The following is a 57,170-nucleotide window of genomic DNA, read 5'->3' on the forward strand; positions in this document are numbered from 1 at the left end:
GCCTGAACTTCGCGGATCTACAGGCCGAACGGGAATACAACCCTTACGCCACCTACGCGCAGTCCAAGCTGGCCGTGCTCACGTGGGCTCTTGAGTTACAGCGGCGCAGCGATGCCGCCGGCTGGGGCATCCGGAGTATTGCCGCGCACCCGGGCGTCGCCGTCACCGAGCTGATCGCACGTGGCCCCGGGTTGAACAGCGAATTCGGCAAGCAATGGGCGCAAGACCGCGACGAATACCACTCCGCCGCGCAGGGCGCCTTGTCGACGTTGTATGCCGCTACAGCCCCTGACGCGTTCGGTGGCGGTTATTACGGGCCTACTGGCGAGGACGAGAAGCGCGGACCGCTGGGCTTCGCCCGGATGCCCCAGGCGGCAGCCGACTCCGATGCGGTTGAGCTGTGGCAGGTGTCGGAGCGACTCACCGGTGTGATCTATCCCTGAACGCCGCGGGTACGGCGATGTTCCATGCCCGCAACCACCGATCCTTCAGGAGCGCCCATGAACGCGTCCTCTTTGATGCACCGTTTTAGCGTCATTCTCAATGCCGAAAATCACGAACTGCGCCCTGCGCTACATGGCTTCCTGCTGTTCGTCTGTCTTTTCGCGGGTTACTTCATGCTGCGCCCGATTCGCGAGTCCATGGGCATCTCGGCCGGGGTGGAGAATCTGCAATGGCTGTTCACCGCCACCTTCTTCGTCATGCTGGGGGCCGTGCCGCTGTTCGCCTGGCTCAGCTCTCGCGTGCCACGGTTGCACTTCATCGACTGGGTATACGGCTTCTTCTGCGTGAACCTGTTGGTCTTCGCGGTGCTGTTCCAAATGCAGAGCGACAGTCCGTGGATGGCTCGCGTCTTTTACGTGTGGATATCGGTTTACAACCTGTTCGTGGTGTCGGTGGCCTGGAGCCTGATGGCTGACGTATTCGACGGTGATCAGGCCAAGCGTCTGTTTGCCTTCATTGCCGCCGGCGCCAGTGTCGGCGGGCTGACTGGTCCGGCTCTCAGCGCTTTGCTGATCGGGCCGTTGGGCGAGTCCGGGCTGATGCTGCTGGCGGCTGTACTGCTTGGCATTGCCATGGCGCTCAAGCGTGTACTGATGCGCTGGAGGGAGGAGGGTGGTGCTGGCCGCCGCGGTGCGGTACCTACCGAAAGCACGCGCCGGCCCTTGCGCGGAAACCCGTTCAGCGGGCTGACCGCGGTAATGAAATCGCCCTATCTGCTCGGCATTGCAGGCTTCGTGGTGCTGTTGGCCACTGTCACTACTTTTCTCTACTTTGAGCAGGCGCGTCTGGTGGCTGAGCACTTTCCGAACCGCGAGGCACAGGTCCGCGTATTCGGCACCATTGATCTGGTGGTGCAGGCAGGCGCACTGCTGTCCCAGTTGTTCATCACCGGACGTGTCGCCCAGCGGTTAGGGGTGGGCGTGCTGCTGGCGCTGGTACCGCTGCTCGTCTGCGCAGGTTTCATCGGGCTCGCGCTCGCGCCCAGCTTTGGCTTGCTCGCGGCGCTGATGATCGTGCGCCGCATCGGTGAGTACGCCTTCGTTCGTCCGGGGCGGGAAATGCTATTCGCGCCGCTCGACGCCGAGAGCAAGTACAAGGCAAAGAACGTCATCGACACCGTCATCTATCGCGCCGGCGACGCCATCAGTGGTTGGGCGAAGAGCGCATTGGACATGCTCGGTCAGGGCATGGGCCTGGTAGCGTTGATCGGCGCGCTCTGTGCGCTACTGTGGGGGTATCTGGGCTGGGAACTTGGCAAAAGGGCTGACCAATGCAAGCGTGCGCCGGTGGTTGTGCCCGCGGTTACGTGATGGGCATTTTTTTCACATCAGCGACCGGGGCCACGATGTAGCGACTCCTTGATGGCTATCGCAAGGTTGGTCTCCGAAGTGACGGTGGGGTGTTGTCGGAGGCGCTTCCTCGCCACCTAGTCCTCAAAGCGACCAGTGGCGTCACGGTCGTGCTCATACCGTCTGGTGAGCGGAAACAGCGGCAACCAGGACTCGCGACGGACCGTCCAGCTCTCGTAGGTGGGCATCAGCTGGTCAGGGGCATCCAGGGATCCCAGGTTCACTTCGATTTCGTCCGCGGTGCGCGAGAAAACGGACGAGCCGCAGCGAGGGCAGAAAAACCGCCCGGCGTAGTCGTGTGTTTCGCCCTCGATCGTCACCGCATCCTGAGGGAACACCGCAGCAGCATAGAAGAGGGCACCGTGGTGCTTGCGGCAATCGAGACAGTGGCAAAGGCCGACCCGGTACGGGCGTCCCGACGCCACAATTCGGACATTCCCGCAAAGGCAACCGCCAGTGAGTCGGACCATGCTGCTTCTCCTCTGAGTCAAAGGTTCGGAATTATGCGAAGAGTCCCCGTCGGCACCGATGATGCGCCGCTCGTTCGTGCACGTCGCGAATGATCAGTATTTGGTGCTTGTGCAAATTCTGCTAAACGACTGCGAGATTTATTGCCGCGTTGGTTGATGAGCCTGCCCGACTGGAACCGGTGGGCCGTCCTCACATGCGGAGGGGCAGGGCAGCACCGATCACGACGAAGACTCCCCCGCAGGCCTGGTTAAAGCGCCGCCCAACACGGGTCAGCAATGGCCGGACCCTGTGCGCCCCGCTCGCCAGCGCGAACTCGGTGATGATCTCGGTAGCCGCGAAGGTCGCGGCTACCACGGCAAACTGTTGCACCATGCTGCGCTGGGGATCGATGAATTGGGGTAGAAAAGCGCTGAAGAAGAGTAAGACCTTGGGATTGGTTGCGGCAGAGAGCAGGCCCTGACGAAACAGTAACCAGCCTTTCGCCTCGGCATATGCGCCGAGGGAGACAGAGATTGCGGGCGAACGCCAAACCTGGATACCGAGCCAGACAAGATAAAGTCCACCGACCCATTTCAAAGCCGTCAGCCAATGGATAGAGGACTGAATCAAGGCCCCAATGCCAAACATGCACAGCGCGATGATCAGCACGAAGCCCAGCGCGCCACCGAGGATGGTAAAGCAAGTTTTGCGGCTGCCATGCATGGCGCCATGAGTAAGGGCGAGCAGACCATTGGGCCCCGGCGACAACGACAGGCCTACCGATGTCGCTAGAAAGACAAGCCAGGTTTCGAATTGCATATGTAAGAGCGTCTCTTCAGAGCCTGACGAGGAGAGGGCGGTTGGAGAAGTGTATGCCGGAATGCAGCCGCTGCTTGGGTGGTTAATGCTGTTGCCGAGACTTGGCATGCAAGGCCGCCAATGGCTGTTTCTGGCCGGGGCTGGGTAAAAAACGCTTCTGCCTGGACGCGACTAAATCGCGTCGCTACGTGCCTTGCAGGCATGAACAGAATATTGCGTTGCGCTGGCCCATTCCTGCAGTGCTTCTTCTACCGAAGCATCAAGTTTGATTTATACGACCCTCAACGGCGGCGGGTTCGATAGAAAGCATCGCTTCTCGCAGCTGCTCTATCAGTACTGTCACGGCCAGCGGCATTTCGCGCTCGGCATGGCAGCACAATGTCAGCTGAGCCTTCGCAATATGGCCATCGGCGAGTGGTTTGAACACCAGTTCTTCCCGAGCGAGCTCGCGAGCGATATCCAGCCGATTGAGAAACGCCACACCCAGCCCTGACCGAACCAGAGACTTGATGCTCAGGATCCGGTTGCATGCGGATAAAGAGGTAAGGTCGACATCTGAACGCGTCAACACATGTTCGAGCGTCGAGCCGTGGAACATCTCGGTTCCCGGCAGGATGGTGGGATAAGAACTGAAGTCGCGTAGCCACACAGTCTGCTTTTGAGCCAACGGATGGGTGGGCGCCATGACCGCACCGAACTCTAACCCGACCTGTTCGATAAACCGGACCCTGCGGGTTACTGGTGGGTTGATACAAATGCCAATGTCGGCATCGCCTATCAGCACCTGTTCCAGAATGGTTTCTGTCATTCCGGTGGCCAGTATCGAGCGCACACGCGGGAAGCGTTCATGAAACTTGAACAGGATGTCGGGCAATAGCTGGTCAGTCAGCGACTCCACTGTAGCGATCCTGACTTCAGCACACCCGGCACCCTTGATCTCCCCAAGTTGCTCCAGAAGTCGCCGTTCATCTCGCTGCCATTGCCGTACTTGTTGAAGTAACAGCTCGCCAGCCGGTGAGAGTCTCAGGCCACGCGGGAGTCGTTCAAACAATGGCACACCAAGCTCATCCTCCAATTTCAGAATTTGGCGGTTGATGGCCGAAGCTGCCACATGCAGCCGCTCCTCGGCCTTTCGTAGCGATCCCTGACGCGCCACCTCTTCGAAATAGCGAAGTCCCGACATCAATAAATTCATTGTTCTGACCTTTCGTAACCGTTGCCGAATTGGCAACGAAGCAGCCGAAATATTGTTATAGACCAGAACAGTCGAGGCTACTAGGGTTCGCTCATAGGGCGGCTATGCCGCTCCCAGTGAGCTACCGAACACAAAAATAAAAGGACAGCTGCTATGAGTACGACCCAGACGCCTTTCGAAAAAAGCTTAGATCCAGTTGATGAGAGGCTTCCTTTACGAACCCTCATCATCTTCGGGCTGCAACACGTTTTGGTTATGGCAGCGGCGCCAATCACAGCGGCCTTTCTGATTGGTCACACGTTGGGGCTTTCTGATGATGTAACCATCAGTCTGATGAGCGCCATCTTCTTGGCCTGTGGACTGGGAACCATCCTCCAATCCACCGGTGTGGCTGGCTTCGGAGCCCGGCTTCCCTTCGTACAGGTGCCCGGCGGTGCACCTCTGGTGATTTTTCTAGGTATTGCCCAAGCCACTGACCTACAAACCGCCGCTGGTGCCGTCATCATGACTGGCTTGTTCTATTTTCTGGCGTTGCCATTTTTCACCAGGGCGCTGAGGTTCTTCCCGCCTATCGTCATAGGCACCATGCTGTTGCTGGTAGCCGTGAATCTGATCCGCATCTTCGGCGGCCTGATCACCGGCCGGCCGGGCTCGCCCGACTTTGCCAACATGACGAGTATTGCCTTAGCGCTGGCGACAATCGGATTCACCGTGCTCTTTGCGCGAGTATTTAAAGGGATGTGGCAGCGCATTGCGGTCATGCTCGGTTTGCTCGCAGGCGCCGCGGTTGCAGTAGCGACGGGAAGTATGACGGTTGAAAACGTGATGACCGGGGCCATGTTCGCGTTTCCCGAGCCGTTTCCGTTCGGCATGCCTAAGTTCGATCTTTTCGCTTCGCTTCCGTTGATCATCTTTAGCGTGGTTTCGATGACCGAAGCGACCGGTCAGACCATGGCCACCGCTGAGATCGTCGGCCGACATGGAGACCATCGCTCGATCGTACCGAAGAACATCCGCGCCGACGCGTTGGGGTCGGTATTCGGCGGCTGTTTCGGCACCTCACTGATCATTACCAGTGGCGAAAACATCGGAATCATCCGCGCAACAGGTGCTCGCTCCCGCTATGTCACGGTCGTGGCGGGCTGCATGCTCACGGTGATGGCGCTTTTCGTCCCGCTCGCCAGGCTGGCCTACGCAGTTCCGAACGCAGTAGTTGCCGGCACTGCCGTAATCGTCTTCGCCATCATTGGGGTGATGGGGATCAACATCCTGCGCAAGGTTGATTTCAACACCAACGGCAACTTGTTCACGCTTGCATCAGCTTTGGCCATGGGCCTGATACCGATTGTTGTGCCTGGCTTCTACAGCGCGTTTCCCTCCCACTTCCAGGTTGTCCTGGGCAATGGCTTGGCCATGGGAACCTTGACGGCCGTGCTCGTGAACATCCTTTTCCACCACATGGGCGGCAGCTCCTCTCTAGCTAAAACAGCCGAGGCAGATGTAGCGATGGCCCCCGCCGAACCTAATAAGGCTTCCGTCTCGGAATAGTCCCGCCTGCCTCCACATCCGAGCTAGCAGCGCCTGAAGCTTAGGCTGTAGGCCCGCTCGCTCAGAACTTGGATGACAACCGCGCTATTCGTGACAAGCACTTCACTGGCAACACGCAACTAATGATTCTTAAGGATTGATATGAACCCGGCGAAAGAACATCTACCGAACCAGGAGCAATTAATGGCTCCCGAACAATTGCTCGCGCCGGAGTGGCTATTGCTGCCTGAGGGCCCCCGCCAAGGCCACGCCGTATTGGTGACTGATGGATGTTTTACCGATGTAGGTCCCCTGGCATTGCTGCAGGGTCGTTATCCGGGTTTACCGGTACTACGCCTGGAGCGTCAGTTGCTGATGCCTGGGTTTGTCGATACGCATCACCACTTGAGCCAGAGCTTCGGCAAAGGACTTGTGTTCGGGGAGCCTTCCGAAATCTTCAAGCGCATCTGGGTGCCGCTGGAAGGCAGCCTGAACGCTGAGCTGCTCTACCTCACGTCAAAACTGGCTGCCCTTGAGGCTCTGCGCGGAGGCTTTACAACGGTTTGCGATGCGGGAACACGCGCGCAGGAAGGGTTGGAAGCCATCGCAAAGGCTGCGAAGGAAACGGGCATCCGTTGCGTTCTGGCAAGAGCTTGCAGCGACCGTCGCGGCGAGGACGTCCTCGATTCCGCTCCCGTTCTTGCCGATGCCGAGCGGCATCTATCTGCATGGGACAACGACCCGCTAATCATTCCATCGCTGGCAGTCCCGATCCCAGAAATTGCTACGGATGCCATGTTGAAGAATGTGTATGGGTTATGCGCCGAAGCTGGACGCGTGTTTCAAAGCCATGTCAATGAGCACTTGGTTGCAGTGGAGCGGTCCCTCGAGCGCTTTGGTCTGCGTCCGTTGGAACACCTGTACAAAGCCGGCGCTTTAGGCCCGCAGGCTTTGTTGGCTCATGCCACGCTGCTGACGCCTTCGGAGCTGTCCTTGCTGAGGAATAGCGGCGCGGCCGTAAGCTACAACCCTGTCGCTAGCGCATGGAAGGGCAACGCCGTCGCTCAGGCCCTGATGATGCACAGCCTGGGCGTGCCGTTAGGGCTTGGCACAGACGGAACACGCAGCGATGGATTCCGCTTGCTCGATTACGCCGAAGCAGCGCAGCGCTTCGCCCATGGCCTCGCTGTCGGGGACTCGGTTTGCGGCTCTGGTCAAGTCTGGCTGGATGCAGGCACGCAAGGCGGCGCCAAGGTACTTGGTCTCGGTGAAGTGACCGGGCGCATCGCAACGGGTCTATCAGCGGACTTCCTGCTGGTCGATCTTGCTGTTCCAGAATTGCTGCCTTCATGGGACCTATCGTGGGAGCTGGTTCGCCTCGTCAACCGGGACCAGATCCAAGCGGTGGTCGTGCAAGGGCAGTTGCGGTTGTGGCAGGGGTGGCCAACGGACTGGGACGCGCAGGCGCTCATGTCTCAGGTCGATGCGTTGGCCAAAGACGTCATCGCTCGAGCGCCCATTCACAAGGTCAATCCCAGCCCTTTGAATCGGTGATCCCTTCCATCATTAACGTGTACGGATCCAGCCATGCCGATCGAATCGTTTTTCTTCATCGCAGTCGCCGTCGCCGTGGGTGCTCTCGTTCAGGGCACAACAGGTATGGGATTTGCCTTGATCGTAGCGCCGGTGATGGGGCTGTTAGAGCCAACATTGCTGCCCATCACCTTGTTGGCCTTGATGCTGCCGCTCAACGCCATCGTTGCGTGGCGTGAGCGTCACGCTATCGATCTGCGAGGCAGTTCGTGGATTACCTTGGGCCGAGTGTTCGGTACGTTCGGCGGGATATGGGTGCTCTTCTGGCTACCGTTGTCCCAGCTCAATGTGCTGATCGGCTTGTCGACCATTACGGCTTGTCTTGCCACTTGGATGGCACCGGTCTTCGTACCGGGTCGTTGCGCGTTCGTTTCCACCGGGCTCATAACGGGTATCACCGAGACGGCCACAGGTATTGGTGGCCCCCCACTGGCATTGGTTTACCAACATTCGCCGGTGGCTACCCTCCGCGGGTCCGTAGCCCTCTGCTTCCTGATAGGTGAAGTGATTTCCCTGGTCGTGCTCGCGGCAGGAAACCATCTGCATGTCGAGCAGTTTCCGCCCCTGTTGTGGTTGTTACCGCCGCTGGCGGTGGGCTTGGCGGCTAGCCACTGGGCACGGAGTGTTCTCGACGATGCCCGTTTGCGCCGCTTCGTACTCCTGTTTGCCTTCGTCTCAGGATTGTTGCTCTTGGCTCAATAAGACGGCGTTGGCTTGAACGCGATGGTTGCTTGATTCCGGCTAGCGGTGGGAATCGAACAACACCAAGCCTTGATTAGTGCTGTGGCTGACTGACCGCTACCGCAGACCTGTTTGCCGCCTGTGCGGCAGCACTACTCCCCCTCGCATTTGGCATCCGCAACGGCGGCGGGGAGCCCTCAACCTTGAAAAAGGAAAACAACAACAATGAAACACCACATCACCCAAGCAAGCCGCATCCTCGCACCCACCTTGCTCGCCGCGACCATCGCCGCTTTTGTCCCGCTGACTGCCGGTGCCGAGGGATTCGTCGAAGACACCAAGATCACCGTGAACGCGCGCAACTTCTACATCGGTCGTGAGTTTCGCGACGACTCAATCACTCGCAGCAAGGCTGAGGAATGGACCCAGAGCTTCTTTCTAAATGCCCAATCCGGTTACACCCCCGGCCCGGTCGGCTTTGGCGTCGACCTGATTGCCGGTCTAGCGGTCAAGCTCGACGGCGGCCGTGGGACTACCGGTACGGCCCTGTTGCCGCGCGATAGCAACGGACGCCCGGTCGACGACTATGGTCGCTTGGGTGTAGCTGCCAAGGCCAAGATCTCGAATACCGAACTGAGAGTTGGCGAAATGATGCCGGTACTGCCGATTCTGCGTTCGGACGATGGTCGCTCGCTGCCGCAGACCTTTCAGGGCGGCATGATCACTTCGCGCGAGTTCGATGGGCTGATGCTCTCTGCCGGCCAGTTCCGCCAGAACAGCGTGCGCGACGACGCGAGCATGGAAGACATGAGCTTTGGCGGTGGCGTCTCAGACCGCTTCAACTACATCGGTGGCGAATACGCCTTCAATGACAAACGCACCACCGTGGGCCTGTGGACTGCTGAGTTGAAGGATGTCTACGAGCAGCAGTACGTACAGCTGCTGCACACCCAGCCGCTGGGCGCAGGCTTCGCTCTGACCGCCAACCTCGGCTATTTCCAGGGTGACGAAGATGGCAGCGCCCGTGCCGGCGAGCTGGACAACAAGACCTACTCCGGCCTGTTCGGCCTGAAGGCTGCCGGCAGCACCTTCTACGTCGGCTTGCAGAAGGTCAGTGGCGACGCATGGATGCGCGTCAACGGCACTAACGGCGGCTCGGTGGCCAACGACAGCTTCAACAACAGCTACGACAATGCCGGCGAGCGTTCCTGGCAGCTGCGTCACGACTACAACTTCGCCGCATTGGGCATCCCTGGCCTGACCCTGATGAATCGCTACATCAGCGGCGACAACATCAGAACAGCCAATACCGAAGACGGCGAGGAGTGGGGCCGCGATACCGAGCTGGCTTACACCATCCAGAGCGGCCCGGCGAAAAACCTCAACATAAAGTGGCGTAACTCAAACTTTCGCTCCGAGATTAACGCCCGAGACCTCGACGAGAATCGCCTGATATTCAACTTTCCGTTCTCGATCCTGTAGCTGCGGTTCTATTGCTCCCGCTGAACGAATTACTGCTGCGTGCTCTTGGCCCGCCATTGGCGGGCCTTTTTTCGTTCGCAAATCCGAATCAACCTAACCTAAATACAACCCGGTGCGCTTGCAGAGGCAGCACTCGCAGGCTGCCACGCAGCTTGAAGAAACCGCACAACCGCCTCAACGACAACCTCCGGCTGCTCGCGGTGCGGGACGTGATGGCAATTATCGAGCAGCAATTTCTGCACGGGGGCGCGCCCTAACTCGACGATGCGTTGTGGGTGCGTTTCGGAGCCGTATTCGTCTTCGAGACCATGAATGGCCAGCAGCGGGCAGGCGATGCTCGGCGCGGTTTCTTCCAGTGTCCAGTCGGCGTAGGTCTCGGACAGCCAGGTGTCGATCCAGGCCGAGAGCACCCATGCGGCCTTGTCGCCATGATATTTGCTCAGCCGTTCCATCTGGCCGGGTTCGGCGAAGGCCGCCTGGGCTTGCCGAATGCCCTCCAGCGTCCGCGCTTCGACGAAGGCTTGGGCCGACTCGGTGATCAAGGCGCGGCATTGGTGCGGGTAGCGCGCCGCGATGCTGGCCGCCATGGCGCCGCCGACGCTGTGGCCGAAGAGGATGAAGTGCTCAATGTCCAGCGCCTGCCTTACCGGTGGGAAAAAAAGCTCGGCCTCGTCGCGAATGAAGCGGTTCGACCAGCCGCCCGGATGCGGTGCGGAACGGCCGAAGCCCAAGCGATCGTAGGCGATGACATCGCGTGCGGTGGCCGCCGCGAGCCGCTCGGGAAAGTCGCGCCACAGTTCGACGCAACCGAGCGAGTCGTGCAGCAGGACGATGGGCGTCTTGCGCGAGTGGCTTGTACGCCAATGGCGGGTGAACACCTCGCCGTGCTCGGTCGGCAGGTAGCGATCTTCGGTCGAAACGTTCATGCATGTTCCTTACTACAAGTAATGCTCGCCCGATGCGGCCATGCCGGGCTGTGCGCCTACGGGGCGAGTGAGAAGCCTATTGCCAGACAGCTGAGGTGCTGGAAGGGGGAGCATTTAGCAGCTTGCGCGCAACCCGTCACGCCACGATGGCCAGCGTCTGCTCCCCGACCTCGGCTTCAGCTGGTTACCGTTGGCGATGGCTGTGTGGTCTTTTCCCGATCACGCAACAGGAATCGCTGGATCTTGCCGCTCGGGGTTTTAGGCAGCTCGCTGACGAACTCGATCTCGCGCGGGTAGGCGTGGGCGGACAGACGCTGACGTACATGTTGCTGCAGCTGTTCGGCCAGCGCGGCGTCGCCCTCATGGCCGGCATGCAGCACCACGAACGCCTTCACCAGTTCGGTGCGCTCCGGATCGGGTTTGCCGATAACCGCCGCCTCGATCACCGTCGAATGCTCGACCAGCGCGCTTTCCACATCGAAGGGGCCGACGCGATAGCCGGATGTGGTGATCACGTCATCGGCGCGGCCCACGAAGCTGATGCTGCCGTCGGCATTCAATTCAACGGTGTCGCCGCTCAGGTAGTAATCGCCCACGAAGGCCTTGGTCTTGGTGCCTACATAACCTGAGAACCAGAGCAACGGCGAGCGGCGACGGTCCAGCGCCAGCATGCCGGGCGTGCCTGGCTCCAACTCGCGCTGCTGTTCGTCCAGCACCACGACGCGGTGTCCGGGCATGGCGTAACCCGCCGTTCCGATGCTGACCGGGTGACTCAATGCATGGTGGTTGCACAACACCATGCCGAGTTCGGTCTGGCCGTAGTGGTCGTGGATGGTGCAACCGAGGCCGGTGCTGAACCAGCGGATGACCTCCGGAGTGAGCGGTTCGCCGGCACTGCTCACGGCACGCAGACGGCCCTTGATCTGCGCTTCCACCTCGTTGCGAGCCGCCAGCAGCAAGCGGAATGCGGTAGGGGAGCCGGCCATGTTGGTGATGCCGTATTCGCTGACGACGCGGCACGTGCTGTCGACGGTGAAGCCGCCTTCGTAGAACAGCGTGCTGTGCCCCATGGCGAGCGGGCCCGTGACGGCGTAATAAAGGCCGTACGCCCAGCCTGGATCGGCGATGTTCCAGAAGTTATCTTCGGGCCGGAGGTCGACCGCGTCCCGCATGTAGGTAACGAATGCCACGATGGCCTTCAGCGGTACATGCAGTTGCTTCGCAGGCCCCGTGGTGCCGGAGGTGAACATCGCGAGAAAGGGTGCTTCGCCGCCCAGAAGCACCGGCTCGAACTCAGTCGACTGGTGATTCACCTGCGTCCAGAAATCATCGGCGCCGTCGCCCACGACAAGCCGGCGCGGCGCCGCTTCGATGGCGTCCAGCTTCTCGCTGTTGGCCGCGTCGGTGACCACCATTTTCGCGCCGGATTCCTTGATCCGATGTTCGACCGCTTTGGGGCCGAAGGCAGTGAATAGCGGCTGGTAGATAGCGCCGACGCGCCAGGTACCAAGAATGGTGATCAGCAATTCCGGCGTGCGCGGCAGCAGACCTGCGACGGTGTCGCCCGGCTTGATGCCGTGGCTGTCCAGCAGATTGGCGAAGCGCGCGGCGGCTTCCTTGAGTTGCGCGAAGGTCCATGTGGCGCGCTGGCCGTCGCGGCCTTCCCAGACGAGGGCGACCTTGTCCGAGTCTGCGTGGCGGTCGCAGCACTCGACACAGGCATTCATGGCCGAGAGATCACCAGAAAGAATCGCCGCGACCGTTTGGTCGTAATCGAACTCGCTGGCCGCAGTGGCGTAGTCGCGCATGTCTGGCTCCTGGGTTTCTTGTTATTGGTCCTTGGATATTGGCTCCGCCTCGGCCCCGCAACAATGGCAAAAGCCATCAACCTCGATGAGCGGTTTGGACAAATATCACGGGCCCGACGCGGGGGGCTTCAGTGATCGATCACGCCATTGGTTGGGTCGCCCTCGGCAACCATCGCAGCGAGGCGCGCCCGTTCCTCGTTGCCCGGTATGACGCCGGTGGTTTCAGCTTCGAGGACGACTACGCCATCGGGATTGGTGGTGGTGACCTGTGCCCTGGCACGGCCGCGTTCGTCGATGTCAGTGATGATCCAGCGGCAGGAGAGAGCTTCGTCGGCATAGACCGGCCGCTTGAAGCGGAACGTCATGCCGGAGGCCAGCCAGCCGATCTGTCCGCCGATCTCGGTCAGCAGGCTGGCGGTCAGTAAACCGTGGGAAACCGGTGCCTTGAAGTTGCGTAGTTGTGCATAAGGTTCGTCGAGATGGACCGGATTGTAGTCCCGCGACAGGTGCGCGAACTGCAGAATTTCATCCGTTGTGAATGTGCGGGTCACGACGAACTCGTCACCTACTGCAAGGCCTTCGATGGCGCGTTGTCTGAGTTCTTTCATGACGTCTCCGGTTTGTCACTGCCATTTTTGGGCCGAACGTTGTCGTTCCGATGACGAGCATAGCGGTTTCAGATAAATGGGCTGGCGGTGCGGGCGAGGTTGGCCGTCTCGTCGGGTCTGATGGGTACATCGGCCCGCTCAGGAACCTGACATGTTTGAAGATCTCGGCATTGAGACCTCGCTCTGGGAAATCGCCTTGCGCGGCTCGGCGGTTTACCTGCTGTTGGCCATAGTGTTGCGTCTGGCGCCCAAACGCCATTCGGGCAGCCTGTCACCCAACGACATGATCGCGCTGGTGATCATCGGCAGCCTGGCGGCCGACGGCATCCGTGGGGATGCCATGTCGCTGGGTGATCTGCTATTGATGGGTTTGGTGATCGTCGTCTGGGACTACATCTTCAATCTCGCCGAGTTCTATTTCCCGCGCCTGCGGCAGGTGACTCAGGATTCGCCGACTCTGCTGATTCACAACGGGCAGCTGCTACAGAACAATCTGCGCAAGGAAAAGCTGACCGAGCAGGAAGTCTCGGCAAATCTGCGCAAGCACGGCATCGAAGATATCGCCGAGGTGCGTTACGCCGTGCTGGAGGTCGACGGCCAGATCAGCGTGATCGAACATCAGTCGAAATCGGTTGAGTGACGAAGCGAGCCCTGACGCGCCTCAGCTATCGTGATTCGGCAGCCTTCGTCTAAATGACTCGCTGCGTTGGAAAGACGTACGCAGAACGCACCCGATTGCACAAGCCGCTATCGCCGAAACGACCACTACCGCACCGGCCGCGCCCCAGCCGAATGCTGCGGTTACGCTCCCCACGGCCACCGGGCCAAGCAGTTGCCCGAGATTGCTTCCTTGCATGATCAAGCCGACGGCGATCGGCACGAGCGCCGCGTTAGGGGAAAGCAGTGGTGCGGAAGCCAGCAACGTCGCGGGGATCAGCCCGCCCACTGCGGAAAAAAAGATGCACAACACGAACGTCGGTAATGCCGGGAAGAGGTCGAGAAATATGCCGAGCCCGGCCACCCCCATGACGCTGCTCGCACAGACGATGAGTGAAGCGCGGCCGACCCCACGCGCCATTAGATAACCGGCCGCAAGGTTACCGCTGGCGTTGATGGCGCTTGCCAGTGCGGCCAACAGCCCGGCGCTGTGGTGAGAGACGCCCATGCGCTCCATCAGCAAGACCGGCAAAAAGCTGAACAATGCGAAGAACATTAGGCTGTAGAGCGCAAAACAGAGTGCCAGCAAGGACGTTCCGCTGGAGGACAGCAAGCGGCGAATATCTTCAACCATGCGTCGCAGACGCTGGCCACCAGGCGTTGCGCCGCGCGGTACGCAAAAAACCACCACAAGTGCGACAGCCGCTGCGAGGCCCGCGCTCGACCACCAGAACGACTGCCATGTATGGAATAGCGGCCCGGTCAGCATCGCAATGGCCAGCCCGCATGGCATGAAGCAGCTCCAAAGCGAAAACGCCATATCGCGCTGCGAACCGGTCGTGAGACGCTGCAAGAGCGCCGGCCCGGCCACCGTGATCAGAAGAAAACCGAGCCCCTCCAAAAGCCGGGAGGCCAAGAGAATGGGATACGAAGGTGCGATCGCACCAGCCGCGCCTGCGAGGGTCATCACCCCCAGCCCCAGCAGCAACATTCTTCGATCACCGGCGGCCGTCACCAAGGCACCGGCCGGCACGCCGCCAAGCAGTCCCAGCACAGCGAATATCCCGGTAAGCCAGCCGACCTCGCCGAGGTTCAACTGCAGATCCACCTGAAGCATTGGCGCCGCGATGGCGGCCTTGCCTACATGCAAGGCCGCCACGACGCCACAACCCAGAATCACCCAGACGATTGCCCTGGTGGAGGCCTCGGCGTTCACTGCGGCACTCCGATGGGGGACGCCGCGAGCGCCGCTGCAACTCGGGCGACATGCCACCCCTGGAAACGAGCGCCGTCCAGCTCGTTGTCGCTCGGTTGGCGGTTGCCACCGTTGCCGTCGTCAGCGAGTGTCGAAGCACCGTATGGCGTGCCTCCGGTAATCGCGTCCATCCGCAGTTGCCCTTTGAAGCTGTAAGGCAGCCCAACCACGACCATGCCCAGATGGAGCAGCACTGTGTGCGTCGCCAGGAGCGTGCTTTCCTGGCCTCCATGCTGGCTCCCTGTCGAAGTGAACGCGCCACCCGCTTTGCCGACCAGTTTGTCCTCGAACCACAACCCGCCGCATTGATCGAGAAAGTTCTTCATCTGCGATGCCATGTTGCCGAAGCGCGTGGGCGTGCCGATCACGATGGCGTCGTAACCCGGCAGCTCCGACACGGTAGCTACGTCGGCGGGTTGGTTCAGCTTGTAGCCGGCCCGTTCAGTGACATGTTCGGGCACCAGCTCAGGGACGCGTTTGATTACCGCCGATGCGCCCGCCTGACGAGCACCTTCGGCGACCGCCTGGGCGAGCGTTTCGATATGGCCATAGGAGGAGTAATAGAGCACCAGTACTTTCGTCATGTCGGTCACCCGCTAGCGTTGTGGACTAGGGGATTAGCCTATCCATTCCCAATGCTCTGCAAGAGTGATAAAAAACCGAACGTCTTGATCTACGGAGAAGATCATGCTGAACGGGTTAACGCTGGATCAGATTCGCACCTTCGTTACTGTGGTCGACAGTGGCAGCTTTCGTTCTGGCGCCGCGCGTTTGCTGCGCGTGCAGTCGGCAGTCAGCCATGCGATTGCCAATCTGGAGGGCGAGCTGGGTCTGCAACTGTTCGACCGCACCGGCTATCGGCCCGTACTGACTCCTGAAGGAAAAGCGTTGCTAGCCAATGCTCGCGACCTCCTTCTCAGAGCGGATGCCATGCGGGCACGTGCCCGCTCGCTGGGTGAGGGGGTCGAATCCGAATTGTCGCTGGTGGTCGACACCCTGTTCCCAATCGCTACGGTGGCGGCGGCGGTGACCAGGGTGCGTGAGGACTATCCTGCAATCACCTTCAGCCTGGAGTCCTTACCGCTAGGCGGGCCGCTTGCAGCACTGGATGAGAAGCGCTGCACGCTCGCCGTCATTGTGGGGGAGGATTTCCGCAACCCGAGGATCGCTCTGGAAGCGATCGGCTCGGTGGCGCAGATTGCCGTGGTGCATCGCGATCATCCGCTCGCCACCAAATCGGCTGGCGGAGCGCTGCTAGGATTACCGGATCTCGCCGACCATCAGCAAATCGTCCTAGCCGACCCGTCGCCATTGTCGGGAGGCCGAGCGTTCGGCGTCCTCTCGCCGTATACCTGCCGGGTAAACACGCAGGGCGTGAAGTTCGCGCTCATCCGCGCAGGCCTCGGCTGGGGCCGGTTGCCGGCATGGCAGGTGCAGGACGATCTCGACGCGGGCCAACTGGTACGCCTGGGTATTTCGGATCTCGGACGAAACAGCCAAGTGGCATATGAGGCCTACCTGGCGCACCGTCTGGACGAGCCGCTCGGTCCGGTCGCACAAGCCTTTCGCCGAGCCTTGGCCGAGCATCCAATGCCCTGAAGGGCTTATCTGCAGCCAGACACCCTCATTGAAAGGAAGCCCCCATCCGCTCACTGATCGCACGTGCCACCTTCAGCAACTGCTGCGCGGCTTCGCCATCCGCATCGGCCATGAAACCGGGCTCGGCGCCGACGATCGTGATGACGCCCGCCAATTGCTGATTGCCACTGAATATCGGCGCAGAGAGTGCATTGACGCCCGCCATCAGCAGGCCGTGCACGTGTTGAATGTGGGTGCGCTGCAGTTCTTTCATGGTCGCGGCCAGCGCTGCGGAGGAGGGCGCCGACGGCCGTTGCAGTTCCTCTTCGCGCAGCTCGGCAGTTTCCGCGTTTGGCATGAAGGCGTTGAACACCAAGCCGGTGGACGATCCCAGTAGTGGCAGCACCGAGCCGACCTGTGTCACCAGCGTGACGGCCCGCACCGCCTGCTCGACATGCACGACGGCCGGGCCGCGGTTGCCCCATACGGCGAGAAAGCAGGTTTCGTTGAGTTCGTCGCGCAGCTGCGCCAGATGCGGGGTGGCCAGCTTCACGACGTCCAGCCGACCCAGCGCCGCCAGACCGACGAATAGGGCGGCGCGACCCAGCCCGTAGTGATTGGTCAGCGGGTCTTGCTCGGCGAAGCCGCTGGCCATCAAGGCCTGCAGGTAACGATGGACCTTGCTGGCGGGCATGCCGACGTGTTCAGCCAGGCGCGACAGCGACGTCGCCGGGGCCAGTTCGGCCAGTGCAGTGAGGATGTCCGTGCCCACCTCGGCGGCCTGCACTTTCTGTCGGCGGGGCGCCGTGTCCGCGTTGCTGTCTGCCATGAATGTGACTGTCCTTTCATTGCCAGCCTGGAGAAGGCGCTGTTTATAGCTTGACGCCTTGTCGACTTCAAATTACTTTTTGCGTAAACGCATTACGCTAAAAAGAGAGACGGCTATGCAACCACAACAAGAAACCTCTCGATACCTGTCCGGCTTCGGCAATGAATTCAGCAGCGAGGCGCTGCCCGGTGCGCTGCCGGTCGGTCAGAACTCACCGCAGAAAGTGCCGTACGGGCTCTATACCGAACTGTTCTCCGGCACCGCATTCACCGTGCCGCGCAGTGAAGCGCGGCGGACCTGGCTATACCGCATCCGTCCTTCGGCCAATCACGGTCAGTTCCAGCATCTGGACCGGCAAATCGGCAGTGAGCTGGGGCCAGTCACGCCTAATCGGCTGCGTTGGAGCCCTGAACCTTTCCCCGAGACGGCGACCGATTTCCTCGATGGCCTGATGTGCATAACGGCCAACGCCGAACCCGGCCAGCCGGCGGGGGCGAGCATTTATCGTTACGCGGCGAACGTGTCGATGGAGCGGGTCTTCTTCAATGCGGACGGCGAGCTGCTGATCGTGCCGCAGCAGGGCGCGCTGAAGCTCGTCACCGAGCTGGGCGTGCTGAATGTTGCGCCGTTGGAGATCGCAGTGATTCCGCGGGGCATGCGCTTTCGTGTCGAGTTGCTCGAAGCGACGGCGCGTGGCTACGTTTGCGAGAACCACGGCTGCGCGCTGCGCCTGCCGGACCTCGGGCCTATCGGCAGCAATGGCCTGGCCAACCCGCGTGACTTTCTTGCGCCGGTCGCCCACTTCGAGGAGCGCGACGAGCCGGTGCAGCTGGTGCAGAAATTCCTCGGCGAGCTCTGGATGACTGAGCTCGATCACTCGCCGCTGGACGTGGTCGCCTGGCACGGCAACAACGTGCCCTACAAATACGACCTGCGCCGTTTCAACACCATCGGCACGGTCAGCTTCGACCACCCTGATCCATCAATCTTCACGGTGCTGACCTCGCCGAGCGCCATCCACGGCATGGCCAATATCGACTTCGTAATCTTCCCGCCGCGCTGGATGGTGGCGGAAAACACCTTCCGTCCGCCGTGGTTTCACCGCAACCTGATGAACGAATTCATGGGCCTGATCGATGGCGCCTACGATGCCAAGGCCGACGGCTTCTCGCCCGGCGGCGCATCGCTGCATAACTGCATGAGCGCGCATGGCCCTGATCAGGTTTCAACTGAACAGGCGATCAACGCCGAACTCAAACCGCACAAGATCGAGAACACCATGGCCTTCATGTTCGAGACCGGCCAGGTGCTTCGCCCCACACGCCAGGCACTGGAAAGCCCGCAGCTGCAGAGCGATTACGATAGCTGCTGGGCCGGCCTGGCCAAGACCTTCGACAAGAATGAGAAATGACATGACCGGACACACAGAACTTTGCAGCTGGGTCGAGTCGGCCAACGGCCATTCGGACTTCTCCCTCGCTAACCTGCCGCTGGGCGTGTTCAGCCGTGACGGCGGCGAGCCGCGTGGTGGCGTCGCCATCGGCGATTTCATTTTCGATTTGGGCGCTGCCTGCGACGCCGGCTTGTTCGACGGCCAAGCGCTGAATGCGGCAGAAGCGGCCAGCGGCGGCAGCCTCAATACTTTCTTCGCCCTCGGTGCGTCGGCCCGCAAAGCTTTGCGCGGTGCGTTGCAGGACCTGCTCGGAGAAGGCAACGCGCAGCGTGAGCGTCTGCAAGGCATGGGCGAGTCGTTGTTGCAGCCGATGGATCGTTGCCAGATGCATGTGCCGGCCAAAGTGGGCGACTACACCGACTTCTATGTCGGTATCCACCACGCCAACAATGTCGGCAAACTGTTCCGCCCTGACAACCCCTTGCTGCCGAACTACAAGTACGTGCCCATCGGCTATCACGGCCGTGCCTCGACCATCGACGTGTCCGGCGCAACGGTGAAGCGCCCCAACGGCCAAACCATGCCGCCGGGCGCCAGCGAGCCGAGCTTCGGCCCGAGCAAGCGGCTGGATTACGAACTGGAGCTGGGTATCTGGATCGGCGAAGGCAATGCCCGCGGCGAGGCAATCTCGATTGGCGAGGCGGGCAGCCATGTCGCTGGCTTCTGCCTGCTCAACGACTGGTCGGCGCGCGATCTGCAGGCCTGGGAATATCAACCGCTGGGCCCATTTCTGTCGAAGAGTTTCGCCACCAGCGTGTCGCCCTGGGTGGTCACGCCGGAAGCATTGGAACCCTTCCGCTGCGCCCAGCCGGCGCGGCCAGAAGGCGATCCGCAACCGCTACCGTATCTGTACGACCAACAGGATCAGCAGCGGGGCGCGCTGGATATCGAACTGGAAGTCCTGCTGCTGACCGCGGCCATGCGTGAACAGGCCCTGCCGGCACAGCGAATCGCACTGAGCAGCACGACGAACATGTACTGGACCGTGGCGCAGATGGTCGCGCACCACAGTGTCAACGGCTGCAGTCTGCAACCGGGCGACCTGTTCGGCTCTGGCACCCTGTCCGGTGCGAGCGCCGACAGCCTTGGCAGCCTGCTGGAAATCACCCAGGGCGGCAAGCATGCGCTGGAACTGCCTAGCGGCGAGACGCGTACCTTCCTTGAGGACGGCGACGAGATCATCCTGAAGGCTCGTTGCCGTCGGGATGGGTTCGCCTCGATCGGCTTTGGCGAGTGCCGAGGGCGGGTGATGCCCGCGTCGCGTTGATGCCAAAAGCGGGTAGGGGCTGAGCGGGCAACGGGCTTCGTCAATCTTAGTTCTGTCAAAAGCTTCGCCCCGAGGTCGGGCCTCCCACGAAAGTTAGAGGCGCGTCCCATACTTGTGGGAGGCGCGACTCGCGGCGAATGCTGTTGGAAGATTTCCGAAGGCCTATTGAAAGCCCGGTTGTCAGATGCGGCGACCGGGCTTTTCATCGTCACGGATCAGGGTGAGGAGGCGGTTTTCAGCATGGCGGGCGCCACCGGGCCGGCTTCGGCTCGGCGTATCTGCTCAGCCAGCGCCTCGGTAAAGGTCTGCGCAGCGGACCAGCGCAGGTGCACCGCATCGACGAAGGAGTTCACCGGCGTGCTCCAGTCCTTGTCGGCGTTCCAGTAGGTGCCAGTGGCACCCAGCGCTGCGGCGATGCGTTTATCGAAGTCGGCGAGAAAGGTGCCGTCCGGATCGTATTGTTCTTTCCACTGCGGGTGCAGCGGGGTGGAGACGACCATCAGGCTGCGGTCTTCGCGTTGCAGCCGTGCGCTCATTTCGCGCAGCGCATCGAAGCAGTTGTCGTCTAGCGCATCTGGGCGGCCATACATCAGATGACGGGTGTTGCGGGTGATCAACGGACCATCACCGAAGCGATTGAATACCAACGGGTCCCATTCGATCTGGCCGGCGCGCTGCGCCTTGACGGTCAGGGCGTTGCGCGCAAGGGATTTGGGCGCGAAATAGCGCATGTAATAGCCCCAGTGCGATGCGCCTTCATAAACGTAAGGGCCGACGTGCGCACGGTTGAACACCGCCGTCGGCACTTTCCAGCAGCCGGCGAAATCCTGCGGATCGGCGATCATCACCACGCTGCGGATGCTCGGCTCACGATCGAGCAGCCAATGTCCGACATAAACCGACTGGTTAGCGAACAGGCCGCAGAAGGCACCGTTCATGGGGCGTGTTTCTGGCAGCGCCTTGGTCAGGACATTGCCGTCCACATGCCGCCAGGCCACCGATGAGCCGATGATCAGCAGATTAGGAGAGCGAATAGGGTTGTTCCGCAGAAAATTAAGCTTCTCATCGACGCACAGGTTGTTGGAGAACGCCGGCGGCGGCAGGTTGCCGGTCCGGTCCAGGCCCAGCAGGCTCAGGCAGAACAGCGTCAGGGCGCCGAACAGGCCGGCGAACAGCGACAGCAGATACCGCGAATTCACCCGCCCAGGTGCGCTGGCCGTGCTGCCTGCACCCTGTTCGGCGGTGCTCCCGTCCATGGATACCTCAGCGGTATGCGGCATTACCTACCTCCCTTCGAGCTTGGCGCTGATGACCTGGGCGAAGTGCCCGACGTTGCGCAGCGACTCCAACTCCGCCGTGCGGAACTTGATGCCGAAGCGCTGTTCCGCAGCGACCGTGAGCATGACGTGGGTCTGGCTGTCCCAGCCCTCGACGTCATTGGCGGTCAGCTCCGACGAGAGCACGATGTTGTCGTCGTCGAATACGTCGTGAAATACCGGGGTGAGTGCGTTGATTACCTCTGCTTCGGTCATGCCTTTACCTCGATGAAGTGACGGGGCGTGCGGGTGGAAGTTAATTCGTAGCGCCAGAAGGTCGCCTCGCGGGCGGCATCGGCGGTAGATGTGTGCTGGACGAAGCCCAGCCGGGGATAGTGTTCGGCGACCATGCCGTTGCGTTCGGTGGGGCGGTATTCGCCGATCAGCGCGTGGTAGCCGGCTGCTTTGGCGGCCTCGGCGAGTACCTCGAGAACGGCTTCTTCGACCTGTCGGCCGAGCACGCGGCAGCTCATCAGCCAGCTGTCGATCAGCAGTTCATCGTCGGCGACCGCCGCATCCGGTCTGGCCATCACAACGCTGATCAGCCCGTTGTCGCCGAACTTGTCGGCCAGACGGATCGCCAATGCCACCGAGCGCAGGTCATTGGCGATGCGCTCGACCTCCGCCTCGCTGTAGCGGCGCGTCGTGAGGTTGAACTGGTTGGTCTTGTTGATCAGTTGCGTGCTGCGGGCGAGTTCGGCGGCGCCGATTGGCGTTGCGGTCAGCACCATTTCCAGGCCGCGCAGATAACCTTCCATGTCGGTGGCCTGGCTCATGGCCGCCTTGCGCTCGGCGTTCAGCGCGTAGTTGCGCCCGCGCGTGGCGTCGTCCGAGGTGAAGGAGGTCGCCTCGAAGTAGCCGGCCGCCGCGACACGCGCTGGATAATCGGCCACGTCGTCGGGCAATTCCGGGACGGCGACTTCGGGAAGTTCGCGACGCACGATGTCGCGCTCGGCCGGGTTGTCATCGACGAAGACCAGGCTGTCCAACCCGATATCCAGCATCGAGGCGATACGCCGCAGGTTGCCGGCCTTGTCTTCCCAGTTTGCGACGAAGGCGGCGATATCGCTGCGCTTGAGCGCCATTTCTGGATGCTTGAACGCCGCCTCGGCGACGCTCGGATCGTTCTTGCTGCACACCGCGAGGATAATCCCGCGACGCGCCAGCAGCGCCGCGTAACGCTGGAAGGCGAGAAAGGCTTCGCCGTTGGGCGAGCCCTGGCCAAGATGAATGCCGTCGACGCCATCGTCACCGACCACGCCGCCCCACAGCGTGTTGTCCAGATCCAGCACCAGGCATTTGCGCGACAGGCCGATGCTGGCGGCAGCGATGCGCGCCAGTTGGTCGCCATACAGAGGCGCCAGGTTCGGGCTGACCAGCTGCTTGGCCTGATGCCAGCGCAGCGGTTCGGCCAGGCCATCGCCGTAGCTGCCGCGCGCCGCTTCCCAGGCGAGATCCATCAGCAGCACGCTGTCTTCTCGGGCGGCGCTGCGGATGGCTGCGTTAAGGCGCTCGACCAGAGCCCAGGGCGAGGCCGGGACCAAGGCTTCGAACGAGCCGAAGACCGGCGGATCGGCTGGCACGATGGTCTGCTGCACCACCTTTGCGGAATAGCGCTCGCGGGCGCGGCGCCAGAGCAGGCGCAGCTCGTTGACACGCTCGGTCACCGCTGCATCCACGTCCTCCGATGAGGTCTCCAGCGGCAGTCGCAGAGGCGCGTCGCAGGCATCCAGCGCCAGAACGATCAGTTGCGGAGCAAAGCTCGCCAGAGCTGGGTCGTCCATTAGCAGTGCCTGGCGGTACATGCCATAAGGCGCGATGTGAACTGAGAGTGCCAGCCGCCGTTGCAACCCGGCCACGCGAATCGCCGGCACCAGGTGATCGACCGTGTGGGACGAGAGCAGGGCAATACGCAAAGGACGCAAGCCCGACATGGACGCCTCGCCGTTGGCAACCGCTTGCAAGCCTTCGCTTGCCAATCGGTCCAGGCGGGTCGTCAGGGTGAAGTCCCGCCGATACCCCGCGAGTCGTACAGCCGCTGCTAGGCGTGTGAGTGGGTCGGGTTCGCGCTTGGCCTCGCTGATCGCGGCGCTCAGGTCTGAATGTTCGGCTAGCCAGAGAAGCTGATCCATTAGCCATTAACTCCTTTTGCGTCAGCTGGAATGTCAGAACTGGAAGTAGAGAAACTCGGTAGGGGCGACGGAGAACGCCACGGCAAGGGCGAAGAAACCCAGCACGCCGATGGCGACGCCAATCACCGGAGTCGGATTCCAAGAGGCAATCGGTATCCAGCGCAGCAGCCAGCTTTCGTTCGGCTGTGCATCCAGGGTGGTGCGAAAACGCGCCATCCACTGCTGCACGTTGGGCATGAACCAGACGAAGGCGAGCAGCAGCGCGACGGTGAGATAGTCCGACTTGTCGAGCTTGGTATTCAGCTCGCTCAAGCCGGCCATGCCCGACAGGATCGCCATCGCCGCCGCAACGCTCTCGGCGCGGAAGAACACCATGGCCACGACCACGCAGAGGAAAGTCAGCAGCACGGCGCAACAGTGGTGCCAGAACTTGTCGCTATCGAGCGGCAGGCCGCGGCGCGCCTTGTAGGCGCGAAAGCCATGGGCGACCACCAGATAGAAACCATGCAGCAGGCCGAACACCACGAACTGCCAGCCCGCGCCGTGCCAGACGCCGGAGATGAACATGGTCAGCACGGTGGGGTAGGCGACCAGCACGACAAAGGTGCTCAAACTCATTTTGCCGCGACGAGGCAGCGGCTTGCCGGTGGCCATCCGCGAGCGCGTGATCCGCATGACGATAGGGTTGTAGATATAGGCTGTGAGAAAGCGCGTCAGCGTCATATGCCAGCGCGACCAGTAGTCGATGAGGTTGTGCGCCTTGAACGGGCTGTTGAAATTCATCGGCAAGCGCAGGCCGAACATCAGGCCGAGCCCGATAGCCATGTCGCTGTAGCCGGAGAAGTCGAAATAAATTTGCAGCGTGTAGGTGAGGGCGCCGAACCAGGCGTCGTACAGCGCCGGCACGGTGCCGTCGGCGGCAACGGCGAAGATTGGCGAGGCCTTGGCGCCTAGCGGGTCGGCGATGATCACCTTCTTGAACAGGCCGAGCAGAAACACCGTCAGCCCCAGGGAGAGGTTGTCCAGCCGAGGACGAAAGGTGCTGTGATCCTTGAACTGCTTGAGCATCTCGCTGTGGTGAGTAATCGGGCCGGCGATCAGCTGCGGGAAGAACGTGATGAACAGGCAGTAATTGATGAAGTCGTGCTCGCTCACTTCGCCATCATGGGCATCGACCAGATAGGCGATCTGCTGGAAGGTAAAAAAGGAAATCGCCAAGGGCAGGATGATGTCGCCCACCGACCAGCCCAGGCCGAAGGCATCGTCGAGCGTGCCGAACAGAAAACCGGTGTATTTGTAGTAGCCGAGCAACGCCACGTTGGCGGCGACACCCAGCACCAGTAGCGTGCGCGACGGCCGGCGCATCAGGTAGCCGCCGATCAGGTAGTTGAACGCCATGCTGCCGACCAGCAGCGGCACATAAGCCGGGTTCCACCAGCCGTAAAACACCAGCGACGCCAGCGTTAGCCAGATGGCTGCAAGCCGTTGTTTACCACTGCCCGCAAGGATGATGAAGCCAAGAAGAACCACCGGCAGAAACCCGGCGATGAACACCATGGAGTTGAAGAGCATCGTCCTTTCCCTTTCCCTGAGTCTCTTCTGCTGCCCTTCGACATCAGGACAGCGACTGTCCGAGAGCTACCACAAAGCGGCTGCTATCGACGCGTTCGTCGAGGTATCCACACCTCATCCCAAACTCGACAGCCAATCCTTGCAGCTAGGATTTCAATCAATCGCTAGCGCAGGTGTTAAGCCTCGGTCCGTTAACTGCGACTCAGAGTTGTAAGAAAAAGTTGCACCGTTCATCTGTTCCGATCTTCAGGCAGACGAGCGGATATGACGGGTAAAAGAAGCGAAACGGTTATTCCAGAGCCTCTCCTAACGCCGGCAGCGTTCAATGTGCTCGTGATGAGACGGTAAGAAAGAAATCCAAGAAGACCAGCAGACGAAGCCGCGGAGGATTCATTCCCCTGACCCGGTCTCGCCATCGCCGAGTAGGGCCAGACGACTGTTCTGAACGTAGTATCGAACCCGTGGGGAGAAGTTCAGAACCGGGTTGTCGGAGCCGCTTGGATTGCCGCGCGGTGGAACCCGAAAGGGCAGGGCCATTGCGGCGCCTGCCCTGTTTCTATCAGCCAAGGAAATAGAAGCAGCCGGAAATGACCAAGCCTGAGTACACCAAGATCAACAAGCAATAACCCATGATGTCGCGCGCGCCGAGGCCGACAATGCCGAGGATTGGCAGCGCCCAGAACGGCTGGATCATATTGGTCCAGGCATCACCCCAGGCGATGGCCATGGCCGTCACCGCCGGCGTCACACCGAGCGCCTGGCCGGCCGGCAGCATGATCGGTCCTTGTACGGCCCACTGGCCGCCACCAGACGGTACGAAAACGTTGACCAGACCGGCGCTGAGGAAGGCCAGCACTGGGAAGGTATCGGCCGACGACGAGGCGATGAACGACTCGGTGATCTGCTTGCCCAGCGACAGGCCCTCGGCGTTGGCGCCGACCATCATGCCCATGATTCCCGCGTAGAAGGGAAACTGGATGACGATGCCGCTGATCCCGCCAATACCGTCTTGCACGGCACGCATGTAGCGCTCGGGCGAGCCGTGCAGCAGCAGGCCGATGAAAAGGAACAGGCCGATGACGATATTGAGCGTCAGGGCGAAGCCGTTCTCGGCGAAGTAGTAAACGAAATACACCGCACCTAGCGCGACGATGATCAGGTTGAGGATGCGGCTGTCGTCCATGCGCTGGGCCAGCGTCTCGCGTGGCAGCGGCTGATGTTCCGGCTCCAGCAGCAGCGCGGGATCGGCAACTTTCGGCTGCTTGGGATGCATGGCCCAATTGAGGATCGGCAGGCCGATGACCAGCAGCGCGATGATGGTCAGGTTCAGCGTGGTGAACAGCGTATCGCCGACACCAATGGCACCGGTGATTACACCGCCGGTCATGCGCTCCAGGTCAGCGCCGCCAGTGGCGAGTGACAGCGGAACCGAGCCGGACAGGCCGCCATGCCAGATGAGGAAGCCAGAATAGGCAGCGGCCACCAGCAGTGGGTAGTCGACGCCTTTGACCTCACGGGCCAGCGCACGGGCGAAGACTGCACCGATCACCAGGCCGAAGCCCCAGTTGATCCAGGAACCGGCCAAGCCCACCAACGTGACCAGCACGATGGCGCGGCCAGGGGTGCGCGCGATGCGGGCCAGGCCCGCGAGTAGGCGGTGAATGGCCGGTGCGCTGGCAAGCGCGTGCCCGGTGACGAGAATCAGCGCCATCTGCATGGCGAAGGTGAGCAAATTCCAGAAGCCTGTGCCCCAGTGCTTCGCCATGGCCGGCAGGCCCTGACCGGTGACGAGCATGCTGGCGGCCAGCACGATGAGACTAAGAAGAATGGCGAAAACGAAGGGTGAGGGTAGGTATCGCTGTACGAGCTTTACGCTCAAAGAGGTAACGGCGCCGAGCATGGTTGTGATCCTGTGTTGTTTTCTTTGTTATGAGCGGCGCGCGTGCGTGGCGCGCGCCGTTATTTCATCGATGTATTCAGGCGGTTCTCAGGACCGCGGTCCAGAACCCTCCCTATGTGATTTGGTCTAGGGTCTGTTGCCGTTTCGTCGTCAGCCGCGTTGCTGCGCCAAATCTCGCCAGGCAAGACGCGGGACGCAGGTAATGGTGGTTCCCTTGCCGAGTCCCGCAACGCCGCATGGCGCGGCCGCGCACGAAACGGCAACAGACCCTAGCGCCGTTCAGTTGCGTTCGATCGCCAGCGCAACACCCTGACCGCCACCGATGCACAGGGTGGCGAGGCCCTTTTTGGCGTCGCGGCGGATCATCTCGTGCAGCAGCGTCACCAGGATTCGGCAGCCCGACGCGCCAATGGGGTGACCGAGCGCGATGGCGCCGCCGTTGACGTTGACCTTGCTGGCATCCCAGCCCAATTCTTGGCCGACCGACAGCGCCTGTGCGGCGAAGGCTTCGTTGGCTTCGATCAGGTCGAGCTCATCCAGCGACCAACCGGCTTTGTCCAGGCAGCGGCGTGTTGCCGAAACCGGCGCGATGCCCATGATCGCCGGGTCGACGCCCGCATTGGCGTACGCCTTGATCCGCGCCAGCACCGGCAGGCCAAGCGCCTTGGCCTTGTCCGCGCTCATCAGCAGCACGGCGGCGGCGCCGTCGTTGAGACTGGAGGCGTTACCGGCGGTGACCGAGCCGTCTTTCTTGAATGCGGCCCTGAGCTTGGCCAGCGCGTCGGCCGTGGTACCGGCACGCGGTTGCTCGTCGGTATCGAAGCGCAGCGGCTCGCCCTTGCGCTGAGGAATCTCGATTGGCGTGATTTCATCCTTGAAGCGACCGGCTTCGATGGCGGCGACGGCTTTCTGCTGCGACGAGGCGGCGAAGGCATCCTGTGCTTCACGGCTGATGCCGTACTTGTCGACCAGATTCTCGGCGGTGATGCCCATGTGGAAATCGTTGAAGGCATCCCAGAGACCGTCGCTGATCATCGAGTCGACCAGTTCGGCATGACCCATGCGCAAACCGGTACGGGCCTTGGGCAGGACGTAGGGTGCCAGACTCATGTTTTCCTGACCGCCGGCGATAATCACTTCGGCGTCGCCGCAGCGGATGGCTTGGGTGGCCAGGTGCAGCGCTTTGAGCCCCGAGCCGCAGACCTTGTTCAGCGTGAAGGACGGCACTTCGTGCGGCAGGCCGGCCTTGACCGAGGCCTGGCGTGCCGGGTTCTGACCGGCGCCAGCAGTCAGCACCTGGCCGAGAATCACTTCATCGACTTCGGCGGGATTCAGCCCAGTCTGTTCGAGCAGACGCTTGATCACGGCAGCGCCCAGGTCCGGCGCGGTGATGTTGGCCAGGGCACCTTGAAAGGAGCCGATGGCGGTACGGGTAGCGGCAACGATAACGACGTCTTGCATGGCGAATCTCCTGGATTCAAAACGGGAAAAGCCCCGCGTGCGACCAGCGCACCGCGAGGCCCTGTTCGGCGCTTGATCAGCCGAAGGTCATTTCCGGTACATGATCAGGCACTACCAGTTCACCGGCGGTCTTGGCGATGATCTCCTCGACGCTCACGCCGGGGGCGCGTTCCTTGAGGATGAAGGCACCGTTCTCGATTTCAAGATAAGCCAGATCGGTCAGCACGCGCTTGATGCAGCCGGCGCCGGTCAGCGGCAGGGTGCACTTGGGCAGCAGCTTGGACTCGCCGTCCTTCGAGGCGTGCGTCATCAGCACGATGATGTTTTCGGCACCGGCGACCAGATCCATCGCACCGCCCATGCCCTTGACCAGCTTGCCGGGGATCATCCAGGAGGCAATGTTGCCCTGTACGTCGACTTCGAAAGCGCCGAGTACGGTGAGGTCGATATGCCCGCCGCGAATCATCGCGAAGGATTCGGCGGAGTTGAAAATGGAGGCGCCGACGCGGGCGGTGACAGTCTGCTTGCCGGCGTTGATCATGTCGGCGTCGAGCTCCTGCTCGGTAGGGAAGGCGCCCATGCCGAGCAGGCCGTTCTCCGATTGCAGCATCACTTCCATGCCTTCGGGCACGTAGTTGGCGACCAGCGTCGGGATGCCGATGCCGAGGTTTACGTAGTAGCCGTCCTGCAGTTCATGAGCGACGCGCTGGGCCATTTGTTCGCGGGTTAAAGCCATGGTCTTGATCTCTTATTCTTTGAACCAATGAGGGATTTCAGCTGCGGACGGTGCGCTTCTCGATGCGCTTTTCGAAGGTGCCGCAGATGATGCGGTCGACGTAGATGCCGGGGGTATGGATCTGGGTGGGATCGATTTCGCCGGGCTCGACGATTTCCTCGACTTCGACCACGGTGATCTTCCCTGCGGCTGCGGCCAGCGGATTGAAGTTCTGCGCGGTGTGGCGGTAGATGACGTTGCCGTAGCGGTCGGCCTTCCAGCCTTTGACGATGGCGAAGTCGCCGGTGATGGCGTGTTCGAGAATGTGTGGACGACCGTTGAATTCGCGCACGTCCTTGCCTTCGGCGATGGGTGTGCCGTAGCCGGTCGCGGTATAGAAGGCCGGAATGCCGGCGCCGCCCGCGCGCATCTTCTCGGCCAGCGTGCCTTGAGGTGTCAGCTCGACTTCCAGCTCGCCATTGAGCAGCTGCTTTTCGAACAACGCGTTTTCGCCCACGTAGGAGGCGATCATCTTGCTGATCTGCCGGTCTTCCAGCAGCACGCCGAGGCCGAAACCGTCGACGCCGCAGTTATTGGAAACCACCGTCAGATCGCGAGTGCCCTTGCGCTTGATCTCGGCGATCAGGTTCTCCGGGATGCCGCACAGACCGAAACCGCCAGCCAGTACGGTCATGCCGTCCTGCAGCCCTTCAAGGGCTTCGGCATAGGTGCTGACGCGTTTGTCGAAACCAGCCATAAACCATTCCTTCTTGTTGTTGGTAGTCGTTGAATCCGAGTGTCTGCGTCGCGATTAGATTTGTTAAGTTGATTTTTAAGCGTTATTAATTGACTAAACAGAATAATCCAGCGGCTGCTGTTCGCTGCTGCACCTCGATCCGGATGCAAATCGATGACCATCAAACAGCTGCGCGCCTTTCTTGCCGTGGCGCATACCTTAAGCTTCGCGCAGGCCGGTGAGCGTCTACACCTATCGCAATCGGCGCTGAGCCTGACGATCAAATCCCTGGAGGACGGATTAGGCGGGCGGTTGTTCAGCCGCACCACCCGCGCGGTGAGCCTGACGCCGGAAGGTGAAGCCCTGCTGCCGCTGGCGCGTCGATTGCTGGCTGATTGGGATAACGCCGAGGACGAGCTGCGTCAGCGCTTCACTCTGAAGCAGGGGCGCGTGGCGCTGGCTTCGATGCCCTCGTTTGCCGGCAACCTGTTACCGGCCGTGCTCGGCACCTTTCGCCAGCAATATCCATCGATCAGCGTCACCGTGCATGACGTGATCAACGAGCAGGTGATGGACATGGTTCGCGACCGGCAGGTCGAGCTGGGCATCGCCTTCGAGCCCGAACCCACCACGCCGCTGAGTTTCACGCCTCTGTACACGGATCGCTTCGTGGCTGTGGTGCCCGCCGACTCGGCGCTGGCGAGCCAGGCCGAAGTGAGTTGGGAGGCGCTGCTGCAGCAACCCTTTATCACCTTGCAGCGGCCTTCCACCGTGCGCTTCATGCTGGAAGACCACCTGCGCCAGCGCGGGCGCAGCCTGCCCGTGCAGCTTGAAAGTCATCAGCTGGCAACGGTTGGGCGCATGGTCGCCAGTGGCTTGGGCGTGAGCGCCGTGCCGGCGCTGTGCCGCGAGCAGATGCTGGAAGTCGGGGCTTGTTGTGTCGCGCTGGGTGATCCGGTGATCGAGAAACCGGTGGGCATACTGACCAAGCCCGGCCACGAGCTCTCGGTCGCCGCCCAGGCCATCGCCGATACCCTGCGTGCCTCTACGAGTTATCCCGGCACGGCTTGAAGCGAGCGCTCCGCTGGTCGGGTAACGCCGAAAATGTGCGGTTACCGGCCGGTCGGCTGTTGGCCGTTGGTCCAATCACCTATTGTGCTCGGACGCGTTATCGTTGATTTGAATCAAGTCCGGGTGGCAGAGCTGCACCCATGGCTGGACTGGCGACCGGCAATCAATGCCGGCGTAACTATAAAAATAGCGAGTGCCTTGATGATGGATAGTCTGCTGAAAGAGCGAAGCATGATTTTCGATCGCGCCGATCCTCACGCGGTGTCCGAGTACGTCAATCAGCACGTCGGTTCGCATTGCATCCAGCTACCCCGCACCGGTAACCCCCAGGCCAGCCTGAGCCATTGCAAGTTCGGCAATCTCGACCTTTGCCAGTTGAGTTATGGCGGCAGCGTGCACGTTACCTCGCAGGCGCTGGAAACCATCTATCACCTACAACTGCTGCAGCGCGGACATTGCCTCTGGCGTGGCCGCGGTCAGGAGCATTACTTCACGCCAGGTGAGTTGCTGCTGATCAACCCGGACGATCCGGTCGACCTGACCTATTCCGACGATTGCGAAAAACTCATCGTCAAAGTACCCGCATCCTTTCTGGAAAAGGCCTGTACCGAGAACCAGTGGCGGGCGCCGAGCGAAGGCATTCGCTTTGCCGCCAACCGCTACGAACTCAAGCAGCTCGATGGCATCGAAAGCCTGCTCGGACTGATCTGCCAGGAGGCCGAAGCCGAGCACTGCATTCCGCAGCTGCAAGAGCAGTACAGCCGCATCATCGCCTCGAAGCTGCTGTGCACGCTGGCCAACAACATCTACCGCGAGCCCTTGAACGAGAGCTGCCCTTCGTTCGGCCGCATTACCGACTATATAGACGAGCATCTGAAGAAAGACATTTCGGTCGAGCAGCTGGCGCAGCTGGCCAACATGAGTCCGCGCTCGCTGTACATGTTGTTCGATCGGAAGGTCGGCACCACGCCGAAGTCCTACATCCGCCAGCGCAAACTGGAGCAGATCCACGGACGGCTGAGCGACCCTTCGGACAAGGTGCGCAATATCACAGAGATCGCGATGGACTATGGCTTTCTGCATCTCGGACGTTTCTCGGAAACCTACAAGAGTACTTTCGGCGAACTGCCCTCCGACACCCTGCGCAAGCATCACTGAAGCGACTGCTCGGCTCCACAGGTGCGCCGAGGGCGCAGTTGAGCACTTTGGCTCGGCTTCACAACGTCACTCCTTTCTTTTAAATGCTTGGCTAACCATAATCCTGACCAAATCACTCGGGTGTAGGTACTTCAATGCAAGGCACGGCATCTTCGGATGTGTCGATTACGGCGCCGGAGCGTTATCGGCTACTTATCGATGCAGTGACCGACTACGCCATCTATATGCTTGATGTCGACGGCAAGATTGCAAGCTGGAACACCGGTGCGAGACGCTTCAAGGGGTACGAAGAGGCCGAAGTGATCGGCCAGCATTTCTCCCGCTTTTATACCGACGACGACCGTGCCGCAGGATTACCTCAGCGCGCACTGGATGTTGCAGCAGCCGAGGGTCGCTTCGAAGGGGAGGGCTGGCGTGTGCGCAAGGATGGCACGCGCTTCTGGTGTCACGTGGTGATTGATCCAATCTGGTCGCCCACTGGCAGTTTGCTCGGCTTTGCCAAGGTCACTCGCGACCTGACCGAGCGCAAGCTGGTTGAGGAATCGCTGAAACAGAGCGAACAGCAGTTTCGCTTGCTGGTGCAGGGCGTCACTGATTACGCCATCTATATGCTTGATCCGACAGGGCGGGTGACCAACTGGAACATGGGCGCCCAGCGCATCAAGGGCTATCTGCCCGACGAGATTATCGGACAGCACTATTCCGCTTTTTTTACTGCTGAAGACCGAGAGAACGGCGCTCCGCAGCGCGGTCTCGATACGGCTTTGCGTGAAGGGCGGTTCGAAAGTCAGGGTTTGCGTGTGCGCAAGGACGGCTCGCGCTTCTGGGCCAATGTGGTCGTCGACCCGATCCGCAGTGAGACGGGCACCCTTATAGGCTTTGCCAAGATTACCCGCGACATCACCGAAACCGTCGAGGCCCAGCGTGAGCTGGAAGAGGCGCGGGAGGCGCTGTTCCAGTCACAGAAATTGGAATCCTTAGGCCGATTGACCGGGGGCATCGCCCACGACTTCAACAATCTTCTGATGGCCGTACTGGGCGGGTTGGAGATTGTGCGCCGACGGGTGCCTGACGATCCGCGAATCGTCCCGTTGCTGGACAACGCCATTCGCGGTGCCCAGCGCGGCGTCTCCCTGTCCCAGCGCATGCTGGCCTTTGCGCGGCGCCAGGAACTCAATCTCGAACTGGTCGATGCGCCGGCGCTGATACGTGATATGGCCGATCTGCTCCAGCAATCGCTTGGCCCTCGGATTCAGATCGAAACCCGTTTTCCTCTCTCGCTCAAACCCGTCCTGGCGGATGCCAACCAGATCGAACTGGCGCTGCTCAACCTGGCGGTAAATGCCCGGGACGCCATGCCAGAGGGCGGCACCGTCACCATCTCGGCGCGTGAACACCGACTCGACTCAAAGGATGGCGGACTGGAACCCGGAGACTATCTCTGCCTGGCCTTGGCCGATGAGGGCGAGGGCATGGACGAGGCGACGCTCGAACGGGCAACGGAGCCGTTTTTCACCACCAAAGGTGTCGGTAAAGGCACGGGGCTGGGACTCTCGATGGTCCATGGCCTTGCCGCGCAGTCTGGTGGCGGTTTGGTGCTCAAAAGCGAGAAGGGGCGTGGCACCACCGCTGAGCTGTGGCTGCCGCTTGCCGCGGGTGGCGGTATGCCGGCTGAAGCTGAACAGTCGCAGACGTCCGAGTCGCATTGCCCTGTGGCGCTCAGCGTATTGGCGGTGGATGACGACCCCCTTGTATTGATGACGACCGGCGCGATGCTCGAGGAGCTTGGTTGCCATGTGTACGAGGCGGAGTCAGCGAAGCAGGCGCTGGAAATCCTCGCGCAGAACAGGGTTCATCTAGTACTGACCGATCAGGCCATGCCGCAAATGACCGGCACACAACTGGCCGAAGTCATCAGGCAGCGGTATCCAGACCTGCCGGTGATCCTTGTCACTGGTTATGCCGACCAGCCAACCGGGTTGGCAGGCGACCTGCCCAGGCTCGGCAAGCCCTTCACTCAGGATGACCTGGCGCAGAGCATCGCTGCGGTAATGAGCCAATCCTGACGGTTAACCCTAGGGCCAGCCCTCACTGGGTTGGCCCAACGCCCCGCCTGTTTCACTCCTTCCGTTTATACCCCCCAGATTCTTCGCCATATCCGCTTACATGAGCGGATCGCTCCGCCTGTTGTTTTGCAGAAAACGGATAGAGGTCCTGCAGAAAACGGATATTGATACCCCTCCCAGCGCCTTAGCCTTCATCACGTAGAAACAATAACAATGGAGGCCCCGGCCATGGCCCTGGGATTCGATTACCTTGATTCGCTTGTTGAAGACGACAAAGAAAAAGGCATCTTCCGCTGCAAGCGCGAGATGTTCACCGACGAGCGCCTGTTCGACCTGGAGATGAAGCACATCTTCGAGGGCAACTGGATCTACCTCGCCCACGACAGCCAGATTCCCGAGAAGAACGACTACTACACGACCTATATGGGTCGCCAGCCGATCTTCATCGCGCGCAACAAGGAAGGCGAGCTCAACGCCTTCATCAATGCCTGCAGCCATCGCGGTGCGATGCTGTGCCGCTTCAAGAGCGGCAACAAGGCCACATATACCTGCCCGTTCCATGGCTGGACCTTCAACAACTCCGGCAAGCTGCTCAAGGTCAAGGATCCCAAGGAAGCCGGCTACCCGGACAGCTTCAACTGCGACGGCTCCCACGACCTGAAGAAGATCGCCCGCTTCGAGTCCTATCGCGGCTTCCTGTTCGGCAGCCTGCGTGAAGATGTCGCCCCGCTGGAAGAATTCCTCGGCGAGTCGCGCAAGATCATCGACATGGTGGTGGACCAGTCGCCGGATGGCATCGAAGTGCTGCGCGGCTCCTCCAGCTACGTCTTCGGCGGCAACTGGAAGCTGACCGCGGAGAACGGTGCGGACGGTTACCACGTCACCGCCGTGCACTGGAACTACGCCGCCACCCAGAACCAGCGCAAGCTGCGCGAGGCCGGCGAAGAGATCCGCACCATGAGTGCCGGCGGCTGGGGCAAGAAGGGCGGTGGCTTCTATTCCTTCGAGAACGGCCACCTTTTGCTCTGGACGCGCTGGGACAACCCTGAAGACCGTCCGCTGTACAGCCGCCGCGACGAGCTGGTCGCCGAAGTCGGCGAGGCTCGTGCCGACTGGATGATCGGCAACTCGCGCAACCTCTGCCTCTACCCGAACCTCTACCTGATGGACCAGTTCGGATCGCAGCTGCGCATCGCCCGGCCGATCTCGGTCGACGAGACCGAAGTCACCATCTACTGCATCGCGCCCAAGGGCGAGAGTGCCGAGGCGCGTGCCCGCCGCATTCGCCAGTACGAAGACTTCTTCAACGTCAGCGGCATGGCCACGCCGGACGACCTCGAGGAATTCCGCGCCTGCCAGGCCGGCTTCCAGGGCCGCGCCATGGAATGGAACGACATGTCCCGTGGCGCCAAGCACTGGATCGAAGGCGCCGATGAGGGAGCCAAGGAAATCGATCTGCATCCCTTGCTCAGCGGCGTCCGCTCCGAGGACGAAGGCCTGTTCGTCATGCAGCACCAGTACTGGCAGCAGCAGATGATCAAGGCCGTGAAGGCGGAACAGGATCAGCTGATCCACGTGGAGGGCGCATAGATGACCATTTCCTATGAAGCCGCGCGTGATTTTCTCTACCGCGAGGCGCGCTATCTCGACGACAAGGAGTGGGACGCCTGGCTCGAACTCTATGCGCCGGACGCCAGCTTCTGGATGCCGGCCTGGGATGATCGCGACCAGTTGACCGAAGATCCCCAGAGCGAAATCTCGCTGATCTGGTACGGAAACCGCAGTGGTCTGGAAGACCGCGTGTTCCGCATCAAGACCGAGCGCTCCAGTGCAACCATTCCGGACACCCGCACCACCCACAACATCAGCAATCTCGAGTTGCTCGAGCAGGCCGATGGCTTCTGCAAGCTGCGCTACAACTGGCACACCATGAGCTTCCGCTACAAGACGGTCGATCACTTCTACGGCACCAACTTCTACACCTTGGATGTGCGCGGCGAGAACCCGCTGATCAAGGCCAAGAAGGTCGTGCTGAAGAACGACTACATCCGCCAGATGATCGACGTGTACCACCTGTGAGGGCGCAGCCATGACCTACAACATCGCACTGAATTTCGAAGACGGCGTAACCCGCTTCATCGAAACCAACCTCGGCGAAACCGTGGCCGACGCCGCCTACCGCCAGGGCATCAACATCCCGCTGGATTGCCGTGACGGCGCTTGCGGTGCCTGCAAGTGCTTCGCCGAAGCCGGCCGCTACGACCTCGGCGAGGAATACATCGAGGATGCGCTCAGCGAAGATGAAGCCGAACAGGGTTACGTGCTGACCTGCCAGATGCGCGCCGAGAGCGATTGCGTGATCCGCGTACCGGCCTCCTCGCAGGTGTGCAAGACCGAGCAGGTCTGTTTCGAAGCCGCCATCAGCGGTGTCCGCCAGCTGTCCGAAAGCACCATCGCGCTGTCGGTCAAGGGCGAGGCCCTGAACCAGCTGGCGTTCCTGCCGGGGCAGTACGTCAACCTCAAGGTGCCGGGCAGCGATCAGAGCCGAGCCTATTCCTTCAGCTCGCTGCCCAGGGATGGCGAAGTCAGCTTCCTGATCCGCAACGTGCCGGGCGGGCTGATGAGCAGCTTCCTTACCGGCCTGGCCAAGGCGGGCGACAGTCTGACCCTGGCCGGTCCGCTGGGCAGCTTCTACCTGCGCGATATCAAGCGTCCGCTGCTGTTGCTGGCGGGCGGCACCGGCCTCGCGCCATTCACCGCCATGCTGGAGAAGATTGCCGAGCAGGGCAGCGAGCATCCGCTGCATCTGATCTACGGCGTAACCCTTGATCACGATCTGGTGGAAATGGACAAGCTCGAAGCCTTCGCCGCGCGCATCCCCAACTTCACCTACAGCGCCTGCGTGGCCAGCCCCGACAGCGCTTACCCGCAGAAGGGCTACGTCACCCAGCACATCGAGCCGAAGCACCTTAACGACGGCGAGGTGGACATCTATCTCTGCGGCCCGCCGCCGATGGTGGAGGCGGTCAGCCAGTTCATCCGTGAACAGGGTCTGCAGCCAGCGAACTTCTATTACGAGAAATTCGCCGCCAGCGCCTAGTTTCCACGCTCCAGCGTGGGAACCCTGGTTGCGACGCACTGCCGGGACGTGGAGCGTCCGGGGCGGCATTCCACGCGGAGCGTTGGAACGATCAACGTCGCAGTTCAAATTTGTAGGGTGGGCTTCAGCCCACCAATGGGGTGCTGGCGGTGGGCTAAAGCCCACCCTACGGTACTGATTGAGACGCTCTGCGTCGGTTGCTAGAGAGCTGAGACGCGGAGCGTCCAGGGCTGGCGTTCCCACGCGGAGTGGGAACGATCAGCACTCCAAGCCGGCGGTGGCGTCAGCCGCGAAGATGTTACGAGCACTACGGATGTATCTGTTGAGGTAACCCAATGAACATGCGTTTCCAAAATAAAGTTGCGGTAATCACCGGTGCCGCCCAAGGCATCGGTCGCCGCGTGGCCGAGCGGATGGCCGAGGAGGGCGGATGCCTGCTGCTGGTCGATCGCTCCGAGCTGGTCCACGAACTGGCCGACGAGCTCGGCGCCAACGGCGCGCAGGTTCTCACCCTGACCGCCGATCTCGAGCAGTTCGCCGATTGCCACCGGGTGATGGACACCGCCAAAACCCACTTCGGACGTCTCGACATTCTGGTCAACAACGTCGGTGGCACCATCTGGGCCAAGCCCTTCGAGCACTACCAAGAGCACGAGATCGAAGCCGAAGTGCGCCGCTCACTGTTCCCCACGCTCTGGTGCTGCCACGCCGCGCTGCCGCACATGCTGGAGCAGGGCAGTGGTGCCATCGTCAACGTCTCTTCCATCGCCACTCGCAGCCTCAACCGCGTGCCCTACGGCGCAGCCAAGGGCGGCGTGAACGCGCTGACCGCCTGCCTGGCCTTCGAGAATGCCCAGCGCGGCATTCGCGTCAACGCCACCGCGCCGGGCGGCACCGAGGCGCCGCCACGGCGCATTCCGCGCAATACGGCCGAGCAGAGCGAGCAGGAGAAGGTCTGGTACCAACAGATCGTCGACCAGACCGTCGATTCCACGCTGATGAAGCGCTACGGAACCATCGACGAGCAGGCCGGCGCCATCCTCTTCCTGGCCTCCGATGACGCCTCCTACATCACCGGCGTGACCCTGCCGGTGGGCGGTGGGGATCAGGGCTGATCACGATTCTCGGCACTAACGACACGCAGTTTCTACAACAAAAACAATAGAGAGCCTTGCCATGCGAAAAGTAGATGTTCACGAAATCATCGATAACGCCCGCTTCAGCCAGTTTCACTGGCTGGTCATGTGCCTGTGCGCATTGCTGCTGATTTTCGACGGCTATGACCTGTTCATCTACGGCGTGGTCCTGCCGGTGATCATGCAGGAATGGGGGCTGACCCCGCTGCAGGCCGGCGCGCTGGGCAGTTACGCGCTGTTCGGCATGATGTTCGGCGCGCTGATCTTCGGCACCCTGGCTGACCGCATCGGACGCAAGAAGGGCATCGCGATCTGCTTTCTGCTGTTCAGCGCGGCGACCGTGCTCAACGGCTTTGCCAGCACGCCAACGGAGTTCGGCATCTTCCGCTTCCTGGCCGGTCTCGGTTGCGGCGGGCTGATGCCCAACGTCGTTGCGCTGATGAACGAGTACGCACCGAAGAAACTGCGCAGCACCCTGGTGGCAATCATGTTCAGCGGCTACTCGCTGGGCGGCATGTTCTCCGCCGGGCTGGGCATCTACATGTTGCCGCGCTTCGGCTGGGAGGCGATGTTCTTCGCCGCCGCCGTGCCGCTGCTTTTGCTCCCGGTGATTCTCTGGAAGCTGCCCGAATCGGTGGGTTTCCTGGTGCGCCAGGGCCGTACCGAACAGGCCCGCAAGCTGCTCAACCAGATCGAACCGAGCCTTGCTCTCAGCGCCAGCGACGAGCTAGTGATGAACGAAGTGAAGGGCAAGAGCGCTTCGGTGCTGGAACTGTTCCGCGACGGCCGCGGCGTGCGCACCCTGTCGATCTGGATCGCCTTCTTCTGCTGCCTGCTGATGGTCTACGCGCTGGGCTCCTGGCTACCGAAGCTGATGGCCAACGCCGGTTACAGCCTGGGTTCGAGCCTGTCGTTCCTGGTGGCGCTGAATCTGGGTGGCATGTTCGGCGCGATTCTCGGCGGCTGGCTGGGTGATCGCTTCAATCTGGCCAAGGTCGTGGTGGCCTTCTTCGCAGTGTCGGTGGTGTCCATCAGCCTGCTGGGCTTCAAGACGCCGATGCCGGTGCTCTACGCGCTCATCACCATCGCCGGCGCCACCGTGATCGGCACACAGATTCTGCTGTACGCAGCCGCCGCGCAATTCTACGGCCTGTCGATTCGCTCCACCGGTCTTGGCTGGGCGTCCGGCATCGGCCGCAACGGCGCCATCGTCGGTCCATTGCTGGGCGGGGCGCTGCTGGGCATCAACCTGCCGCTGCAATTGAATTTTATGGCCTTCGCCATTCCAGGCGTGATCGCTGCGCTGGCCATGACCGTCTTCGCCGTTTCCGGGCAGCGCAACAGCGATGCCGTGCCAGCCGGTCTGTCGGCGGCGAAAGCCTGATCACTGAAATAGGACTCCGGGAGCCGTTATGAGCCACACCCTGATCGAACGCATCGATGCCGTCATCGTCGACCTGCCCACCATTCGTCCGCACAAGCTGGCGATGCACACCATGCAGCAGCAGAAGCTGGTGATCATCCGCGTGCGTTGCAGCGATGGCATCGAAGGCATCGGTGAATCCACCACCATCGGTGGCCTGGCCTACGGCAACGAAAGCCCGGAGAGCATCAAGACCAACATCGACAGCCACCTCGGCCCGCTGCTGGTCGGCCAGGATGCGGCCAATATCAATGCCGCCATGCTGCGGTTGGACAAGGCGGCCAAGGGCAACACCTTCGCCAAGTCCGGCCTGGAAAGCGCGCTGCTCGATGCCCAGGGCAAGCGCCTTGGGCTGCCGGTCAGCGAGCTGCTCGGCGGGCGAGTGCGCGACAGCCTGGAAGTCGCCTGGACGCTGGCCAGCGGCGATACCGACAAGGACATCGCCGAAGCCGAGCAGATGCTCGACATCCGTCGCCACCGGATCTTCAAGCTGAAGATCGGCGCCAACGAAGTGAGTGCCGACCTCAAACACGTCATTGCCATCAAGAAGGCGCTGGGTGAGCGTGCCAGCGTACGGGTCGACGTCAACCAGTACTGGGACGAATCCCAGGCCATCCGCGCCTGCCAGGTGCTGGGAGACAACGGCATCGACCTGATCGAGCAGCCGATCTCGCGCGTCAATCGTGCCGGTCAGGTGCGCCTGAACCAGCGCAGCCCGGCGCCCATTATGGCCGACGAGTCCATTGAGAGCGTCGAAGACGCCTTCAGCCTGGCCGCCGACGGTGCCGCCAGCATCTTCGCCCTGAAGATCGCCAAGAACGGCGGCCCACGCGCTGTGCTGCGCACCGCGCAGATTGCCCAAGCCGCCGGCATCGCGCTGTATGGCGGAACCATGCTCGAAGGCGCCGTCGGCACCCTGGCCTCGGCCCACGCCTTCGTCACCCTGAACACACTCACCTGGGGCACCGAGCTGTTCGGCCCCTTGTTGCTCACCGAAGAAATCGTCACCGAGGCGCCGGTCTATCGCGACTTCCATCTGGAAGTACCGCGCACGCCCGGCCTCGGCCTGACCCTGGACGAAGAGCGCCTGGCGTTCTTCAGCCGCAAGTAAAACGGAGGTTCGCAAGATGCTGTTCCACGTAAAGATGATCGTGAAGTTGCCGGTGGACATGGACCCGGCCAAGGCCGCCAAGCTCAAGGCGGACGAGAAGGAACTGGCCCAGGGCCTGATGCGCGAAGGCAAGTGGCGTCACCTGTGGCGCATCGCCGGCCAGTACGCCAACTACAGCGTGTTCGACGTGGCCAGCGTGCAGGAACTGCACGACACCCTGATGCAGCTGCCGCTGTTTCCCTACATGGATATCGAAGTCAATCCGCTGTGCCGCCATCCGTCCTCGATTCGTGACGACGACAGCTGATTGATTTTCCGGGCCGGGGTTTGCCCCGGTCGGTGTAACGATAATTACAAAATGAGGCCTGAGCCATGACTGTGAAAATCTCTAATTCCGACCACGTCCAGAACTTCTTCAACGAAGCCAGTGGCTTTCAGAGCGATGAAGGCAGCAGCCGTCTGAAGACAGTGATCAACCGCATCCTGGTCGACACCGCAAAGATCGTCGAAGACCTGGAAATCACTCAGGATGAATTCTGGAAAGCGGTGGACTACATCAACCGCCTCGGCGGGCGTAATGAAGCGGGCCTGTTGGCAGCCGGGCTTGGCATCGAGCACTTCCTCGATCTGCTGGAAGATGCCAAGGATGCACAGGCCGGCCTCACCGGCGGCACCCCACGCACCATCGAAGGCCCGCTGTACGTGGCCGGTGCGCCGATCGTCGAGGGCGAGGCACGCATGGATGACGGCAGCGAAGATGGCGTGGCGACCGTCATGTTCCTCCAGGGCAAGGTCACCGGGCCCGATGGCAAGCCGCTGGCCGGCGCCACCGTCGACCTGTGGCACGCCAACACCCAGGGCAACTACTCCTATTTCGACAAGAGCCAGTCTGAGTACAACCTGCGCCGGCGCATCGTCACCGATGCCGAAGGCCGCTACCGCGCGCGCAGCATCGTGCCGTCCGGCTACGGCTGCTCGCCGGATGGTCCGACGCAGGAAGTGCTCGATCTGCTCGGCCGTCACGGTCAGCGTCCGGCGCATATCCACTTCTTCATCTCCGCGCCGGGCCATCGCCATCTCACCACGCAGATCAACCTGGCGGGCGACAAGTACCTGTGGGACGACTTCGCCTACGCGACGCGCGACGGTCTGATCGGCGACATCCACTTCAACGACGATCCTGAAGCCGCCCATGCGCGCGGTGTGGAAGGGCGCTTCGCCGAAGTGGAGTTCGACTTCCAGTTGCAGCAGGCGCCAGCGCCGCAAGCCGAGCAGCGCAGCAAGCGCCCGCGCGCATTACAGGAAGCCTGAGCCTGTCGGATGAGGCTCTTTACCATCCACTCTTCGGGTTCCGTAGGGTGGATGGGTGAGGCGACAACCACCCTACGCCAGCGCCGAGACTCGTAGGGCGGATGACGCTTCTTTCCTCTCCCGACTCTGGCGATTTCCCGCGCCACCGTTTCATCGCTTACCCAACAACAAGAGCGATCCGGACACCGTCACGGATAGCCAGGCCTGTCTTGCGAGGCGTCATGAAAACGCTAATCAGGGATTGCTCCCTCTCCGCCGTGGTTGCCGGTTTCATCGCGACCATCATTTCCTACGCCGGCCCGCTGGTGATCATCTTCCAGGCAGCGAAGGCGGGCGGTCTGCCGCACGATGTGCTCTCGTCCTGGATCTGGACCATCTCCATCGGCAGCGGTGCGCTCGGCATCCTGCTGAGCCTGCGCTACCGGGTGCCGATCGTCATCGCCTGGTCGGCGCCCGGCTCGGCGTTGCTGGTGACCATGCTGCCGGACATCAGCATGAACCAGGCAGTGGGCGCCTACCTGGTATCGAACCTGATCATCCTGCTGGTGGGGCTGTCTGGCGCCTTCGACAAGGTGATCAGTAAACTTCCAGCGGCGATTTCGGCGGCGATGCTGGCCGGCATCCTGTTTCGCTTCGGTACCGAGCTATTCGTGTCGGTGAAGGATCAGCCCTGGCTGGTGCTGGCGATGTTCGCCACCTACCTGCTGTTCAAGCGCGCCATGCCGCGCTACGCGGTGATGGCGGTGCTGGTAGTGGGCGTCGCGATGGCGGTTGGCAGCGGTGAGCTGCGTAGCGAAGCGCTGGTGCTGGGCCTGGCCAAACCGGTTTGGATCACTCCCGAACTCAGCTGGCAGGTGATCCTGGGCGTGGCGTTTCCACTGGTGATGGTGGCGCTGACTGGGCAGTTCGTGCCGGGCATGGCCGTATTGCGCAATGCCGGCTACCAGACCCCGGCAAGTCCGCTGATCAGCGGCAGTGCACTGGGTACCTTGTTGCTCGCACCCTTCGGCTGCCACGGATTGAATCTTGCGGCGATCACCGCGGCGATCTGCACCGGCAAGGAGTCCCACGAAGATCCCGGCAAACGCTACATCGCCGGTGTTTCCGGCGGCGTGTTCTATCTGCTGCTGGGCATCTTCGGTGCGACCCTGGTGTCGGTGTTCACCGCCTTTCCTTCGGCGTTGATCGCCGCATTGGCCGGGCTGGCGCTGCTGTCGGCCATTGGCGCCGCCTTGCATGGCGCCATGTCGGTCCCGGCGGACCGCGAGGCGGCGCTGATCACCTTTCTCGTCACCGCATCGGGCATGTCGCTACTGGGATTGTCCGCCGCCTTCTGGGGGCTGATCTTCGGGATCGCCGCGCACCTGCTGCTGACCCTGAGAAAACCGGCAAAGGCCCCTGAGAACCAGGGCGCCAACCTCCAACGGGAGCAACCCGCGCGCTGAAGGCATTGCCTAGCGCACCAGCTAACGATCGAAAACCCTTGTCGCGCTCATCCGACCACGCCGGAAGGGCCGGCAGCGTGCACCTTGAAAAACAACAACAATGAGGAAATCCATGAAAAACCAGACGCAGATATCACGCCTCTCGTTGGCGGTCGGCGTAGCGCTCAGCGCATGCCAAGCAGTTGCCGAAGACGGCTTCATCAAAGGTGCCAGCGCCACTCTGCAGGCGCGCAACTACTACTTCAGCCGGGATTTCTCCGACATCGTCGGCGCCAACCAGCAGTCGAAGTCGGAGGAGTGGGCGCAGGGCTTCATCCTCAACATCAAATCCGGCTACACGCCGGGTACGGTCGGTTTCGGCGTGGATGTACTGGGCCAGTTGGGCATCAAGCTCGACAGCAGCGCCGACCGGGTCAATACCGGCTTGCTGCCGACTGGCAGTGACGGCAAGGCGGCGGACGACTTCGGCCGCATCGGCGCCGCGCTCAAGGCACGCTTGTCGAAAACCGAGCTGAAGGTCGGCGAGCTGACACCCAACCTGCCGGTGCTGACCTTCAGCGACATCCGCCTGCTACCGCCTACCTACCAGGGCGCCAGCATCGTCTCGCAGGAGATCGATGGGCTGACCCTGCAAGCCGGCCAGCTGCATTCCGGCAGCGTGCTCAATGAAGCCGGCGACGGCTCAATGCGCGCGAAGCTCGGCCATGTGCCGCAGCTGGGCGGCAACGCCGAAACCGACCGCTTCAACTATGCCGGTGCCGATTACGCCTTCAACGACAAGCGCACTTCGGCGGGCGTCTGGTATGCGCAGCTGGAAGATATCTACAACCAGCGCTTCTACAGCCTCAAGCACAGCGAGCCGGTGGGCGACTGGGTGCTCGGCGCCAATCTCGGATTCTACGATTCGAAGGAAGACGGCGAGGGGCTACTGGGTGATATCGATAACCGCGCGCTGTTTTCGGTGCTGTCCGCCAAGCGCGGCGGCCACACCTTTTCCATCGGTTACCAGGCGATGTTCGGCGACGATGCCTTCCCTCGCGTGTTCAACAACGTCACGCCGCTGGGCAACGAAGTGCCCACCTATGAATTCGCCGGCGCCGACGAGCGCTCCTGGCAGGTACGCCACGACTTCGATTTCGCTGCCGTTGGCATGCCGGGTCTGGTATCCACGGTGCGCTACATCCGTGGCGACAACGTCGATACCGGCTTGGGCTTCGAGGGTAGGGAGTGGGAGCGCGACCTCGATCTCGGCTACACCTTTCAGGGCGGTGTGCTGAAAGGTCTTGGCGTCCGGGTCCGCAACGTCACAGCGCGCTCCAACTACCGCAGCGATATCGACGAGAACCGGCTGATCTTCAATTACACCTGGCAACTGCTCTAGAACGTCATCGGCCTTGGTGATGTGCTTTGCGATTATCGAACTTGTGGACGATAATCGCCCATCGCTCCCGACAAGGCTGTCCGCCCATGAACGAAGAATCCCGCCCTAGCATCGCGCCCACCGCGCCGGCGATCATCGCGTCGCCGGCCAAACGCATCGAAGCCCTGACCGGCGACCCGAACTTCATGACCTCGCTGGCCCGCGGTCTGGCGGTGATTCACGCGTTCCAAGAGCGAAAACGCCATCTGACCATCGCACAGATCAGCCACCGCACGGAGATACCCCGTGCAGCGGTGCGGCGCTGCCTGCACACGCTGATCAAGCTCGGCTACGCCACCACCGACGGGCGCACCTATTCGCTGTTGCCCAAGGTGCTGACCCTCGGTCACGCCTACCTGTCATCGACTCCGCTGGCGGTTACCGCGCAGCCGATCCTCGACCGCCTCAGCGATCAACTGCACGAAGCCTGTTCCATGGCCACGCTGGAAGGCGACGAGGTGCTCTACGTCGCACGTTCTGCGACGCCGCAGCGATTGATTTCGGTGGATCTCAGCGTCGGCAGCCGTCTGCCGGCCTATTGCACCTCCATGGGCCGAATTCTACTGGCGGCGCTCGATGACGCCGCGTTGGACGACTACCTGGAACACGCCAATCTGCAGATCAAGACCAGCCGCACGCTGCATACGCCCGAGGCCATTCGCGCGGCCATTGCCGAGATTCGCCAGCAGGGTTGGGTGATCATCGATCAGGAACTGGAGGTCGGCTTGCGGTCGCTGGCCGTCCCGCTGAAGGATTCCGCCGGGCAGGTGTTAGCCGCGTTGAACGTCGGTACTCATGCCAGCCGGGTGACCCGGCAGGAGCTGGTAACGCGCTTTCTGCCGGTGTTGCTGGAGGCGAGCAAGGAGCTGAGTACGCGGCTGTTTCACTGACAGCGATGCCGCAGTCGGATCGGTGAAGCGTGCCCCGACTCTGGTCCAGCTGCCATCACCGGTGGGCTGAAGCCCACCCTACGTCGCTGAACGCGAAGCGGACAGGCAGCCGGAGCGGGACCTTGGCGTGTTCTTCCGTAGGGCAATCTCGTCCGATTTCGCCTGCACGGGGTACGACTGTAGGGTGGGCCGGGCGGCGCTCCGCTTCAGCCCACCGCAGCGAGAACGGAGTCTTTACCCGCAGTAGAATCATTAACTCCAAGGCCATCATTCTGTTCGATTAACGAACGATTAATCGATTATCGGATTGTTCCAGGGCCTGGCGATGGTTAGTGTGGATCGTAAGCACTCTCTAGCGGGTGCACCCACGACCACAAGAGACTGACCCATGGCCGAGCTTCTTTCCCTTGGCGAAGCAATCGATCGCTTCGTTAGCAATGGCGACACCGTCGCCCTTGAAGGCTTCACCCATCTGATTCCCACCGCCGCCGCCCACGAGCTCATTCGTCAGGACAAGAAGGATCTGACGCTGGTGCGCATGACGCCCGACCTGGTCTACGACCTGCTGATCGGTGCCGGTTGCGCAAAAAAACTGATCTTCTCCTGGGGCGGCAATCCCGGCGTCGGCTCGCTGCACCGCCTGCGTGATGCGGTGGAAAAGCAGTGGCCGCAGCCGCTGGAGATCGAAGAGCATAGCCACGCCGACCTGGCCAACGCCTACGTCGCCGGCGCATCAGGCCTGCCGTTCGCGGTGCTGCGCGCCTACCTGGGTTCCGACCTGCCGAAGGTCAATCCGATGATCAAGTTCATTGACTGCCCCTTCACCGGCGAGAAGCTGGCGGCGGTCCCAAGCGTGCGTCCGGACGTCACCGTGATTCACGCGCAGAAGGCCGATCGCAAGGGCAACGTGCTGATCCAGGGCATCCTCGGCGTACAGAAGGAAGCCGCACTGGCGGCCAAGCGCTGCATCGTCACCGTCGAAGAAATCGTCGACGACCTGCAGGCGCCGATGAACGCCTGCGTGCTGCCGACCTGGGCGCTGACCGCCGTCTGCCTGGTGCCGGGCGGGGCGCATCCGTCCTACGCCCATGGCTACTACGAGCGCGACAACCGCTTCTATCAGGATTGGGACCCGATTGCCCGCAGCCGTGAGTCCTTCACCGCCTGGATCGATGAATTCATCCGCGATACACCCGATTTCAGTGCATTCCAGGCCAAGCTGGCCGCGCAGCAGGAGGCCAAGTAATGAGCACTCACGCCAATGACTACAGCACCAATGAAATGATGACCGTTGCCGCCTCGCGCCGACTTGGCAATGGCAGCGTCTGTTTCGTCGGCATCGGCCTGCCGTCCAAAGCGGCGAACCTGGCGCGCCTGACCCATGCTCCGGAAGTCGTGCTGATCTACGAGTCCGGCCCCATTGGCGCCAAGCCCTCGGTATTGCCGCTGTCCATCGGTGACGGCGAGTTGGCCGAGACCGCCGATACCGTGGTGCCTACCGGTGAGATCTTCCGCTACTGGCTGCAGGGCGGGCGCATCGATGTGGGTTTCCTCGGCGCGGCGCAGGTGGATAAGTACGGCAACATCAACACCACGGTGATCGGCGACTATCACCAACCGAAAGTTCGCTTGCCAGGGGCGGGCGGGGCGCCGGAAATTGCAGGGTCGGCCAAGCAGGTGTTGATCATCCTTAAGCAATCGCACCGTACCTTCGTCGACAAGCTGGCGTTCATTACATCCGTCGGTTTCGGCGAGGGCGGCGAGCATCGCAAGCAGCTCGGGCTGCCGGGCAGCGGGCCGGTAGGCATCATCACCGATCTGTGCATCATGGAGCCCGAAGCTGGGTCCAATGAATTCGTGGTGACTTCGCTGCACCCGGGCGTGACCCGCGAGCAGGTGATCGAGAACACCGGCTGGGCCATCCGTTTCGCCGACAATCTGAGCGAAACTGCGCCGCCCACCGAGACAGAACTGGAAGCTCTGCGTGCCCTTGAGGCCCGCACGGCCGCCGCCCACGGACAATCTGGAGGTGACGAGTGACACGCGAAGTCTTTATCTGCGACGCCGTACGTACGCCCATCGGCCGCTTCGGCGGCGCCTTGGCCGCCGTGCGCGCCGACGATCTGGCCGCAACCCCGATCAAAGCGCTGCTGGAGCGCAATCCACAGCTCGATCCGGCGGCCATCGAAGAAGTCTTCATGGGCAGCGCCAACCAGGCCGGCGAGGACAACCGCAACGTGGCGCGCATGGCCGCGCTGCTGGCCGGGCTGCCGGAAACCGTGCCGGGTGTGACCCTCAACCGTCTCTGCGCTTCGGGCATGGATGCGGTGGGCAGCGCCTTCCGCGCCATCGCCTGTGGCGAAATGGAATTGGCCATCGCCGGCGGTGTCGAGTCCATGACCCGCGCGCCCTATGTGATGGGCAAGGCCGACACGGCGTTTGGCCGCACGCAGAAGATTGAGGACACCACCATCGGCTGGCGCTTCATCAACCCCAAGATGAAGGAAATGTACGGCGTCGATGCCATGCCGCAGACCGCCGACAACGTGGCCGAAGAACACAAGATCAGTCGTGCGGATCAGGATGCGTTCGCCCTGCGCAGCCAGCAGCGCACCGGCAAGGCGCAGGCCGCCGGCTTCTTTGCCGAAGAGATCGTCCCGGTGGTGATCAAGGGGCGCAAGGGCGACACCGTCGTCGATACCGACGAGCATCCGCGCCCCGATACCAGTGCCGAAGCGCTGGCCAAATTGAAACCGGTTAATGGTCCCGACAAGACGGTCACCGCGGGCAACGCATCAGGCGTGAACGACGGTGCGGCGGCGCTGATCCTGGCCAGCGCCGAAGCAGTGCGGAAGTACGGCCTCACGCCGCGCGCGAAGGTGCTCGGCATGGCCAGCGCCGGAGTGGCGCCACGGGTGATGGGCTACGGCCCTGTACCGGCGGTGCGCAAGTTGTGCGAGCGATTGAACGTGGCCGTGAGCGACTTCGATGTGATCGAACTCAACGAGGCCTTCGCTGCCCAGGCGTTGGCGGTCACTCGTGATCTGGGGCTGGAAGACGACAGTCCGAAGGTCAACCCGCAGGGCGGTGCGATTGCCCTCGGCCACCCGCTGGGCATGAGCGGCGCGCGCCTGGTCATGACTACCGTGCACGCGCTGGAAAAGTCCGGTGGCAAGCTCGGCTTGGCGACCATGTGTGTAGGTGTGGGGCAGGGGTTGGCGCTGGCGGTCGAGCGGGTCTGACTTCTTGCGCGAAGGATGGTGGGCTGAAGCCCACCCTACGGCTAATCAAGCTCCGGTAGGGTGGGCTTTAGCCCACCGTTCTTATCCCATCACCGCATACACGGCCTTTGATGAATTCCTTGTGCCGCGGCACGCCGCAAGTCATCGTTTTTTACTCGTTTGCGGCTACCTTTAGATCAACTTCCTAGGGAGATTCTTCATGCCCACCGTCAAACTCGCCGATGGCGAACTGAATTACCGTCTCGAAGGTCCGGTCGATGCGCCGGTGCTGGTGCTGTCCAACTCGCTGGGTACCGATCTGCACATGTGGGATGCACAGATCCCCGAGTTCAGCGAACACTTCCGCGTGCTGCGCTATGACACCCGCGGCCACGGCGGCTCTGCCGTCACGCCGGGGCCTTACAGCATCGAACAGCTTGGGCAGGACGTCTTGGGCCTGGTCGATTCCCTTGGCATCGACCGTTTCGCCTTCTGCGGCCTGTCCATGGGCGGTCTGATCGGCCAATGGCTGGGCATCAACGCCGGCGAGCGGCTGACGCGGTTGGTGATCTGCAATACCGGGGCGAAGATCGGCACTGACGACGTCTGGAACGAGCGCATCGACACCGTGCTCAAGGGTGGCGAGCAGACCATGCGCGACATGCGCGACGCCTCCATCGCACGCTGGTTCACCCCGGCATTCGCCGAGCAGCAGCCGGCACAGACGCAGCGCATCACACAAATGATCGCCAGCACCTCGCCCGAAGGTTATGCCGCTAACTGCGCAGCGGTGCGTGATGCTGATTACCGTGAGCAGCTGGGCGCGATCAAGGTGCCGACGCTGGTCGTTTGCGGCAGCAAAGACCCGGTGACCACGCCTGAGCATGGGCGCTTCATACAATCTCGCATCGAAGGGGCCGAGCTGGTGGAGTTCGAGGCTGCGCATTTGTCCAACGTTGAGGTTGGCGATGCTTTCACGCAGCGCGTGTTGGGGTTTCTTCGGGATTGATTTGAAAGGCAACGTTCATTGAGGGGGGCTTTGGGATTGAGCTTGAAGCCGGACTGGGAGGTTTATGTGTTCGCCCGTTTTGGCATTTGGTTGCCGCCTCGGCGTGTTCTAAAGCTCCTAGCTGCGCCCCTCAACCAGCTTTACCTCTCTCTGCTGAATGTTGTCATGGCGTCAGACGTGCGCTCAGTCGCCCCATCAGGAGGGTGAGCGGAATCGTTGCGCAGAGGGGCGAGCCGCAGGACGCGGCGAGAGTCGTAAAGGGCCATGGATGGCCCTTGTGCGACGGCCCTCGGAGCGGCGATGGAGTGAACGAACCCGGAGCGAAGCGCAGGGCCGGATGCAGGGGCAAGACTTTTTGGTTCCTTTTGGGGCGTTTGCCAAAAGGGGCTCGCCCAGCAGGGTGAAACAGAAGTCATCGCGAAAACACGGCATAAGCATGTGCACCCGTAGTACCAAAACCAGAAACACAGTCAGTCCAACGGTTACACGCGTTCTATAACGCCAAAACCAAAAAAACCGGGCCATGGCAGGCCCGGTAAAACCAACGAGGAGCGGAGCGTTCAGTGCCGCTGCGCTGTTACCACAGCGCCATGGTGTAGCTGAGGATCAAGCGGGTTTCGTCCAGATCGCTGCCGAAGTTGCTGCGCACGGTCGCGTTGCGCACCTTCAGTCCGAGGTTTTTCAACGGTCCGCTCTGGACTACGTAGGCGACGTCGGTGTTGCGTTCCCATTCCTTGCCTTCGCTCAGCCCGGCACCGCGATCGACGTTGTCGCCGGTCACGTAGCGGGTCATCAGGCTCAATCCGGGGATGCCCATGGCAGCGAAGTCATAGTCATAACGGACTTGCCATGACTTCTCGTCTTCGTTGCCGAAGTCATTGATCTGCAAAAGATTGATCAGCGAGTTGTCGCCACCACTGATGTAGGCGAAACCGGTATCGCCACTCATCTTTTGGTAGCCCCCAGTGAAGCCATGGCCACCGATCTTGTAGGTGAAGAGCGCGCCGAAGGCGTTGTTGTCGACGTTGCTGCCGCCATCGTCGGTGGAGCGCACGTAGCGCAGATCGGTCTTGAAGCTCTGGTTATCACCGATCGGCAGCACGTGCACGACGTTGAAGTTGTGCTGGTCGTAGATGCCATCCAGCCCGCCGTAGTAGTAGCTGCCGGTCAGTTCTGGAGTGAACTGGTAACGGCCGCCAGCGAACAGGAATTCGTCGCTGGTGGTCTTGTTGCCAAAGGTGATGTTGCGCAGACCGCCGTTGAAAACGGTCATGTCTTCGCTGTCCGACGAGTCGCGATAGCTGACATCGGTGAGCTTGCCGGTGTCGAGGGTGAGGCCGTCGATTTCCTTGCTCTGCAGCCAGGCGCCGCGATAGGTGTTGGGCAGCAGGCGGCTGTCGTTACGCATGATCACCGGCAGAACCGGCTGCAGCGTGCCGACATGCAGGGTGGTGTTGGACATCTTCGCCTTTGCCGTCAGGCCGGCGGAGCCGTAATCGTCCTGAGCGCGGTTAGGCGCCTCCCTGTCTCGCTGCAGGATTCCGGTACCCGTACGATCCGGGCTGGAGTCGAGCTTGACGCCGAGCAGGCCGAGGGCATCGACACCGAAGCCGATCGGACCTTCGGTGTAGCCAGATTCGAATTTCAGAATGAAGCCCTGAGCCCATTCCTCGGCCTTGGCCTGGGTGGACTCGCTGCCGCGAAAGTCGCGGTTCATGTAGAAGTTGCGCAGCTCGATGGCCGCTTTGCTGTCGTCGAAGAAAGCCGCGCTGGCGGGTCCGGCGACGCTCAGTGCGGCGCCTGCGCATAGCAGTTGGCAGATGGTCTTGCGGTCATGTTGCATGGGGTTTCCTCTTGTTGTTATGGGTGCAGCGTTGCGGATGAATCACTGGCAAAGTCGTACCGATTCAGGTCTGCGCCTATCTGGAACGATGGAACTGCTTGAGCGAATGCCGTGCCAGTCCCTTAAAACCAAGCGAAAAAAGATGAATGGAACCTGAAACAAGCGAGCCAGAGGGGTGCAGGCGGTTGGCCCGGCAGATGCGAAGAGGGCGAGGGGCGATCCATACTGTCCGCCATACTGGACATGTACTGAAATGGCGGGCCGCTGATGTCCAGCGAGTCGGACGCTTGCTGGTGATCGAGGGTGGATAACTGGAGCAGTCTGTGTCGCCGACAGGGGGCATCGTGCGCGCAGCCGGTGTCGCGCTCCATGCTCATGCAATGATCGCGACACCGGCTGCTTTAGTGAGATGGGCTCGCACCATCCCACGCTTAATTACCAGCCTTTCCGGCTTTTGACACAGGCGAAGCTCGAAGCCTTATTCACGTCGCGCTTGCTTACGTACTTCGGCCATGCCGGGTATTCGCACAGCGGACGGGTACGACCCGGCACTGCGGCGGTGTCGGTGACGATCGGCTGCTTGGGCACGATGCCCCGTTCGACCCAGTTCTCCAGCGCCGTCAACGAATCCCAGGAGGCGTTGAAAACCGTGCTGGCCGCATGGGCATAACCGGGGATTTCGTAATAGCGCATGAACCGTCGGGTCTGCCCAACGCCCATGTCTCGCTGCACGCGCTGGTAGTACTCGGCCGTAGCGCGGGTGCTGACCAGCTGATCCGAGGTGCCATGGGCCATGAGGATCTTGCCGCCGTTTTCGGCGAAGGCCGATAGATCGGTTTGGTTGACGTTCTGGCGCAGCGACAGCGCATCGATGCGTGCCTGCCAGGGGCCAAGGTTGGTCGGGTCCAGCGTCAGCGAATTGAAGGCCGGATTGCGCGTAACGAAGTAGCGCACCCACTCATCCCAGAATCCTGAAGGGTAAGGCGCGCCCTCCGCGAAACCGGTGCCGTGCACGGGCATCGGATAGTCCGGCTGCAATGTATTCAAGCCCAGCCGATTGACCACCAACTGCAACCCGTCGCCTGGACGACCCAGATCGGTGCCCCAGGTATTGAAGCCGGGATAGCCGCGCTCGCCGCTGGCCAGCGGCCGGCTGAAACGGATGGGCGTGTCGAACACCTTGAGCGCCTTGATCTGCGCATCGGACAGGCAGTCGTTGCCCGTATCGGCCCCGCCACGACAGCGCAGCGGACGGCCGTTGAGTTTGGCCTTGGCCGGATCGAACCGGGCATTGCAGGCGTTTTGATTGCTGATCACTCGGTCACGCGCACCGTCCAGTCCGTCGCAGGCCTGCATCGCGGCCTCCAGCAATGCCGCGCGTTTCTCCAGGCTGGGGAAGGCGCCAGGCGCCGCCAAGGCTCTGGTGATGCGACCGAATTGCAGATCCAGCGCCGCCGCGTTGTAGGCCGGGTAGAGCACGATTGCCCCCTGGAAGTCCTTTGGCCATTGCTGCACCACGGCCAGCGCCTCGCGCCCACCGGTCGAGCCGCCGGCGAAATAGCTGCGCAGCGGCTGGCGACCGTAACGCTGTTCGATCAGGTACATTGCGGTGTCGCGGGTTTTCTTCAGCGCATCGTGGGCATAGTTGGCCAGCGCTTCTTCGTTCCAAGCGAAATCACCGGGGTTAACCGGGTTGGCGACATGTCCCGAGTCGCTGGCGAATACGGCATAGCCACGGCCCAGCGGCGTCGGTTGGTCGATCGGTCCGGCCGGGACGTTGCCAGCCACGTTGGGGACGGTGCCGTTATAACCGCCACCGCCGTACATCATCGCCTTGTCGTTCCACTGCTCCGGCAGAACGATGCGCATCTTGATCGTCGGTGCGCTCGGGTCGACCGGGGCGATTTCCACGTTCAGGTCACAATGCGCGCCGAAGGTCTGCGGCGCATTGCCACCGCCAGCCACCACCAGGGTGGAGGACGTTACCCTGGCGCCGGATGTAGGTAATGCGATCGCCGCGCTTGGAATCTTGGCTCCGGAGAGTTCGTTGCAACTGGCGGCAAGAGTGGGTTGGGCAATTGCCGCTGCCAGTAGAGCGGGTGCGGCAAGCAGCAGACGCGACGACGCCGAGCGGCGTGCGTGGGTTGCACGGAGTGCTTTCATGGGGGCTTCCTTCTTCTTGTTGTCGTGCCCGCGGCAGACGCCACGAGGCGAGTGCGCCCGGGCGAAAGAATACGGCAGCGGCCAGGCGCATCAGACGGAGCCAAACGCGTGCCAGGCGCAAGCGCTGAGGCTCGGCTCCCGATAGCCGGTCGATCGTCTGGTGTCGCGCCGCTCTAGCTCGATGAAGATGAAATTTGGTTGGGGTGTTCGTCAGTGCGGATCGCTGTCCAGCGGAAGCGACATGCCGGGCTGTAATGTCCGCGTGAATGGACAGTCTGTCTTGCAGTCCGGATTGTTCGGCGGTGCGGTGCCAAGAGCAATCGGTTTCCGCCTGGCGAGTGACAGAAAGCCCTATTGGATGCAGTTCGCCTAGTAAGCTTCCGGCACTTATTGCGGGCTCTGGTGCTTCTGCCCAGGCAACGATTATTATCGCCGCCCATTTTTTTCATTTCGGAACATTGGAATGAATTGCCGTCCCGGTTGTGGTGCCTGCTGTATTGCCCCTTCGATCAGTTCGCCTATCCCTGGCATGCCTTTCGGTAAGCCGGCTGGAGCGCGTTGTTTGCATCTTTCCGATTCGAATCTGTGCGGGCTGTTTGGTCATCCTACGCGGCCGGCTGTTTGTGCTGCTTTCATGGCTGATCGTAGTGTCTGTGGCGATCATCGGGATGATGCGATTCGATTGCTTGGCTGGCTGGAGCAGGCGACTGCCTGATCTGTTCACCGGCTTGATCGTTCTTGCGCTCCCGCCTGGTTACGCCGATACCGATGTTCGGAGTGTATCTCCTTGGTTTTGTTGGCCATTTGATCCCGCGTGAGGCCGCTACTGATTGACGCTCTGAGTCAGCGGCGGGTATCTAGCGCGCAGAGCGTCCGGAGCAACGACTCCCGCGCGGGAACATGGAGCGATCAAGATGGGTCAGGCTCTCTGGGGAGACAACAATTTACTTGCCCAGAAAAACGAAACCCCGCCGATTTGGCGGGGTTCGTTAGCAGTCCTAGACTGTATTTCCAGCTAACAACTCAGCGAGGTAGATCGCGCTGCGGGTGGCCGGTGTACAGCTGACGTGGGCGTCCGATCTTCTGGCCGGATGCGATCATTTCTTTCCAGTGCGAAATCCAGCCGACGGTGCGTGCAAGCGCGAAGATCACCGTGAACATGCTGGTCGGAATGCCGATCGCCTTGAGGATGATGCCCGAGTAGAAGTCGACGTTCGGGTACAGGTTGCGCTCGGCGAAGTAGGGATCGTTCAGCGCGATCTCTTCCAGCTTCATAGCCAGTTCGAGTTGCGGATCGTTGATGCCCAGCTCACCCAGCACTTCGTCGCAGGTCTGCTTCATGACCTTGGCGCGCGGGTCGAAGTTCTTGTAGACGCGATGGCCGAAGCCCATCAGTTTGAATGGATCATTCTTGTCCTTGGCCTTGGCCAGGAACTTCTCGATGTTCGATACGTCGCCGATTTCGTCCAGCATGGTGAGGACGGCTTCGTTGGCGCCGCCGTGTGCCGGCCCCCAGAGCGCTGCAATGCCAGCGGCAATACAGGCGAATGGGTTGGCGCCGGTGGAGCCTGCAAGGCGGACGGTAGAGGTAGAAGCGTTCTGCTCGTGATCGGCGTGCAGAATAAAGATGCGGTCCATAGCCTTGGCCAGCACCGGGCTGATCGGCTTCACTTCACAAGGTGTGTTGAACATCATGTGTAGGAAGTTTTCAGCGTAGTTCAGGTCGTTGCGCGGATACATCATCGGCTGACCCATGGAGTATTTGTAAACCATGGCGGCCAGTGTCGGCATCTTGGCGACCAGGCGCACCGCTGAAATTTCGCGATGCTTCGGGTCGTTGATGTCCAGCGAGTCGTGATAGAAGGCCGACAGCGCACCGACAACGCCACACATGATGGCCATGGGGTGTGCATCGCGGCGGAAGCCATTAAGGAAGGACTTGAGCTGCTCGTGAACCATCGTATGGTTTTGCACGGTGCTGATGAACTTCGCCTTTTCCTCGGCGGTAGGCAATTCGCCATTCAGCAGGAGGTAGCAGGTCTCGAGATAATCTGCTTTTTCGGCCAGCTGTTCGATCGGGTAGCCGCGATGCAACAGAACGCCTTTGTCACCGTCGATGTAGGTGATCTTGGATTCGCAAGAGGCGGTGGACATGAAGCCGGGATCGAAGGTGAAACGACCCGTGGAGGTCAAGCCTCGAACATCGATTACGTCAGGCCCTACGGTGCCGGTTAGAACGGGCAGTTCGATGGCGTCTGCGCCTTCGATGATCAACTGCGCTTTGTTGTCAGCCATGTATGGCCTCCTGTTTTATGCTTGGAATCATCATGGCCCCCCACGCAGGGCCCGCATCACTATAGTGAGATAAATCTCAAAGTCAATTTACGCGGGCGCCCTGTTACAGAGGGCTTTTACGGGTGAATTCGCAACCAGAAGATGCTATTTACGGCATTTGTAATCAGGGACGCCATGCGCCTTTAGTGGCACTTCACCACATTGTCATTAGCCACCTAACTGTTTATACTCGGCGACCGACCGGCAGGGGCCTAACAGGCAGTTTCCTGTGGGTTGTCACTCGTGGGTGGCGGGTACCGCTGCGTGCTCTTCCCAACAACTGCCCTGCGTTTTCGGGGGCTCTCAAGTGTGAAAAAAAGCCGTGAAAAGCCAACGACCTGTAAACCTAGATCTTAGGACAATAAAGCTCCCAATCACTGCCTACACCTCAATCCTTCACCGCATTTCCGGCGTGATACTGTTTGTTGGTGTGGCCATTCTGCTGCTTGCGCTGGATGTCTCGCTTTCTTCTGCCGAAGGCTTCGAAGAAGTGAAAGCGTATATCAGCAGTCCGCTAGCCAAGCTGGTGATCTGGGCGCTGCTTTCTGCATTGCTGTACCACCTGGTGGCGGGTGTGCGTCACCTGATCATGGACACCGGGCATGGTGAGACGCTGGAAGGCGGCAAGCTGGGCTCGAAAATCGTTCTGGCCGTTT

The 57,170-nt window shown here is 61.5% G+C and carries 50 protein-coding genes (2 of these 50 running past the window's edge); 30 read left to right on the forward strand and 20 right to left on the reverse strand.

Annotation, left to right across the window (positions count from 1 at the left end):
• Together V6943_RS17320 and V6943_RS17325 are read left to right on the forward strand one after the other, a co-directional pair.
• Nucleotides 1-443, forward strand: partial view of an SDR family oxidoreductase gene (locus V6943_RS17320; protein WP_340554852.1) — the final stretch only. It extends 598 nt beyond the left edge of the window; the window shows 443 of its 1,041 coding nt (coding positions 599-1,041); its start codon lies beyond the left edge, outside the window; its stop codon occupies nucleotides 441-443.
• A gap of 57 nt (nucleotides 444-500) precedes the next feature.
• The gene (locus V6943_RS17325) at nucleotides 501-1,814 is read left to right on the forward strand and encodes an NTP/NDP exchange transporter (protein WP_340554853.1); all 1,314 of its coding nucleotides are present in this window, start codon (nucleotides 501-503) and stop codon (nucleotides 1,812-1,814) included.
• Between the two features lie 116 nt (nucleotides 1,815-1,930).
• Here V6943_RS17325 and V6943_RS17330 read toward each other — a convergent pair whose 3' ends face one another.
• The 3 genes from V6943_RS17330 to V6943_RS17340 form a co-directional block, all read right to left on the reverse strand.
• A complete protein-coding gene (locus V6943_RS17330; RefSeq protein ID WP_340554854.1) occupies nucleotides 1,931-2,323 on the reverse strand; it encodes a GFA family protein in 393 nt (130 codons plus the stop codon).
• 190 nt (nucleotides 2,324-2,513) lie between these two features.
• On the reverse strand, nucleotides 2,514-3,122 hold the full coding sequence (locus tag V6943_RS17335) for a LysE family translocator (RefSeq protein ID WP_340554855.1): 609 nt from the start codon (nucleotides 3,120-3,122) through the stop codon (nucleotides 2,514-2,516).
• A gap of 259 nt (nucleotides 3,123-3,381) precedes the next feature.
• Nucleotides 3,382-4,317 (reverse strand): LysR family transcriptional regulator, encoded by a 936-nt coding sequence (locus V6943_RS17340; RefSeq protein WP_165914265.1) that lies wholly within the window; start codon nucleotides 4,315-4,317, stop codon nucleotides 3,382-3,384.
• 153 nt (nucleotides 4,318-4,470) lie between these two features.
• Here V6943_RS17340 and V6943_RS17345 point away from each other — a divergent pair, with 153 nt between their 5' ends.
• From V6943_RS17345 to V6943_RS17360, 4 genes are all read left to right on the forward strand, one after another.
• On the forward strand, nucleotides 4,471-5,865 hold the full coding sequence (locus V6943_RS17345) for a uracil-xanthine permease family protein (protein ID WP_340554856.1): 1,395 nt from the start codon (nucleotides 4,471-4,473) through the stop codon (nucleotides 5,863-5,865).
• Between the two features lie 183 nt (nucleotides 5,866-6,048).
• Complete coding sequence (locus V6943_RS17350; RefSeq protein ID WP_131651594.1) at nucleotides 6,049-7,398, forward strand: amidohydrolase family protein; 1,350 nt, start codon at nucleotides 6,049-6,051, stop codon at nucleotides 7,396-7,398.
• A gap of 33 nt (nucleotides 7,399-7,431) precedes the next feature.
• Complete coding sequence (locus tag V6943_RS17355) at nucleotides 7,432-8,139, forward strand: sulfite exporter TauE/SafE family protein (protein ID WP_340554857.1); 708 nt, start codon at nucleotides 7,432-7,434, stop codon at nucleotides 8,137-8,139.
• Nucleotides 8,140-8,343: 204 nt separating this feature from the next.
• Entirely contained in the window at nucleotides 8,344-9,600 is a 1,257-nt protein-coding gene (locus tag V6943_RS17360) for an OprD family porin (protein WP_340554858.1), read from the forward strand.
• Nucleotides 9,601-9,698: 98 nt separating this feature from the next.
• On the opposite strand, the gene V6943_RS17365 is transcribed toward V6943_RS17360, so the two are convergent.
• The 3 genes from V6943_RS17365 to V6943_RS17375 all read right to left on the reverse strand — a co-directional run bounded on the left by V6943_RS17365 (nucleotide 9,699) and on the right by V6943_RS17375 (nucleotide 12,942).
• A complete protein-coding gene (locus V6943_RS17365) occupies nucleotides 9,699-10,526 on the reverse strand; it encodes an alpha/beta fold hydrolase (protein ID WP_131651591.1) in 828 nt (275 codons plus the stop codon).
• A gap of 176 nt (nucleotides 10,527-10,702) precedes the next feature.
• Nucleotides 10,703-12,334, reverse strand: coding sequence for an acyl-CoA synthetase (locus V6943_RS17370; protein WP_340554859.1), 1,632 nt, complete (start codon nucleotides 12,332-12,334; stop codon nucleotides 10,703-10,705).
• 128 nt (nucleotides 12,335-12,462) lie between these two features.
• Nucleotides 12,463-12,942 carry a MaoC family dehydratase gene (locus V6943_RS17375; RefSeq protein ID WP_131651589.1) on the reverse strand — a complete coding sequence of 160 codons (480 nt, stop codon included), beginning with the start codon at nucleotides 12,940-12,942 and terminating at the stop codon, nucleotides 12,463-12,465.
• 151 nt (nucleotides 12,943-13,093) lie between these two features.
• Here V6943_RS17375 and V6943_RS17380 point away from each other — a divergent pair, with 151 nt between their 5' ends.
• The gene (locus tag V6943_RS17380; RefSeq protein ID WP_181104221.1) at nucleotides 13,094-13,582 is read left to right on the forward strand and encodes a DUF421 domain-containing protein; all 489 of its coding nucleotides are present in this window, start codon (nucleotides 13,094-13,096) and stop codon (nucleotides 13,580-13,582) included.
• Between the two features lie 21 nt (nucleotides 13,583-13,603).
• On the opposite strand, the gene V6943_RS17385 is transcribed toward V6943_RS17380, so the two are convergent.
• Together V6943_RS17385 and wrbA are read right to left on the reverse strand one after the other, a co-directional pair.
• Complete coding sequence (locus V6943_RS17385) at nucleotides 13,604-14,815, reverse strand: MFS transporter (RefSeq protein WP_340554860.1); 1,212 nt, start codon at nucleotides 14,813-14,815, stop codon at nucleotides 13,604-13,606.
• Entirely contained in the window at nucleotides 14,812-15,438 is a 627-nt protein-coding gene (gene wrbA, locus V6943_RS17390) for an NAD(P)H:quinone oxidoreductase (RefSeq protein WP_340554861.1), read from the reverse strand. The genes V6943_RS17385 and wrbA overlap by 4 nt, the downstream gene beginning before the upstream one ends.
• A gap of 103 nt (nucleotides 15,439-15,541) precedes the next feature.
• Here wrbA and V6943_RS17395 point away from each other — a divergent pair, with 103 nt between their 5' ends.
• Nucleotides 15,542-16,453: a LysR family transcriptional regulator gene (locus V6943_RS17395; protein ID WP_340554862.1), complete on the forward strand. Its 912-nt coding sequence runs from the start codon at nucleotides 15,542-15,544 to the stop codon at nucleotides 16,451-16,453.
• A 25-nt stretch (nucleotides 16,454-16,478) separates the two neighbouring features.
• Here V6943_RS17395 and V6943_RS17400 read toward each other — a convergent pair whose 3' ends face one another.
• Entirely contained in the window at nucleotides 16,479-17,261 is a 783-nt protein-coding gene (locus tag V6943_RS17400; RefSeq protein WP_181104211.1) for an IclR family transcriptional regulator, read from the reverse strand.
• Between the two features lie 115 nt (nucleotides 17,262-17,376).
• Between V6943_RS17400 and hmgA the strand changes: the two genes are divergently transcribed.
• Both hmgA and fahA read left to right on the forward strand, forming a co-directional pair.
• The gene (gene hmgA / locus V6943_RS17405) at nucleotides 17,377-18,672 is read left to right on the forward strand and encodes a homogentisate 1,2-dioxygenase (RefSeq protein ID WP_340554863.1); all 1,296 of its coding nucleotides are present in this window, start codon (nucleotides 17,377-17,379) and stop codon (nucleotides 18,670-18,672) included.
• Nucleotide 18,673: 1 nt separating this feature from the next.
• Nucleotides 18,674-19,981, forward strand: a complete 1,308-nt coding sequence (gene fahA / locus V6943_RS17410) for a fumarylacetoacetase (RefSeq protein ID WP_131651579.1) — start codon at nucleotides 18,674-18,676, stop codon at nucleotides 19,979-19,981.
• Nucleotides 19,982-20,196: 215 nt separating this feature from the next.
• On the opposite strand, the gene V6943_RS17415 is transcribed toward fahA, so the two are convergent.
• From V6943_RS17415 to V6943_RS17450, 8 genes are all read right to left on the reverse strand, one after another.
• Nucleotides 20,197-21,261, reverse strand: coding sequence for a hypothetical protein (locus V6943_RS17415; RefSeq protein WP_445324149.1), 1,065 nt, complete (start codon nucleotides 21,259-21,261; stop codon nucleotides 20,197-20,199).
• 3 nt (nucleotides 21,262-21,264) lie between these two features.
• Nucleotides 21,265-21,513 carry an acyl carrier protein gene (locus V6943_RS17420; protein WP_340554864.1) on the reverse strand — a complete coding sequence of 83 codons (249 nt, stop codon included), beginning with the start codon at nucleotides 21,511-21,513 and terminating at the stop codon, nucleotides 21,265-21,267.
• Nucleotides 21,510-23,429, reverse strand: a complete 1,920-nt coding sequence (locus V6943_RS17425; RefSeq protein WP_340554865.1) for an HAD-IIIC family phosphatase — start codon at nucleotides 23,427-23,429, stop codon at nucleotides 21,510-21,512. Before V6943_RS17425 ends, V6943_RS17420 begins: the two co-directional genes overlap by 4 nt.
• Nucleotides 23,430-23,462: 33 nt before the next feature.
• Nucleotides 23,463-25,001 (reverse strand): MBOAT family O-acyltransferase, encoded by a 1,539-nt coding sequence (locus V6943_RS17430; RefSeq protein ID WP_340554866.1) that lies wholly within the window; start codon nucleotides 24,999-25,001, stop codon nucleotides 23,463-23,465.
• A gap of 559 nt (nucleotides 25,002-25,560) precedes the next feature.
• On the reverse strand, nucleotides 25,561-26,901 hold the full coding sequence (locus tag V6943_RS17435) for a short-chain fatty acid transporter (RefSeq protein WP_131651575.1): 1,341 nt from the start codon (nucleotides 26,899-26,901) through the stop codon (nucleotides 25,561-25,563).
• Nucleotides 26,902-27,180: 279 nt separating this feature from the next.
• Nucleotides 27,181-28,362, reverse strand: a complete 1,182-nt coding sequence (locus tag V6943_RS17440; protein WP_340554867.1) for an acetyl-CoA C-acetyltransferase — start codon at nucleotides 28,360-28,362, stop codon at nucleotides 27,181-27,183.
• 76 nt (nucleotides 28,363-28,438) lie between these two features.
• Nucleotides 28,439-29,098, reverse strand: a complete 660-nt coding sequence (locus V6943_RS17445) for a CoA transferase subunit B (protein ID WP_131651572.1) — start codon at nucleotides 29,096-29,098, stop codon at nucleotides 28,439-28,441.
• Nucleotides 29,099-29,135: 37 nt separating this feature from the next.
• Nucleotides 29,136-29,834 carry a CoA transferase subunit A gene (locus tag V6943_RS17450; protein ID WP_131651571.1) on the reverse strand — a complete coding sequence of 233 codons (699 nt, stop codon included), beginning with the start codon at nucleotides 29,832-29,834 and terminating at the stop codon, nucleotides 29,136-29,138.
• Nucleotides 29,835-29,987: 153 nt separating this feature from the next.
• Between V6943_RS17450 and V6943_RS17455 the strand changes: the two genes are divergently transcribed.
• From V6943_RS17455 to pcaD, 18 genes are all read left to right on the forward strand, one after another.
• On the forward strand, nucleotides 29,988-30,884 hold the full coding sequence (locus V6943_RS17455) for a LysR family transcriptional regulator (protein WP_131651570.1): 897 nt from the start codon (nucleotides 29,988-29,990) through the stop codon (nucleotides 30,882-30,884).
• A gap of 204 nt (nucleotides 30,885-31,088) precedes the next feature.
• Nucleotides 31,089-32,042, forward strand: a complete 954-nt coding sequence (locus V6943_RS17460; protein WP_131651705.1) for an AraC family transcriptional regulator — start codon at nucleotides 31,089-31,091, stop codon at nucleotides 32,040-32,042.
• Between the two features lie 134 nt (nucleotides 32,043-32,176).
• Nucleotides 32,177-34,108 (forward strand): hybrid sensor histidine kinase/response regulator, encoded by a 1,932-nt coding sequence (locus V6943_RS17465; protein WP_340554868.1) that lies wholly within the window; start codon nucleotides 32,177-32,179, stop codon nucleotides 34,106-34,108.
• Between the two features lie 228 nt (nucleotides 34,109-34,336).
• Nucleotides 34,337-35,698 carry a benzoate 1,2-dioxygenase large subunit gene (gene benA, locus V6943_RS17470; RefSeq protein WP_340554869.1) on the forward strand — a complete coding sequence of 454 codons (1,362 nt, stop codon included), beginning with the start codon at nucleotides 34,337-34,339 and terminating at the stop codon, nucleotides 35,696-35,698.
• Nucleotides 35,699-36,187, forward strand: coding sequence for a benzoate 1,2-dioxygenase small subunit (gene benB, locus V6943_RS17475; RefSeq protein WP_122078671.1), 489 nt, complete (start codon nucleotides 35,699-35,701; stop codon nucleotides 36,185-36,187).
• 10 nt (nucleotides 36,188-36,197) lie between these two features.
• Nucleotides 36,198-37,208 carry a benzoate 1,2-dioxygenase electron transfer component BenC gene (benC, locus tag V6943_RS17480; protein ID WP_131651567.1) on the forward strand — a complete coding sequence of 337 codons (1,011 nt, stop codon included), beginning with the start codon at nucleotides 36,198-36,200 and terminating at the stop codon, nucleotides 37,206-37,208.
• 335 nt (nucleotides 37,209-37,543) lie between these two features.
• Nucleotides 37,544-38,323 carry a 1,6-dihydroxycyclohexa-2,4-diene-1-carboxylate dehydrogenase gene (locus V6943_RS17485; protein ID WP_340554870.1) on the forward strand — a complete coding sequence of 260 codons (780 nt, stop codon included), beginning with the start codon at nucleotides 37,544-37,546 and terminating at the stop codon, nucleotides 38,321-38,323.
• Between the two features lie 61 nt (nucleotides 38,324-38,384).
• Nucleotides 38,385-39,728 carry an MFS transporter gene (locus tag V6943_RS17490; protein ID WP_340554871.1) on the forward strand — a complete coding sequence of 448 codons (1,344 nt, stop codon included), beginning with the start codon at nucleotides 38,385-38,387 and terminating at the stop codon, nucleotides 39,726-39,728.
• A 28-nt stretch (nucleotides 39,729-39,756) separates the two neighbouring features.
• Entirely contained in the window at nucleotides 39,757-40,878 is a 1,122-nt protein-coding gene (locus V6943_RS17495; protein ID WP_340554872.1) for a muconate cycloisomerase family protein, read from the forward strand.
• 16 nt (nucleotides 40,879-40,894) lie between these two features.
• Nucleotides 40,895-41,185, forward strand: a complete 291-nt coding sequence (gene catC / locus V6943_RS17500) for a muconolactone Delta-isomerase (RefSeq protein WP_181104182.1) — start codon at nucleotides 40,895-40,897, stop codon at nucleotides 41,183-41,185.
• 65 nt (nucleotides 41,186-41,250) lie between these two features.
• A complete protein-coding gene (gene catA, locus V6943_RS17505; RefSeq protein ID WP_340554873.1) occupies nucleotides 41,251-42,189 on the forward strand; it encodes a catechol 1,2-dioxygenase in 939 nt (312 codons plus the stop codon).
• Nucleotides 42,190-42,410: 221 nt separating this feature from the next.
• Complete coding sequence (locus V6943_RS17510; protein ID WP_340554874.1) at nucleotides 42,411-43,634, forward strand: benzoate/H(+) symporter BenE family transporter; 1,224 nt, start codon at nucleotides 42,411-42,413, stop codon at nucleotides 43,632-43,634.
• A gap of 112 nt (nucleotides 43,635-43,746) precedes the next feature.
• Nucleotides 43,747-45,015, forward strand: coding sequence for an OprD family porin (locus V6943_RS17515; RefSeq protein WP_340554875.1), 1,269 nt, complete (start codon nucleotides 43,747-43,749; stop codon nucleotides 45,013-45,015).
• An 86-nt stretch (nucleotides 45,016-45,101) separates the two neighbouring features.
• Nucleotides 45,102-45,944: an IclR family transcriptional regulator domain-containing protein gene (locus tag V6943_RS17520; RefSeq protein ID WP_340554876.1), complete on the forward strand. Its 843-nt coding sequence runs from the start codon at nucleotides 45,102-45,104 to the stop codon at nucleotides 45,942-45,944.
• A 388-nt stretch (nucleotides 45,945-46,332) separates the two neighbouring features.
• Entirely contained in the window at nucleotides 46,333-47,190 is an 858-nt protein-coding gene (locus tag V6943_RS17525) for a CoA transferase subunit A (RefSeq protein ID WP_131651558.1), read from the forward strand.
• Nucleotides 47,190-47,984 carry a CoA-transferase subunit beta gene (locus tag V6943_RS17530; RefSeq protein WP_340554877.1) on the forward strand — a complete coding sequence of 265 codons (795 nt, stop codon included), beginning with the start codon at nucleotides 47,190-47,192 and terminating at the stop codon, nucleotides 47,982-47,984. The genes V6943_RS17525 and V6943_RS17530 overlap by 1 nt, the downstream gene beginning before the upstream one ends.
• Entirely contained in the window at nucleotides 47,981-49,186 is a 1,206-nt protein-coding gene (pcaF, locus tag V6943_RS17535) for a 3-oxoadipyl-CoA thiolase (RefSeq protein ID WP_340554878.1), read from the forward strand. Before V6943_RS17530 ends, pcaF begins: the two co-directional genes overlap by 4 nt.
• A 199-nt stretch (nucleotides 49,187-49,385) precedes the next feature.
• Nucleotides 49,386-50,174: a 3-oxoadipate enol-lactonase gene (pcaD, locus tag V6943_RS17540; RefSeq protein ID WP_340554879.1), complete on the forward strand. Its 789-nt coding sequence runs from the start codon at nucleotides 49,386-49,388 to the stop codon at nucleotides 50,172-50,174.
• A 577-nt stretch (nucleotides 50,175-50,751) separates the two neighbouring features.
• Here pcaD and V6943_RS17545 read toward each other — a convergent pair.
• Complete coding sequence (locus V6943_RS17545; protein WP_340554880.1) at nucleotides 50,752-52,017, reverse strand: OprD family porin; 1,266 nt, start codon at nucleotides 52,015-52,017, stop codon at nucleotides 50,752-50,754.
• 435 nt (nucleotides 52,018-52,452) lie between these two features.
• The gene (locus V6943_RS17550; RefSeq protein ID WP_340554881.1) at nucleotides 52,453-54,180 is read right to left on the reverse strand and encodes a tannase/feruloyl esterase family alpha/beta hydrolase; all 1,728 of its coding nucleotides are present in this window, start codon (nucleotides 54,178-54,180) and stop codon (nucleotides 52,453-52,455) included.
• 463 nt (nucleotides 54,181-54,643) lie between these two features.
• On the opposite strand from V6943_RS17550, the gene V6943_RS17555 reads away from it, so the two are divergent.
• Nucleotides 54,644-54,895, forward strand: coding sequence for a YkgJ family cysteine cluster protein (locus V6943_RS17555; protein WP_131651552.1), 252 nt, complete (start codon nucleotides 54,644-54,646; stop codon nucleotides 54,893-54,895).
• A 308-nt stretch (nucleotides 54,896-55,203) separates the two neighbouring features.
• Here the strand turns inward: V6943_RS17555 and gltA are convergent, their stop codons facing one another.
• Nucleotides 55,204-56,475, reverse strand: coding sequence for a citrate synthase (gene gltA, locus V6943_RS17560; protein ID WP_131651551.1), 1,272 nt, complete (start codon nucleotides 56,473-56,475; stop codon nucleotides 55,204-55,206).
• Between the two features lie 361 nt (nucleotides 56,476-56,836).
• Here gltA and sdhC point away from each other — a divergent pair, with 361 nt between their 5' ends.
• On the forward strand, nucleotides 56,837-57,170 hold the 5' portion of the coding sequence (sdhC, locus tag V6943_RS17565) for a succinate dehydrogenase, cytochrome b556 subunit (RefSeq protein WP_131651550.1). 41 nt of this gene lie beyond the right edge of the window; only the first 334 of its 375 coding nucleotides appear in the window; it begins with the start codon at nucleotides 56,837-56,839; its stop codon lies beyond the right edge, outside the window.

The sequence above is a fragment of the Pseudomonas sp. CBC3 genome (assembly GCF_037967085.1).
Lineage (GTDB): Bacteria > Pseudomonadota > Gammaproteobacteria > Pseudomonadales > Pseudomonadaceae > Stutzerimonas.

Coding starts and splice junctions, on each gene's coding strand:
- V6943_RS17325 (WP_340554853.1), top strand. CDS start 501: ATGAACGCGTCCTCTTTGATGCACCGTTTTAGCGTCATTCTCAATGCC.
- wrbA (WP_340554861.1), bottom strand. CDS start 15,438: ATGACGAAAGTACTGGTGCTCTATTACTCCTCCTATGGCCATATCGAA.
- V6943_RS17355 (WP_340554857.1), top strand. CDS start 7,432: ATGCCGATCGAATCGTTTTTCTTCATCGCAGTCGCCGTCGCCGTGGGT.
- V6943_RS17450 (WP_131651571.1), bottom strand. CDS start 29,834: ATGGCTGGTTTCGACAAACGCGTCAGCACCTATGCCGAAGCCCTTGAA.
- V6943_RS17395 (WP_340554862.1), top strand. CDS start 15,542: ATGCTGAACGGGTTAACGCTGGATCAGATTCGCACCTTCGTTACTGTG.
- V6943_RS17360 (WP_340554858.1), top strand. CDS start 8,344: ATGAAACACCACATCACCCAAGCAAGCCGCATCCTCGCACCCACCTTG.
- V6943_RS17510 (WP_340554874.1), top strand. CDS start 42,411: ATGAAAACGCTAATCAGGGATTGCTCCCTCTCCGCCGTGGTTGCCGGT.
- V6943_RS17495 (WP_340554872.1), top strand. CDS start 39,757: ATGAGCCACACCCTGATCGAACGCATCGATGCCGTCATCGTCGACCTG.
- V6943_RS17415 (WP_445324149.1), bottom strand. CDS start 21,261: ATGCCGCATACCGCTGAGGTATCCATGGACGGGAGCACCGCCGAACAG.
- V6943_RS17435 (WP_131651575.1), bottom strand. CDS start 26,901: ATGCTCGGCGCCGTTACCTCTTTGAGCGTAAAGCTCGTACAGCGATAC.
- V6943_RS17520 (WP_340554876.1), top strand. CDS start 45,102: ATGAACGAAGAATCCCGCCCTAGCATCGCGCCCACCGCGCCGGCGATC.
- V6943_RS17425 (WP_340554865.1), bottom strand. CDS start 23,429: ATGGATCAGCTTCTCTGGCTAGCCGAACATTCAGACCTGAGCGCCGCG.
- V6943_RS17515 (WP_340554875.1), top strand. CDS start 43,747: ATGAAAAACCAGACGCAGATATCACGCCTCTCGTTGGCGGTCGGCGTA.
- benC (WP_131651567.1), top strand. CDS start 36,198: ATGACCTACAACATCGCACTGAATTTCGAAGACGGCGTAACCCGCTTC.
- pcaD (WP_340554879.1), top strand. CDS start 49,386: ATGCCCACCGTCAAACTCGCCGATGGCGAACTGAATTACCGTCTCGAA.
- V6943_RS17460 (WP_131651705.1), top strand. CDS start 31,089: ATGGATAGTCTGCTGAAAGAGCGAAGCATGATTTTCGATCGCGCCGAT.
- V6943_RS17430 (WP_340554866.1), bottom strand. CDS start 25,001: ATGCTCTTCAACTCCATGGTGTTCATCGCCGGGTTTCTGCCGGTGGTT.
- hmgA (WP_340554863.1), top strand. CDS start 17,377: ATGCAACCACAACAAGAAACCTCTCGATACCTGTCCGGCTTCGGCAAT.
- V6943_RS17365 (WP_131651591.1), bottom strand. CDS start 10,526: ATGAACGTTTCGACCGAAGATCGCTACCTGCCGACCGAGCACGGCGAG.
- V6943_RS17420 (WP_340554864.1), bottom strand. CDS start 21,513: ATGACCGAAGCAGAGGTAATCAACGCACTCACCCCGGTATTTCACGAC.
- V6943_RS17335 (WP_340554855.1), bottom strand. CDS start 3,122: ATGCAATTCGAAACCTGGCTTGTCTTTCTAGCGACATCGGTAGGCCTG.
- fahA (WP_131651579.1), top strand. CDS start 18,674: ATGACCGGACACACAGAACTTTGCAGCTGGGTCGAGTCGGCCAACGGC.
- V6943_RS17330 (WP_340554854.1), bottom strand. CDS start 2,323: ATGGTCCGACTCACTGGCGGTTGCCTTTGCGGGAATGTCCGAATTGTG.
- V6943_RS17370 (WP_340554859.1), bottom strand. CDS start 12,334: ATGCGCGACTACGCCACTGCGGCCAGCGAGTTCGATTACGACCAAACG.
- V6943_RS17545 (WP_340554880.1), bottom strand. CDS start 52,017: ATGCAACATGACCGCAAGACCATCTGCCAACTGCTATGCGCAGGCGCC.
- V6943_RS17375 (WP_131651589.1), bottom strand. CDS start 12,942: ATGAAAGAACTCAGACAACGCGCCATCGAAGGCCTTGCAGTAGGTGAC.
- V6943_RS17340 (WP_165914265.1), bottom strand. CDS start 4,317: ATGAATTTATTGATGTCGGGACTTCGCTATTTCGAAGAGGTGGCGCGT.
- V6943_RS17525 (WP_131651558.1), top strand. CDS start 46,333: ATGGCCGAGCTTCTTTCCCTTGGCGAAGCAATCGATCGCTTCGTTAGC.
- benB (WP_122078671.1), top strand. CDS start 35,699: ATGACCATTTCCTATGAAGCCGCGCGTGATTTTCTCTACCGCGAGGCG.
- catA (WP_340554873.1), top strand. CDS start 41,251: ATGACTGTGAAAATCTCTAATTCCGACCACGTCCAGAACTTCTTCAAC.
- catC (WP_181104182.1), top strand. CDS start 40,895: ATGCTGTTCCACGTAAAGATGATCGTGAAGTTGCCGGTGGACATGGAC.
- V6943_RS17485 (WP_340554870.1), top strand. CDS start 37,544: ATGAACATGCGTTTCCAAAATAAAGTTGCGGTAATCACCGGTGCCGCC.
- V6943_RS17445 (WP_131651572.1), bottom strand. CDS start 29,098: ATGGCTTTAACCCGCGAACAAATGGCCCAGCGCGTCGCTCATGAACTG.
- V6943_RS17465 (WP_340554868.1), top strand. CDS start 32,177: ATGCAAGGCACGGCATCTTCGGATGTGTCGATTACGGCGCCGGAGCGT.
- V6943_RS17380 (WP_181104221.1), top strand. CDS start 13,094: ATGTTTGAAGATCTCGGCATTGAGACCTCGCTCTGGGAAATCGCCTTG.
- V6943_RS17400 (WP_181104211.1), bottom strand. CDS start 17,261: ATGGCAGACAGCAACGCGGACACGGCGCCCCGCCGACAGAAAGTGCAG.
- V6943_RS17350 (WP_131651594.1), top strand. CDS start 6,049: ATGGCTCCCGAACAATTGCTCGCGCCGGAGTGGCTATTGCTGCCTGAG.
- V6943_RS17490 (WP_340554871.1), top strand. CDS start 38,385: ATGCGAAAAGTAGATGTTCACGAAATCATCGATAACGCCCGCTTCAGC.
- V6943_RS17550 (WP_340554881.1), bottom strand. CDS start 54,180: ATGAAAGCACTCCGTGCAACCCACGCACGCCGCTCGGCGTCGTCGCGT.
- benA (WP_340554869.1), top strand. CDS start 34,337: ATGGCCCTGGGATTCGATTACCTTGATTCGCTTGTTGAAGACGACAAA.
- gltA (WP_131651551.1), bottom strand. CDS start 56,475: ATGGCTGACAACAAAGCGCAGTTGATCATCGAAGGCGCAGACGCCATC.
- V6943_RS17345 (WP_340554856.1), top strand. CDS start 4,471: ATGAGTACGACCCAGACGCCTTTCGAAAAAAGCTTAGATCCAGTTGAT.
- V6943_RS17555 (WP_131651552.1), top strand. CDS start 54,644: ATGAATTGCCGTCCCGGTTGTGGTGCCTGCTGTATTGCCCCTTCGATC.
- V6943_RS17455 (WP_131651570.1), top strand. CDS start 29,988: ATGACCATCAAACAGCTGCGCGCCTTTCTTGCCGTGGCGCATACCTTA.
- V6943_RS17440 (WP_340554867.1), bottom strand. CDS start 28,362: ATGCAAGACGTCGTTATCGTTGCCGCTACCCGTACCGCCATCGGCTCC.
- V6943_RS17530 (WP_340554877.1), top strand. CDS start 47,190: ATGAGCACTCACGCCAATGACTACAGCACCAATGAAATGATGACCGTT.